This window comes from Janthinobacterium sp. 344 (assembly GCF_900112025.1).
GTDB lineage: Bacteria > Pseudomonadota > Gammaproteobacteria > Burkholderiales > Burkholderiaceae_D > Janthinobacterium.
Genome location: NZ_FOKL01000014.1, coordinates 1 through 53,613, shown reverse-complemented (window position 1 = coordinate 53,613; position 53,613 = coordinate 1). Strand labels below are relative to the sequence as shown.

At 61.3% G+C, this 53,613-nt stretch carries 45 protein-coding genes, 1 pseudogene and 2 riboswitches; of the genes and pseudogenes, 32 read left to right on the top strand and 14 right to left on the bottom strand.

Annotation, left to right across the window (positions count from 1 at the left end):
* Nucleotides 1-318, top strand: a pseudogene (locus BM193_RS26315) (hypothetical protein); the annotation flags it as partial.
* A gap of 53 nt (nucleotides 319-371) precedes the next feature.
* Here BM193_RS26315 and BM193_RS26310 read toward each other — a convergent pair.
* Genes BM193_RS26310 through mgtA form a run of 3 tightly spaced genes read right to left on the bottom strand, consistent with a single transcriptional unit; the run spans nucleotide 372 to nucleotide 3,952 of the window.
* Nucleotides 372-893, bottom strand: coding sequence for a ribonuclease HI family protein (locus BM193_RS26310; RefSeq protein WP_092802536.1), 522 nt, complete (start codon nucleotides 891-893; stop codon nucleotides 372-374).
* The gene (locus BM193_RS26305) at nucleotides 890-1,231 is read right to left on the bottom strand and encodes a DUF6677 family protein (RefSeq protein ID WP_092802539.1); all 342 of its coding nucleotides are present in this window, start codon (nucleotides 1,229-1,231) and stop codon (nucleotides 890-892) included. The genes BM193_RS26310 and BM193_RS26305 overlap by 4 nt, the downstream gene beginning before the upstream one ends.
* A 36-nt stretch (nucleotides 1,232-1,267) precedes the next feature.
* Nucleotides 1,268-3,952 carry a magnesium-translocating P-type ATPase gene (mgtA, locus tag BM193_RS26300; protein WP_092802542.1) on the bottom strand — a complete coding sequence of 895 codons (2,685 nt, stop codon included), beginning with the start codon at nucleotides 3,950-3,952 and terminating at the stop codon, nucleotides 1,268-1,270.
* A 531-nt stretch (nucleotides 3,953-4,483) separates the two neighbouring features.
* Here mgtA and BM193_RS26295 point away from each other — a divergent pair.
* The 5 genes from BM193_RS26295 to BM193_RS26280 all read left to right on the top strand — a co-directional run bounded on the left by BM193_RS26295 (nucleotide 4,484) and on the right by BM193_RS26280 (nucleotide 8,877).
* Nucleotides 4,484-4,996, top strand: coding sequence for a DUF1579 domain-containing protein (locus tag BM193_RS26295; protein WP_092802545.1), 513 nt, complete (start codon nucleotides 4,484-4,486; stop codon nucleotides 4,994-4,996).
* 506 nt (nucleotides 4,997-5,502) lie between these two features.
* Complete coding sequence (locus BM193_RS28575) at nucleotides 5,503-5,817, top strand: hypothetical protein (RefSeq protein ID WP_139176330.1); 315 nt, start codon at nucleotides 5,503-5,505, stop codon at nucleotides 5,815-5,817.
* A gap of 123 nt (nucleotides 5,818-5,940) precedes the next feature.
* The gene (locus BM193_RS26290; protein ID WP_092802548.1) at nucleotides 5,941-6,198 is read left to right on the top strand and encodes a hypothetical protein; all 258 of its coding nucleotides are present in this window, start codon (nucleotides 5,941-5,943) and stop codon (nucleotides 6,196-6,198) included.
* A 392-nt stretch (nucleotides 6,199-6,590) separates the two neighbouring features.
* Nucleotides 6,591-7,931, top strand: a complete 1,341-nt coding sequence (locus BM193_RS26285; RefSeq protein WP_139176332.1) for a hypothetical protein — start codon at nucleotides 6,591-6,593, stop codon at nucleotides 7,929-7,931.
* 256 nt (nucleotides 7,932-8,187) lie between these two features.
* Complete coding sequence (locus BM193_RS26280; protein WP_092802554.1) at nucleotides 8,188-8,877, top strand: phospholipase D-like domain-containing protein; 690 nt, start codon at nucleotides 8,188-8,190, stop codon at nucleotides 8,875-8,877.
* A 564-nt stretch (nucleotides 8,878-9,441) separates the two neighbouring features.
* Here BM193_RS26280 and BM193_RS26275 read toward each other — a convergent pair.
* Together BM193_RS26275 and BM193_RS26270 are read right to left on the bottom strand one after the other, a co-directional pair.
* Nucleotides 9,442-10,050, bottom strand: a complete 609-nt coding sequence (locus BM193_RS26275; protein WP_092802557.1) for a TetR/AcrR family transcriptional regulator — start codon at nucleotides 10,048-10,050, stop codon at nucleotides 9,442-9,444.
* A 25-nt stretch (nucleotides 10,051-10,075) separates the two neighbouring features.
* Entirely contained in the window at nucleotides 10,076-11,293 is a 1,218-nt protein-coding gene (locus BM193_RS26270; RefSeq protein ID WP_092802670.1) for a Bcr/CflA family efflux MFS transporter, read from the bottom strand.
* A gap of 161 nt (nucleotides 11,294-11,454) precedes the next feature.
* On the opposite strand from BM193_RS26270, the gene BM193_RS28910 reads away from it, so the two are divergent.
* The gene (locus BM193_RS28910) at nucleotides 11,455-11,613 is read left to right on the top strand and encodes a hypothetical protein (RefSeq protein ID WP_175533428.1); all 159 of its coding nucleotides are present in this window, start codon (nucleotides 11,455-11,457) and stop codon (nucleotides 11,611-11,613) included.
* Nucleotides 11,614-11,844: 231 nt separating this feature from the next.
* On the opposite strand, the gene gcvP is transcribed toward BM193_RS28910, so the two are convergent.
* From gcvP to gcvT, 3 genes are all read right to left on the bottom strand, one after another.
* Complete coding sequence (gene gcvP, locus BM193_RS26265) at nucleotides 11,845-14,745, bottom strand: aminomethyl-transferring glycine dehydrogenase (RefSeq protein WP_092802673.1); 2,901 nt, start codon at nucleotides 14,743-14,745, stop codon at nucleotides 11,845-11,847.
* Between the two features lie 118 nt (nucleotides 14,746-14,863).
* The gene (gene gcvH, locus BM193_RS26260) at nucleotides 14,864-15,244 is read right to left on the bottom strand and encodes a glycine cleavage system protein GcvH (protein ID WP_092802560.1); all 381 of its coding nucleotides are present in this window, start codon (nucleotides 15,242-15,244) and stop codon (nucleotides 14,864-14,866) included.
* A 69-nt stretch (nucleotides 15,245-15,313) separates the two neighbouring features.
* Complete coding sequence (gene gcvT, locus BM193_RS26255) at nucleotides 15,314-16,435, bottom strand: glycine cleavage system aminomethyltransferase GcvT (RefSeq protein ID WP_092802563.1); 1,122 nt, start codon at nucleotides 16,433-16,435, stop codon at nucleotides 15,314-15,316.
* Between the two features lie 74 nt (nucleotides 16,436-16,509).
* Nucleotides 16,510-16,616, bottom strand: a riboswitch (glycine riboswitch).
* Between the two features lie 27 nt (nucleotides 16,617-16,643).
* Nucleotides 16,644-16,730: riboswitch (glycine riboswitch) on the bottom strand.
* A 180-nt stretch (nucleotides 16,731-16,910) separates the two neighbouring features.
* On the opposite strand from gcvT, the gene BM193_RS26250 reads away from it, so the two are divergent.
* The 7 genes from BM193_RS26250 (at nucleotide 16,911) to def (ending at nucleotide 26,966) form a co-directional block, all read left to right on the top strand.
* A complete protein-coding gene (locus tag BM193_RS26250) occupies nucleotides 16,911-17,483 on the top strand; it encodes an ATP-dependent Clp protease proteolytic subunit (protein WP_254786428.1) in 573 nt (190 codons plus the stop codon).
* Nucleotides 17,484-17,664: 181 nt separating this feature from the next.
* Nucleotides 17,665-18,264: a phosphatase PAP2 family protein gene (locus tag BM193_RS26245; protein ID WP_092802570.1), complete on the top strand. Its 600-nt coding sequence runs from the start codon at nucleotides 17,665-17,667 to the stop codon at nucleotides 18,262-18,264.
* Between the two features lie 185 nt (nucleotides 18,265-18,449).
* Nucleotides 18,450-21,977 carry a chromosome segregation protein SMC gene (smc, locus tag BM193_RS26240; RefSeq protein ID WP_092802573.1) on the top strand — a complete coding sequence of 1,176 codons (3,528 nt, stop codon included), beginning with the start codon at nucleotides 18,450-18,452 and terminating at the stop codon, nucleotides 21,975-21,977.
* Complete coding sequence (locus BM193_RS26235) at nucleotides 21,974-23,149, top strand: cell division protein ZipA C-terminal FtsZ-binding domain-containing protein (RefSeq protein ID WP_092802576.1); 1,176 nt, start codon at nucleotides 21,974-21,976, stop codon at nucleotides 23,147-23,149. Before smc ends, BM193_RS26235 begins: the two co-directional genes overlap by 4 nt.
* 14 nt (nucleotides 23,150-23,163) lie before the next feature.
* On the top strand, nucleotides 23,164-25,515 hold the full coding sequence (gene ligA / locus BM193_RS26230; RefSeq protein WP_092802579.1) for an NAD-dependent DNA ligase LigA: 2,352 nt from the start codon (nucleotides 23,164-23,166) through the stop codon (nucleotides 25,513-25,515).
* Between the two features lie 24 nt (nucleotides 25,516-25,539).
* The gene (galU, locus tag BM193_RS26225; protein ID WP_092802582.1) at nucleotides 25,540-26,433 is read left to right on the top strand and encodes a UTP--glucose-1-phosphate uridylyltransferase GalU; all 894 of its coding nucleotides are present in this window, start codon (nucleotides 25,540-25,542) and stop codon (nucleotides 26,431-26,433) included.
* Nucleotides 26,430-26,966 carry a peptide deformylase gene (gene def, locus BM193_RS26220; protein WP_092802585.1) on the top strand — a complete coding sequence of 179 codons (537 nt, stop codon included), beginning with the start codon at nucleotides 26,430-26,432 and terminating at the stop codon, nucleotides 26,964-26,966. The genes galU and def overlap by 4 nt, the downstream gene beginning before the upstream one ends.
* Nucleotides 26,967-27,146: 180 nt before the next feature.
* Here def and BM193_RS26215 read toward each other — a convergent pair whose 3' ends face one another.
* From BM193_RS26215 to map, 4 genes are all read right to left on the bottom strand, one after another.
* Nucleotides 27,147-27,911, bottom strand: a complete 765-nt coding sequence (locus BM193_RS26215) for a flagellar brake protein (protein WP_092802588.1) — start codon at nucleotides 27,909-27,911, stop codon at nucleotides 27,147-27,149.
* Nucleotides 27,912-28,058: 147 nt separating this feature from the next.
* Complete coding sequence (locus BM193_RS26210; RefSeq protein WP_034752263.1) at nucleotides 28,059-28,808, bottom strand: pseudouridine synthase; 750 nt, start codon at nucleotides 28,806-28,808, stop codon at nucleotides 28,059-28,061.
* 41 nt (nucleotides 28,809-28,849) lie between these two features.
* Entirely contained in the window at nucleotides 28,850-31,417 is a 2,568-nt protein-coding gene (locus tag BM193_RS26205) for a [protein-PII] uridylyltransferase (protein ID WP_092802591.1), read from the bottom strand.
* A 47-nt stretch (nucleotides 31,418-31,464) separates the two neighbouring features.
* Complete coding sequence (map, locus tag BM193_RS26200; protein WP_092802594.1) at nucleotides 31,465-32,277, bottom strand: type I methionyl aminopeptidase; 813 nt, start codon at nucleotides 32,275-32,277, stop codon at nucleotides 31,465-31,467.
* Nucleotides 32,278-32,665: 388 nt separating this feature from the next.
* On the opposite strand from map, the gene rpsB reads away from it, so the two are divergent.
* The 17 genes from rpsB to BM193_RS26115 all read left to right on the top strand — a co-directional run bounded on the left by rpsB (nucleotide 32,666) and on the right by BM193_RS26115 (nucleotide 49,657).
* Nucleotides 32,666-33,418: a 30S ribosomal protein S2 gene (gene rpsB, locus BM193_RS26195; RefSeq protein WP_086145236.1), complete on the top strand. Its 753-nt coding sequence runs from the start codon at nucleotides 32,666-32,668 to the stop codon at nucleotides 33,416-33,418.
* Between the two features lie 157 nt (nucleotides 33,419-33,575).
* Nucleotides 33,576-34,487: a translation elongation factor Ts gene (gene tsf / locus BM193_RS26190; RefSeq protein WP_092802597.1), complete on the top strand. Its 912-nt coding sequence runs from the start codon at nucleotides 33,576-33,578 to the stop codon at nucleotides 34,485-34,487.
* A gap of 147 nt (nucleotides 34,488-34,634) precedes the next feature.
* Nucleotides 34,635-35,351: a UMP kinase gene (pyrH, locus tag BM193_RS26185; protein WP_086137735.1), complete on the top strand. Its 717-nt coding sequence runs from the start codon at nucleotides 34,635-34,637 to the stop codon at nucleotides 35,349-35,351.
* Nucleotides 35,352-35,527: 176 nt separating this feature from the next.
* Complete coding sequence (frr, locus tag BM193_RS26180; protein WP_092802600.1) at nucleotides 35,528-36,088, top strand: ribosome recycling factor; 561 nt, start codon at nucleotides 35,528-35,530, stop codon at nucleotides 36,086-36,088.
* A gap of 100 nt (nucleotides 36,089-36,188) precedes the next feature.
* Nucleotides 36,189-36,956 (top strand): polyprenyl diphosphate synthase, encoded by a 768-nt coding sequence (gene uppS / locus BM193_RS26175; RefSeq protein ID WP_092802603.1) that lies wholly within the window; start codon nucleotides 36,189-36,191, stop codon nucleotides 36,954-36,956.
* Nucleotides 36,956-37,789: a phosphatidate cytidylyltransferase gene (locus BM193_RS26170; RefSeq protein ID WP_092802606.1), complete on the top strand. Its 834-nt coding sequence runs from the start codon at nucleotides 36,956-36,958 to the stop codon at nucleotides 37,787-37,789. The genes uppS and BM193_RS26170 overlap by 1 nt, the downstream gene beginning before the upstream one ends.
* 9 nt (nucleotides 37,790-37,798) lie before the next feature.
* A complete protein-coding gene (gene ispC, locus BM193_RS26165; protein ID WP_092802610.1) occupies nucleotides 37,799-38,983 on the top strand; it encodes a 1-deoxy-D-xylulose-5-phosphate reductoisomerase in 1,185 nt (394 codons plus the stop codon).
* Entirely contained in the window at nucleotides 38,980-40,341 is a 1,362-nt protein-coding gene (gene rseP / locus BM193_RS26160) for an RIP metalloprotease RseP (protein ID WP_092802613.1), read from the top strand. The genes ispC and rseP overlap by 4 nt, the downstream gene beginning before the upstream one ends.
* An 82-nt stretch (nucleotides 40,342-40,423) precedes the next feature.
* Entirely contained in the window at nucleotides 40,424-42,760 is a 2,337-nt protein-coding gene (bamA, locus tag BM193_RS26155; RefSeq protein ID WP_092802616.1) for an outer membrane protein assembly factor BamA, read from the top strand.
* Between the two features lie 52 nt (nucleotides 42,761-42,812).
* Nucleotides 42,813-43,331, top strand: a complete 519-nt coding sequence (locus tag BM193_RS26150) for an OmpH/Skp family outer membrane protein (protein WP_092802619.1) — start codon at nucleotides 42,813-42,815, stop codon at nucleotides 43,329-43,331.
* A 150-nt stretch (nucleotides 43,332-43,481) separates the two neighbouring features.
* Nucleotides 43,482-44,537, top strand: coding sequence for a UDP-3-O-(3-hydroxymyristoyl)glucosamine N-acyltransferase (gene lpxD, locus BM193_RS26145; protein ID WP_092802622.1), 1,056 nt, complete (start codon nucleotides 43,482-43,484; stop codon nucleotides 44,535-44,537).
* Complete coding sequence (gene fabZ, locus BM193_RS26140) at nucleotides 44,534-45,028, top strand: 3-hydroxyacyl-ACP dehydratase FabZ (protein WP_071077748.1); 495 nt, start codon at nucleotides 44,534-44,536, stop codon at nucleotides 45,026-45,028. Before lpxD ends, fabZ begins: the two co-directional genes overlap by 4 nt.
* A gap of 1 nt (nucleotide 45,029) precedes the next feature.
* Nucleotides 45,030-45,821, top strand: coding sequence for an acyl-ACP--UDP-N-acetylglucosamine O-acyltransferase (lpxA, locus tag BM193_RS26135; protein ID WP_092802625.1), 792 nt, complete (start codon nucleotides 45,030-45,032; stop codon nucleotides 45,819-45,821).
* Entirely contained in the window at nucleotides 45,805-46,980 is a 1,176-nt protein-coding gene (gene lpxB, locus BM193_RS26130) for a lipid-A-disaccharide synthase (RefSeq protein WP_092802676.1), read from the top strand. The genes lpxA and lpxB overlap by 17 nt, the downstream gene beginning before the upstream one ends.
* A gap of 19 nt (nucleotides 46,981-46,999) precedes the next feature.
* Nucleotides 47,000-47,638: a ribonuclease HII gene (gene rnhB / locus BM193_RS26125; protein ID WP_092802628.1), complete on the top strand. Its 639-nt coding sequence runs from the start codon at nucleotides 47,000-47,002 to the stop codon at nucleotides 47,636-47,638.
* Complete coding sequence (locus BM193_RS26120) at nucleotides 47,635-48,420, top strand: TrmH family RNA methyltransferase (protein ID WP_092802631.1); 786 nt, start codon at nucleotides 47,635-47,637, stop codon at nucleotides 48,418-48,420. Before rnhB ends, BM193_RS26120 begins: the two co-directional genes overlap by 4 nt.
* A 22-nt stretch (nucleotides 48,421-48,442) precedes the next feature.
* A complete protein-coding gene (locus BM193_RS26115) occupies nucleotides 48,443-49,657 on the top strand; it encodes an aminotransferase class V-fold PLP-dependent enzyme (protein ID WP_092802634.1) in 1,215 nt (404 codons plus the stop codon).
* A gap of 44 nt (nucleotides 49,658-49,701) precedes the next feature.
* Here BM193_RS26115 and BM193_RS26110 read toward each other — a convergent pair whose 3' ends face one another.
* Complete coding sequence (locus tag BM193_RS26110; protein WP_092802637.1) at nucleotides 49,702-50,550, bottom strand: posphoenolpyruvate synthetase regulatory kinase/phosphorylase PpsR; 849 nt, start codon at nucleotides 50,548-50,550, stop codon at nucleotides 49,702-49,704.
* 152 nt (nucleotides 50,551-50,702) lie between these two features.
* Between BM193_RS26110 and ppsA the strand changes: the two genes are divergently transcribed.
* Nucleotides 50,703-53,135: a phosphoenolpyruvate synthase gene (ppsA, locus tag BM193_RS26105; protein WP_092802679.1), complete on the top strand. Its 2,433-nt coding sequence runs from the start codon at nucleotides 50,703-50,705 to the stop codon at nucleotides 53,133-53,135.
* Between the two features lie 59 nt (nucleotides 53,136-53,194).
* On the opposite strand, the gene BM193_RS26100 is transcribed toward ppsA, so the two are convergent.
* The coding region (locus BM193_RS26100; RefSeq protein ID WP_139229975.1) for an IS1595 family transposase at nucleotides 53,195-53,613 on the bottom strand (419 nt) is incomplete at its 5' end.

The window sequence follows — 53,613 nt, the reverse complement described above, 5'->3', positions numbered from 1 at the left end:
GACATCGTCGACAGCGTGCAGCGCGTGAGTGACATCATCACGGAAATCACGGCCGCCAGCAGCGAGCAAAGCGTGGGCATCGACGAGATCAACCGTGCCATCGGCCAGATGGATGCCGTGACGCAACAGAACGCGGCGCTGGTGGAGGAATCGGCGGCGGCCGCCGAATCGATGCAGCACCAGGCGCACAGCCTGGCACAGGTCGTCAGCGTCTTCAAATTGAATGGGCAGCAGGCCAGTGTCAGCGGCTTGAAGGGGACCAAGCGTCCGGCAGCCAAGGCGCCAGCAGAAGCATTGCAGATCGGCCGCGCCGCCTAAGTTGCTTACCCAGTAACGGCTGGGGTCGTACCCTGAGGGTACGACCCCGGTATTTAAGCCTCTGGGGTGAAGCTTGCGATCGCCAGTTGCGAAAGCCGGTCCGCCTCGCCATTGCGGTGGCGCGGCAGCCAGCGCAAGCTCACATCCGTGAATTGTTCCAGCAGGGCCACTACGGTGGCCCGCTGCGTTTCCAGCCCCTTGGCGCCGGCCGGCGTCGTTCCCAGCACATCGTTGATCACCACCTGGCTGTCGCCGTACAGCAGCAGTTGCACGGGCGGCGGGCGCACGGCCTGCGCCGCCTGCAGCACGGCTGTCAGGGCCGCATATTCCGCGTCGCTGCTGCTGCCATAACCGGCTGCCTGGCTCACTTCGATACGTTCGCCGTTCGGCCCCAGCAGCAGTGCGCCTATGCCCAGCTTGCCCGGGTTCGGGTGGGCGGAACCGTCGAACCAGCCGCGCCAGGCCAGCGGGCCGCCATCGTCCTGTCGCTTGAGGGCCAGCTGGTCGCGGCGCGCCTGCATCTTTGCTTCCTTGCGCTTTTTGCGTTCATTGCGCGCGTCACCTTCCGCCGTCATGGCTTGATCAGGAAGGTGTCGATCAGGCTGCCGATCCAGCACGCCACCAGCACACACACGGCCAGCGTCATGGCGGGGCCGTCGCTGGCGGACAGGGCATCGACTTTTTCCACGATCAGCTGCACGTCCAGGGGCAGGGCGCCGCTGTCGATCTGTGCCATGATCTGGTCCATTCGTGCCATGATCTGGCGCAATACGATCACCAGCGCGACGAGCGCCGGCACGAGGAACAGGCAGCCGCGCGCCTTGCGGCCAAGCAGAAAATGGCCGCTGCCGGGGAAGACGAGGGCCGACAGCAGCAGGGCCTGGTGACGTTTGGAAAGGGAGGAGCCGCTCATGCGTGCCTTTTGTAGGGGAAAGAGCGGCTCATCATACTATTGCCAGCCGAATTTGCGCAGATACACGCGTTTCATGAACGTCGTCAGCAGGGTGTAGCAGACGAGGATGCCCAGCAGCCAGGGGAAGTAGCCCAACGGCAAAGCTTGCAGCTTGAAGTAGGTCGCCAGCGGGCCCATCGGCAGGAACACGCCCACGGCCATGATGGCGGTGGTGGCCACCAGCAGGGGCACGGACGCGATGCTGTCGATGAAGGGCAGCCTGGGCGTGCGGATCAGGTGCACGATCAGCGTCTGCGTCAGCAAGCCCACGACGAACCAGCCGGATTGGAACAGGGTCTGCTGCTCTGGGGTATTCGCGCCGAACACATGCCACATCAAAATAAACGTGCTGATGTCGAAGATCGAGCTGATGGGGCCGAAGAACACCATGAAGCGGCCGATGTCGCGCGGGTTCCAAGTCAACGGCTGCTGGATCAGTTCGGCGTCAACGTTGTCGAACGGGATGGCGATCTGCGACACGTCATACAGCAGGTTTTGCACCAGCAAGTGCAGCGGCAGCATGGGCAAGAACGGCAAAAAGGCGCTGGCCACCAGCACGGAAAACACATTGCCGAAGTTCGAGCTGGCCGTCATGCGGATGTATTTGAGCATGTTGCTGAAGGTGCGCCGGCCTTCCAGCACGCCTTCTTCCAGCACCATCAAGCTCTTTTCCAGCAGGATGATGTCGGCCGCTTCCTTGGCGATATCCACGGCCGAATCGACGGAAATGCCGATGTCGGCCGCGCGCAGGGCGGGCGCGTCGTTGATGCCGTCGCCCATGAAGCCGACGATATGGCCATTGCCGCGCAGGGCGCGCACGAGGCGCTCCTTGTGCAGCGGGCTGAGCTTGGCAAACACGGTGTTGTCCTCGGCCGCTTGCGCCAGGGTGGCGTCGTCCATGTCGTCCAGTTGCGGGCCCTGCAGCACGCCATGCACGGCCAGGCCCACTTCGCGGCAGATCTTCGCCGTCACCAGGTGGTTATCGCCTGTCAAGACTTTCACGGTGACGCCGTGTTCCGCCAGCGCGCGCAGGGCGGGCGCCGTCGATTCCTTCGGCGGATCGAGAAACGCCACATAGCCGATCAGGGTCAGCGCCGTTTCATCGGCCACGCCGTACACGGTTTTATGCGGCGGCACTTCCTTGACGGCCACGGCCACCACGCGCAAGCCTTCCGCATTCAAGCCCTGTGTGGTGTCCAGCACTTTCGCCAGCAGGGCCGGATCGAGCGGGATGCTCACGCCACCGAGACGCAGGTGGCTGCAGGCGGCGAGAATTTCCTCGACGGCGCCCTTGCAGATCAGCTCATGGTGGTCATTCTTTTCAGACACGACAACGGACATGCGGCGGCGCACGAAATCAAACGGGATTTCATCGACTTTCACGTAGTCGCGGGCCAGTTGCATTTCCGTCTGCAATTCGACATGGTCGAGCACGGCGCGGTCCAGCAGGTTTTTCAGGCCCGTCTGGTAGTGGCTGTTCAAATAGGCAAATTGCAGCACTTCATCGGACGGCTGGCCGAACACGTCCGTATGGCGTTCCAGCACGATCTTGTCCTGCGTCAATGTGCCCGTCTTGTCCGTGCACAGCACGTCCATGGCGCCGAAGTTCTGGATCGCATCCAGGCGCTTGACGACGACTTTCTTTTTCGACAGTTTCACGGCGCCCTTGGCCAGGGTGCTGGTGACGATCATGGGCAGCATTTCCGGCGTCAGGCCCACGGCGACCGACAGGGCGAAGAGGAACGCTTCCATCCAGTCGCCCTTGGTCCAGCCATTGATGAGGAACACGAGCGGCGCCATCACGAGGGCGAAGCGGATCAAGAGCCAGCTGACGCTGTTCACGCCCGCCTCGAACGCCGTCGGCGTGCGCTCGGTGGCCGTCACGCGCGTGGCGATGGTGCCGAAATAGGTGCGGTTGCCCGTGGCCAGGACCAGCGCCGTGGCGGCGCCCGAGATCACGTTGGTGCCCATGAACAGCAGATTGGCCAGTTCCATGGGGTCTTTGCCATGGGCGTCGGCCAGCTCTGCCATCTTTTCCACGGGCAGGGATTCGCCCGTCATGGCGGCCTGGCTGACGAACAGGTCCTTGGCGGACAGCAGCCGGCAGTCGGCGGGGATCATGTCGCCGGCCGACAGCACGATGATGTCGCCCTGCACCAGTTGGCGGATGGGCAGCTCAATCTGCTGGCCATTGCGCAGCACGGTGGCGGTATTGCTGACCATGGCTTTCAGGCGTTCGGCGGCGCGGTTCGAGCGGCCTTCCTGCACGAAACGCAGCAGGGTCGACAGGATCACCATGGTGCCGATGACGATGGTCGCTTTCGGGTCTTCCGTCAGGTAGGACACGATGGCCAGCACGGTGAGCAGCAGGTTGAACGGATTCTTGTAGCACAGCCACAGGTGCTGGTACCAGGCCAGCGGTTTCTCATGTTCGACCTCGTTCGGCCCCGTCTGCGCGCCGATGACTTGCGCCTCGGCATCGCGCAAGCCTTCCAGGCGCGTGTGCAGGCGGTTCAGGGCGCTGTCCAGATCTTCATGGGCGGCCGCCAGCAGCTGGCGCGCCAGGTGGTCGGGCACGGGCCGGGCCGTGCTGTTTTCCAGCGGCATGGCGCGGCGGCGGAAATTGCCGGCCGTATGGCGCTTGCGCAGGAACGATTCGAATAAGCGGGTGAAGAGATTCATGGCTCTTCCTTTCACGACGAGGTGTTGACGGGCGGCGCAGCCGCAGGCAAGACTTGCGTGCCGCCAAGACACAATCGTGCTGGCGGGCAATCCGGGTCAGTAGCCGGTCGCGATCGGAAAGAGGGGGGAGAGGCGCGCAGCCGGACTGGCCGCGCGAGACACCGCACCTTGCTCAGCAAGGCACGGCGGAAGGAACCCGTGTTGCTTGCTGTTTAGCTGCCGAGGCAATCACCGATACAAGATCGGCTACTGTCACTAGAACAAGTACCCACGTGGGACTCCGTAAATGAATAATGGGGGCATCTTATGCACGTGCTGCAAGAGTGTCAACTGAAGAAATCTTAGGTTTCCAAAGTGTAATGTTGGTGTGGACGAATACGAAAGTCCGATGCCACGGCTATTCGCGTTGGTGTGACAATGTATGCATTTTTCTTGCTTGCAGTTTGCTATCCTTTGCGGCCACTCACGGCCCATTTCGGCAATGAAAAGCCCGGTCGAGCACCGAGTTAAATCAATTTAGGAAACCTCGTAATGCATTTGCCAGTCGATATAAACGCTCCCCGAGACTTTGATTTCATCATCGGCGATTGGTTAGTCAAACATCGCCGGCTCAATTCCAGATTCACAAGTTGCATCGATTGGACAGAGTTTGATGGGCTGTCGTCGACTGTCAAGACACTGGGTGGCTTCGGCAATTTGGAGGACAACATTCTCTACTTCCCGGAAGGTAGCTTCCGCGCCCTTGCACTCCGTTCGTTTTGTATGGAATCCGAAACCTGGTCTATCTGGTGGCTCGACGCACGCAACCCGACAGCACTCGACGTACCCGTCGTTGGAAAATTCTCCAATCACATCGGCATATTTTTTGCAGACGACATACTCGATGGCCAAGAAATAAAAGTGCGCTTTACCTGGACCGCTACGCCTGAGGAAAATCCTCGTTGGGAGCAGGCTTTTTCCAAGGATCAAGGGAGAACATGGGAAACAAACTGGACTATGGATTTCCTGCGTGTCGCGCAGGAAATGGCCCCCATTCAGTCATAAAAGCTGAACGTGTCAACGACGGCAACCGGCCAAGAGCGGACCTTCAGTTATTGATGTGAAAGGGAAAGATACATGGCAGTGCAACCGGAAACTCCGCAATAGAAAAGTGCCTCAGCTACGAGAAAGACCGCCGCAACACGTACGGTGAAAACAGCAAGGCCTCACGCAAAGGCATCCCATTAGCTAAAGCACGAGCGAACCGTTCAGAGCGGCACACGCATAATCATGTTCTCGCGACAGCAGTTGGTATTGAGAACAGCGACGCCATGGCTGCTGTTGAAAATCTTGTTCGGAGTACCGAACCTCGAGACTGGCGTAAGTTCCCGGACACTTGCTTGGGCGAAGTCTTGGACCGAAAAGCTAACAAGTGACAGTCGTCCGCGATGGGGCGCATCTTGCCAACGACGGCAAGCGGCCAGAAGCGGCCAGTCAAAAAGTGGATTTCAATGAAGTATAAATTAATACGCTCGATGGCCCACAACTGGTCACACTCGTTCATGAGTTGCATGAACTATTTGGATGGCGGCTTTGTCTTCGAGGATGTGTATCAGATGGCGCGAGAGCGGCGCGGTGCAAAGGTAACCATTAATTGGATTCCTGCAACAAGCGAGGAATTGTTCGGATTTCCTCCAAGAGTTAGAAATTGCGTGCTCGCCTATCGAATCGGATTGGCAGAGTATCTAAGGCGTCATAGCATTGATGTTGCCGCACTTATTGAATTCCGTACAGAAGTGTATGTGACAGAAAATTTCCGAATGTATGTTCGCGCGTATGTTCTCGATAGCAGGAAGAAAGAGCACATCGCGTATGTTTGGAATTAGGCGATGCAGTTTGCTCTTCGGCATCCGGCTTCAAAGCATCGGGCCGGTCGATGGTGTGAAGGAGCGCAATGGGCCATAAGCGGAAGTTCACAATGTTATTGAAGTGTAGTAAAAGGTTGTCCTATGATTAGTAAAGATAACGCTCCGGCAGCATGGGCCACACTGATGTACGAGCTTGAAGATGCGCAAGAACACTTGACCACGCTCATATCGAAGATGAGTAGCGAGGCTGACTACGATGAGATAAATCTTCGCATTGACCTCGGCCATGTGTTTGCGCACTTGAACAGGGCTTGGCATCTACGTGATTTGACGGAAGACCTCGATCAAGAGCAGTGGCAGCGCACCAGCCAATTTCCAAAGGACTTAGACCCGATATAGTTCGTAGAAGATTGGCTGGATGCGGCCAAGAGCAGCCATTCGCGTTGACGTGACAATGCGTGACTTCTCTCGCTTGGCATTTCGCTATGCTCATGGGCCGTTAGCGGCCAAAAGCAATTCACGCGACTTTATTAATTGCCATCTGTCCGGTTTTGGGCCATTCATGATTCAAGTAGAAGTTCTCGACGAAAGCGTTTCATGGCCATTCACAATTCCCCCCGGCCCGAGCAATCACGATGGGGCTCCACCGCGTGAATATCGCCCTCAGGAATTTGTTATGTGGATTTAATGAGCGGATTTTGTGGTGGCCAATCAAAATAATATCTGCTTAAACACTATTACTATAGTGCCCAAAATACTGGGAGCACAACACTTTAATTAACTGAAAAACCATGCACGCACGCTTTCTCTCTGCCCCCGATTTAGATGGAACGTTTGATTATTTCTCTAACATCCTTACGCTTTTGCAATATACTGAAGCCGATTCCGCGGAAATTCATGCAGCAATAAATTGGAAATCCGGTGAGCCAATGGATCGGCGGATGTTGAAAATCCGTGCTCTGGTATATCACGAGATAACCCATTTTTTAGATCTACACACAACGTTTTGGGGCCATCAATATCTAGTGCGCAAACTCAACTTTGCCCAGTCATTGACAAGAGATCTCCCAGATGTTGACGACAGGCTGGCTGTATTTGCCGTGGAGACAGGAGAAATCGATATACACAAAGAACTAATTGTTGAGGGAACGCTGCCGCCAACGGCCTGTAAGCGCCTAACACACCAATTGCAGTACGAAGAAAAGTTTGGAGTGGTTTTGATAATAAACTACTGCAGTGGTGATACGGTTCATCATCAGGTTCCTCTCAGTACTCTTTCTTTGCTAGAAGCGCACGCCACAGCCAACGAATTCCTAAGCATTCTTGAGTACGCAAAGACGATCGACGATCCAGTTGATGCTGCAATTATTAACCGAGAAACACGAGAAAGCTTTGATGATTTACTTAACGACGTTTCAAGGATCGAATATTCCGTCTTACTTAGTCTTACCAGGATCCATTTTCCTGAGATTGATCTTAAATCGCTTATGTCGATGATTTCAACCTTGGCGCGCTTCTCGTTGGACGCGACTTTTTTCAGGATTGGAATAATTGCCAACCGAATTGAAGAAACGTTCTCGAACCGCAGTCTGGGTCACTTTCTTTCAATGGAACTAAGGCGAGACTCTCAGCGGGCATTGATTTTTTTCAAGACCGTGCTTTTTATGTACGAATGGAAGGAGTGGCTTAGCAAGGAAGAAAAAGATATATACCTTGCCTTAGTGGGAGATGATCCGCATGCCGCGATAGTAGAAATGTGGGTCAAATACAAAGGTATGGATGTCGAGGATTTTGACGACAGATTTGATTTTCTGTTCGAAGGAGCTCTGGAAAGATTAGGAAATTACAAATCCACGTTATGCGATGCAGTACTTTCAGCGGAGAATTTGCAAAATAGAAAAATCATAGGCAATCGTGCTATTGGTTCAATCGACCTTCCGAGTCTGAAGTTGATTGATATGGTTCTGCATGACGGCACTATTGTGAAGGCCCCCAACTCGATCAACTTTGATGTCGAAACATATTTTGATATTAATATGGAACTGTTCTCGCGTATGGAAAGACGGTACCGGGAATATAGGGGGAAGAGAATACACATGCCTCCGGATACGGTAGAATATTTTCATTTTTAATTTAATAAAGAGAAAGCATTATGGTAGGTAATGCTACATTCCTCCTCGGTGAAAGTCGAGCTTTAGGCATGACAATGATTTGTGAAATATTAGTAACCGGATGAGTTAATGGCGGCAAAGTCCGGTTTCGGGCGGCTTCAGCCAAGAGTGAGAATTCGTGAGTTTTACAGATGAGCAAGCTGCTATCCTGAACGCCGTCGGCCGGGTTCGGCTAGAAGCAGCCCGTCTCGCCCCCCCACAGCAAAGGAGCTTTCACATGAGTATTCAACTGATTAACGGCCTTCTCGGCAGCGCTACACTTCTTAAAGCCCTATTGGATGAACTGAAGGCGAATAAGGGCACCTTAGTTGTTATAGGCGTTGGTTATTTTGCAGGTGACGATAATCTTATTAAAGAGTTTGGTGAGGCTTTAAGAGACTGGCTCGCCAAGTCCGAATCACGTCGAGTGTGCATTTTTGTAGGTGATTGGCGTGATGTAGATGCGGCGACGGTCGAAAAGAACGAGGCCAGCGTCCGCGGACTTGCGGTCTTACAGCAAGTACTCGAGTTCGACACGCGTCTACAGCTGGTTTTTATCCCAGAGTTGCATGCCAAGTTTTATTCCGTTTGGACGAAACAAACACTGGAATGGGTCTCCATCGGAAGCAGCAATTTCAGCAAATCAGCCCTTCGTGAGCAAAATATTGAGCTTGATCTCGTGTTCCGAAGTCAAGATTCCTGCTTGGTCGCGATTGGCAGGCAGTTGGCCGGTTTCATCGTTGCGTTACATGGACAACAGACCGACGACATCGGACTTGAATCTGCGATGACAGACGTGATAGATCGTAATCTGGAGCGGGAATACAAGATTCAGGCCACCACTCTGGCAAGAAAAACGCTTGCCGAAAGAAAAGAAATGCTTGGCGCGATGGCTGAATCCGACCGCGCCCAAGGTATATCCTCATAGATTTTATGTTATGGGGTGCTGAACATTTCTATAGACGGGGTACTGTCATTCGTAGCACCCGTTGCTGGAAGAGTTTTGCAAGATGTTCGCCGCAAGTTTTGTAAAGCTAATAATTTATCTATGCTGAATAAACTAAAGTTGGAAGGGATGAATTCTGAGAATGCTTGAATTTTCGATTGTTTTCCTTTAATTCTAAATTGGGATAGAAATAAAGGTATTTACCGATTTGCGGAATAGGAACGCCCTTGGTGAGTGGAGCGAATTCGGCGACTTGGATGTTGAATCAATGTTGTGAAATATCCGTGACATTATTGACGAAATATTTCGCTGAAATTTAATCGGAATGGCTTAACGTTAAAGCGGCAGAATCTGAGCTCCGCTTTGCCTGAATTGGGTGTGAGCACGAAGGTCCGAGATGGGGCGCAAGCGGAACTTCGCATGCGAAAAATCCGCCAGCAAGTCGTACCACATTTGAATATGGCAAAGCAGGGCTTTTGAAGAATCGATGGCGGCTTGTGTCAGACCTGGTTGCCGGTTCACGGTGTGGCAGTAAGCTACGCCGCATCAGGCCGGTTGTGCCGCCATCGCCAGCGAATCGGACAATATCTGCCACAGCGCCGCATGGCGCTGCTGCAGCGCGGCGCCGCCCGCGTAGATCAGTTCCACGTGCAGGCTGTCGACGATGCCCAGGTAGGCTTGCGCGTACAGCTCGATGCGCTGGGGCGGCAGGGCGGGCGCGCAGCGGCCCAGGCTGGCCACGTAATGGCGCTGCAATTGCGCCAGCAAGGCTTCATAGCCCGTGCCGACTTCCACGCGCAGGGGCGCGGGCGGCAGGTATGCCGTGCGCAGCAGGAAGCGCAGATGGGCCGAGTCCGCGTAGCGCTGCGCCATGCGGTCGCAGTACAGCGAGCCGGCCAGCTGGCCGCCGGCCGTCGCCAGCGCCGCTTCATCGGCGAAACAGGCATCCATGAACGCTTGTTCCTCTTCCAGCGCATCGGCGAAGACGTCGAGGAAGAGGGCGTCCTTGCCGGCGAAGTGCGAATACAGCGAGGCCTTGCGCATGCCCGCCTGCGCGGCGATGTCGCTGAGGGACGAGGCATCGTAGCCGTGCTCCGAAAAATGCACGACGGCGACGGCGCAGATGTTATCGGCCGAGGCCGAGCGTTTCTTCATATGAGGGTAGTAGTTGGGTGAGGCGTCAGTGCGCGCCCAGGCTGGTGGCGTGTGCCGGATGGACGCGCGCAGTGGCCAGGGTCAGCCATGATACCAGCAGGCCGGCCACGGTCAAGAACAGCAGCCACGGCAGCGGCCCCCGTTCGGACAGGCCGGCCGCCAGCGGCGTGGCCAGCGACGATAAACTCATCTGTATGGCGCCCAGCAATGCCGCCGTGGAACCGAGCGCGCGCTGCTGCGAGCCCATGGCCATTGCCATCAGCGCCGCTTCTGCGATGCCGAGGCCAAACAGGGCCACAAACATGCCCGGCACGACGGCGGCGATGCCGGCGCCCGCCCAGGCGCCGAGCAGGGCCAGCGCCGCGCCGCCCAGCATGGCCAGGCTGCCCGCCGCGCTCAAGCGCGCCACGCCGTGCCTTTCCACCAGACGGCCGCTGGCCATGGCGCCCAGCAGCACGGCCACGCCCGTGGCGCCGAAGACCAGGCCGAAGCTGCCGGCGGACAGGCCGAAATCGCGCTGGTACACGAGCGACGCGCCGCCGATATAGGCAAACAGGAAAAAGAACGCGGCCGACAGGGCCAGCGCGGGCAGCAAAAAGGCGCGGTCCCGCGCGATGCGCGCATACGTGCGGTGCATGCCTACCGGCGACACGCGGTGCGCCAGCGGCAGTGTTTCCGGCAAGAACAGGGCGCTATTGAGCAGGGTCACGGCGCCCAGCGCAGCCAGGGCCAGCATCACGGCGCGCCAGCCGTAATGGGCATCGAGCAAGCCGCCCACGGCGGGCGCCAGCACGGGCGCCAGGCCCACGATGGTCATCAAGAGGGCAAACAGCTGCGCCGCTTTGACGCCGTCGGCCACGTCGCGCACCATGCTCATCACCACGACCAGGGTCAGCGCCGCGCCCAGCCCCTGCAGCGTGCGCGCCAGCAGCAGGATGTGCAATTGCTCGGCCTGCGCCGCCCACACGGCCGCCACGATGTAGACGGCGATGCCGGCCAGGAGCGGACGGCGCCGGCCCAGCATGTCGGTGAGCGGGCCGCACAGCAGCTGCCCGCCGCCCAGGGCCAGCAGGAAGACGGTCAGGCTCAGCTGCACATTCGCATACGAGGTGTGCAGCTCGCGCGCCATGGCCGGCATCGAGGCCAGGTACATGTCGATGCCGGCCGGACCGAGCACGGCCACGAGGGCCAGGGAAGCCGCCAGCCCAAGACTGGCGGCGGGGAGAGGGGTTTGCTGCTGCATTGCGCATCCTTCATCGATCAAAAACACGGCATGGACACCGTTGTCTTTTTCATTGTACACTGACTACCTACCGATAGGTAGGTTGCTCAATAACTGAAAAGGATGAGAACAATGAAAAAAGAAACAATGGCGGGCGCCTGGTCCCGGCGGGGAGAGCGGGCATGACGGAAGTGGGCATTTCACTCAGCGGCGTGGCCGTGGCGCTGCTGTTTGCCGCCTGGAGTTCGCACCGCGCCCGCTGCGAGCGGCGCGATGTCGTGTGCCTGACGATACTGGGCACCGTGCTGGGGCTGCCTGGCGCCGTCTTGCTGGCTTTATAACGCGGCGCATAAAAAAACGGCAGACCTTGCGGCCTGCCGTTCTGTTTTAATTTGATACTCCCGGCTTTGCCGGGATTTTATTTCTAGATTGCTCAGTTTCGACGCCTGACAAAACCGTAGCGAGCGTCAGTGAGGCTCGGCGCCCCCTTGTGGCCAAGAAGCGCTACCGTACTTGAGTACGGTGAGCATCGCCGGCCGCAAAGCGCGACGCGCAGTAGGTTTGGTCTGGCGTCATTCCTCTTCGTACGAACTGATCGGCGCGCAGCCGCAGAACAGGTTGCGGTCGCCGTACACGTTGTCGGCGCGGCCGACCGGCGGCCAGTATTTGCGCTGGCGCAGCGATGCGACCGGGTAGGCGGCGATTTCGCGGCTGTACTTGCGGCCCCAGTTGTCCGACATCAATACCTGTGCCGTGTGCGGCGCGTTTTTCAACGGGTTGTCGTCGTGGTCGAATTCGCCGCTGGCGACCTTGGCGATTTCGCCGCGGATGGCGATCATGGCGTCGATGAAGCGGTCGATCTCCACTTTCGATTCGCTTTCCGTCGGCTCGATCATCAGGGTGCCCGGCACGGGGAAGCTCATGGTCGGCGCATGGAAACCGAAGTCCATCAGGCGCTTGGCCACGTCTTCGTTGCTGATGCCGGTGGCGTCCGTGATCGGGCGCAGGTCCAGGATGCACTCGTGCGCGACCAGGCCGTCGTGGCCTGAGTACAGCACGGGGTAGTGCGGCGCCAGGCGGCGCGCGATGTAGTTCGCGGCCAGGATGGCCGTCTCGGTCGCCGCCGTCAAGCCTTCCGCGCCCATCATGGCGATGTACATCCACGAAATCGGCAAAATGCTGGCCGAGCCGAACGGCGCGGCGCTGACGGCGCCGATGCCAGCCGCGTCGCGCTGGTAGCCGGACGAACGCTGGTTCGGCAGGAATTTCGCCAGGTGGGCGCCCACGCCGATCGGGCCCACGCCTGGTCCGCCACCACCGTGCGGGATGCAGAAGGTTTTATGCAGGTTCAGGTGCGACACGTCGCCGCCAAACGAGCCGGGAGCGGCCACGCCGACCAGCGCGTTCATGTTGGCGCCGTCGATATACACCTGGCCGCCGTGCGAGTGGATGATCTCGCACAGTTCCTGGATGCCTTCCTCGAACACGCCGTGGGTGGATGGGTAGGTGACCATCACGCAAGCCAGATTGGCGCTGTGCTTTTCCGCTTTCGCCTTCAGGTCGGCCAGGTCCACGTTGCCGTTGGCGTCGCAGCTGGTGACGACCACCTGCATGCCCACCATGTTGGCCGAGGCAGGGTTGGTGCCGTGCGCCGACGAGGGAATCAGGCAGATGTTGCGGTGGCCTTCGCCGCGCGACTCGTGATAGGCCTTGATCACCAGGAGGCCCGCGTATTCGCCCTGCGAGCCGGCGTTCGGCTGCAGCGAGACGGCCGCGTAGCCCGTCAAGGCGCACAGCATTTCTTCCAGCTGCGCGATCATTTCGCGGTAGCCCACCGTTTGCGCGTCGGGCGCGAACGGGTGGATGTTCGAGAACTCGGGCCAGGTGACGGGAATCATTTCGCTCGTCGCGTTCAGCTTCATGGTGCACGAGCCGAGCGGGATCATGGTGCGGTCCAGCGCCAGGTCCTTGTCGGCCAGGCTGCGCAGGTAGCGCAGCATTTCGTGTTCCGAGTGGTAGCTGTTGAAGACGGGGTGGGTCAGGTAGGCGCTCTCGCGCGCCAGGCTGGCCGGCAGCGCGCTGGTCACATTTGCTTCAACGGCGTCCAGGTCCGGGGCGGCGGGCGCGTTGGCGACGCCATCGGCGAACACCTTCCACAGCAGCGCGATATCGTCGCGCGTGGTGGTTTCGTCGAGCGACAGGCCGACGTGGGTGGCGTCGACCTTGCGCAGGTTGACGCCGTGCTTGATGGCCGTGGCGTGCAGTTTGTCCGCATCGGCGACATGCACGGTCAGGGTGTCGAAGTACGTGGCGTTGGCGATGCCGTAGCCCAGGGTCTTCAGGTTCGCGGCCAGCACGCCCGTAAAGCGGTGCACGCGCTGGGCGATCTGCAGCAGGCCGGCAGGACCGTGGTAGACGGCGTACATCGAGGCCATCACGGCCAGCAGCACTTGCGCCGTGCAGATGTTCGACGTGGCTTTTTCGCGGCGGATGTGCTGTTCGCGCGTTTGCAGGGCCAAACGGTAGGCCTTGTTGCCTTGCGCATCGACGGTCACGCCCACCAGGCGGCCCGACATATTGCGCTTGAATTCATCGCGCGTGGACAGATAGCCCGCGTGCGGGCCGCCGAAACCGAGCGGCACGCCGAAGCGCTGGCTGTTGCCGACGACGACGTCGGCGCCCCATTCGCCCGGCGGCGTGAGCATGGTCAGGGCCAGCAGGTCGGCCGCGACGATGACCATGGCGCCATTCGCGTGCAGTTTTTCCACGCCGGCGCGGTAGTCGCGCACGACGCCGTTCACGCCAGGGTATTGCAGCAGCACGCCGAAGCAGCTGTCCAGCGACTCGATTTCCGCCGGATCGAAGGTGCGCACGTCAATGCCGATCGGCTGGGCGCGCGTCTGCACCACTTCCAGCGTTTGCGGCAGCACGTCATTGGCGACATACAGCACGTTCGATTTCGACTTGCCCACGCGCTGGATCAGGGTCATCGCCTCGGCGGCGGCCGTGCCTTCGTCCAGCATCGAGGCGTTCGAGATGCCCATGCCGGTCAGGTCGGTGATCACTTGCTGGAAGTTCAGGATCGCTTCCAGGCGGCCCTGCGAAATCTCTGGCTGGTAAGGCGTGTACGCCGTGTACCAGGCCGGGTTTTCAAAGATGTTGCGCAGCACGACGCCTGGCGTGAACGTGTTGTAGTAGCCCTGGCCGATCAGGGATTTCAGCACCTGGTTCTTGCCGGCGATGGCTTTCAGGCGCGACAGGGCTTCCTGTTCCGGCATCGGCTGCGAGTACGCGCCCAGGGGCAGGGCGCCCTTGTTGCGGATGTTGGCCGGTACCAGGGCGTCGATCAGCGCGGCGCGCGATGGATAGCCGAGGGTCGCCAGCATGGCTTGCTGTTCGGTGGCGGAAGGGCCGATGTGGCGGGCGATGAAGGCATCGCGTGCTTCGAGTTGGGTCAGGCTGGTGCGGGTCATGATATAGAGGCCAAAAAAGACTGAAAAACCGGGATGCGGCGCGCGGGCGCGGCGGCGGGGCATAGCTACAAAATCAAATGCAAACGGGCCGCAATGGCGGCCCGTGAGTCAAACGCGATTACGCGCCGGTGGTGGCGCCATAGGCGGCGGCGTCGAGCAGGCCGTCCAGGGCCGATACGTCGGCTGGCTTGATCTTGAACAGCCAGTTGGCGTAGGCGTCGGCGTTGATCGACTCGGGCGAGTTGACCACGTCGTCGTTGACGGCCACGACTTCGCCGGCAACCGGCGCGTAGATGTCGCTGGCGGCTTTCACCGATTCCACCACGGCGGCGTCGTCGCCGGCGCCGTAGGTATTGCCCACGGTTGGCAGTTCGACGAAGACGATGTCGCCCAGCGCGTCCTGCGCGTATTCGGTGATGCCGACGGTGACGGTGCCGTCGCCTTCAAGGCGTACCCATTCGTGGGAAGCGGTGTACTTCAGGTCTGCGGGAATGTTCATGTGTGGCTCCAGATGGTAAGTGTTCGTTATTGATTATGGTTGTACGGTCTTGCGGGCGGCTCTACACGCTTACGCAGCCAGGATTTTACCGTTACGCACGAAAGGCAGCTTGACGACGGAGGCGGCCAGCTGCTTGCCGCGGATTTCCACGTGCACGGTATCGCCCACGTTGACGCCGTTGGGCACGCGCGCCAGGGCAATCGCTTCCTGCATCGTCGGGCTGAAGGTGCCGCTGGTGATTTCGCCCGTGGCGTCCGTGCCGGCGATGATGACTTTTTGATGGGCGCGCAGCACGCCGCCTTTTTCGCGCAGGATCAGGCCGACGAATTGCGCGTTCTGGCCTTTTGCCAGCAGGGCGGCCTTGCCGATGAAGTCGCGTTCGCTGACCAGGTCGATGGTCCACGCCAGGCCCGCGTCGAGCGGGTTGACGCTTTCGTCCATGTCCTGGCCGTACAGATTCATGCCCGCTTCCAGGCGCAGGGTGTCGCGCGCGCCCAGGCCGGCCGGCTTGACGCCGGCGGCAGCCAGGGCGTTCCACAGCGCTTCCACCTGGGTGGCCGCGACGCCGATTTCAAAGCCGTCTTCGCCCGTGTAGCCGGTGCGCGCCAGCATGACTTCGCCGAAGGCCGTGTCCTTGACAATGACGACATTGAACGGCTTGATGGTGTCGGAGGCGGCTTGCGTTTCCGGCAGCACCTGCCACACCTTGGCGCGCGCGTTCGGGCCCTGCACGGCCACCAGGGCCATGGCGTCATTGCCGTCGCGGCGCTCGGTGATCGTCAGGCCGCTGTTGCTGACCGCATTTTGCTGCTGCATCCAGGCCACGTCTTTTTCCGCCGTGCCCGCGTTGACGACGAGGCGGAACCAGTTTTCGTTGAAGAAGTAGACGATCAGGTCATCGATGACGGTCCCTTCGGCATTGAGCATGCACGAGTACAGCGCCTTGCCCGACACTTGCAGCTTGTCGACGTTATTGGCCAGCAGGCCGCGCAAGAAGGCGCGCACGTTCGGACCTTCGATATCGACCACGCACATATGCGACACATCGAACATGCCGGCGTCGCCGCGCACGGCGTTGTGTTCTTCGATTTGCGAGCCGTAGTTGACGGGCATGTCCCAGCCGCCGAAATCGACCATGCGGGCGCCGAGGGCACGGTGGGCGTTGTTGAGTGGGGTCGCTTTGAGCGTCATGGATTCCTCGGGACGAAGGTAAAAGGGGAGTTAACAAAACATAGAATAGCCAAACACGGCTTTCCAGCGTGATCACTGACCCCCCTGTCCTTTGTACCTGAGAGATTACGGGGAGCTTGCCCCGTGCGCCCCTTCGGTGGACCGCCGGCATACGCCGCGGCCGCTCTCCAGAGTTGAGCTAAAGATGTCGCCAAAGCAACAGCTTCAGTCCGCCTGATCGGTCCTTTTGCCTGAGAGTTTTTGGGTAGTGCCCCTTCGGCGGCAACGCTGGGTTGCCCTCTCCCGATCAAGTGGGAGGAATATATGTCAGCAAGGTGTTTCTGTCAATCTGTAAAGAGGTGGCGCGGGTGGGGGAAACGTGCCGCCAAAGCGCCGTTTTGCGGGGCTGGCTGGCGTGTTGGTTCCGTGCAAAAGGGCGTGCAGCCGCGCAGGAATGCGCTATCATGAAATCCTGGCTTTCTTGCGGGTGCCTGCCATGAATACGACGCAAATCGAGACACAAAACAACACTGAACAGCACGGTTACTTCACCCTTTCCGGCGACGTCAACAGTGACATGGTGCGGCGCGTCTTCAACGCCGTGGCGGACATCACCGAAGACAAGCTCACCACCGCGCACATCCTGATCCAGTCGAACGGCGGGTATGTCAGCGATGGCATCTGCCTGTACAATTTCCTGAGTAAATTGCCACTCGACATCATTACCTATAACGGCGGTGCCGTGGCGTCCATCGCCGTGACCTTGTTTCTTTCAGGGCGGCAACGCCATGCCAGCGACACGGCCCGCTTCATGGTGCACAAGTCGCATGCGACGGCCTCGCCCGGATCGCGCCCTGATGCGCTCAGCATCATCGTCGAAGGCTTGCGCGCCGACGACATGCGCACCGAGCGCATCCTGCGCGGCCACGTCAGCCTCAGCGAAGAACAGTGGCAGGTGCACGCGTATTCCGACCTGCACCTGACGGCCGACCAGGCGCTGGAGGTAGGCATGATCAGCTCGATTCGCGATTTCGCCCCGCCGAAGGGCAAGCGCCTGACGAATATCTGAGGGGCGCTGACGCCGCGGCGAGGATTGTTTCCAGCAGGGAATTTGTAATGGAATGTAATTCTTGCCCCTGGTTTTTGAAAAGCCGCGCGGAACAGGGGGGAGTCGTGGCATAGTGCGGGCTGATCATGAAATGAGCGCTGGCACGATGACTTGGTGGAACGGGATTTCTTTTGCGGCCGATATGTCCCTGATGGGACCGGCAGGGGTGGCGATCGCCCTGTGGCTGCTGGTGTCGCGCCAGTGGCGGCTGGTGTTCAGCTGGAGCCTGTGGTACGGCAGCGGCCTGGCGCTGGTGGTGTTGTCGAAGCTGGCCTTCATGAGCTGGGGCGTGGGCAGCAGCAGTCTGGACTTTACAGGTTTCAGCGGCCATGCCATGCGCGCTGGCGCCGTTTTCCCCGTCCTGATGTATGTCTTGCTGCAGCAGGCGGATCGCCGCTGGCGCCATGCCGGCGTGATCGCGGGCGTGGCGTTTGCCGTGCTGGTGGCCATTTCGCGCGTGGTCGTGCATGCGCACAGCGTGTCGGAAGCCGTCAGCGGCTGCGTGCTGGGCCTGGCGGTGGCCTTGGGTTTCATGTGGAATGCGCGCGGCGCCGTGAATATCGCCGTCAGCCATGCGCTGGCCCTGGCCAGCCTGGTGCTGATGGTGGTACTCAGCTTCAAGGCGGAACCGATGCCGACCGAGCTGTGGCTGCAAAAACTGGCCAAAGTCCTCTCTGGCCATGACCGGGTTTTTTCCCGTGCTGACTGGAAACTGGCACAAGACGGGCGCCCAGCCCCGTGATGGGGTGGCGGCCTGCGCCTGGCGCTGCTGTTTTTTGGCCAGAAAAGCATCAGGAAATGGTATGATAAACCACTCCCAGCGGTGAATGGACGGCCTGCCGTCGTCGCCACGGCGGCCATCCATTGAATACAAACCGGGTTCACCCATAAATCAACCGCCAGCATAGGCCAGGAACTCTAAAACACGTGCGTCTCTCTTCCATCAAGTTGTCGGGATTTAAGTCTTTCGTCGATCCCACCAATTTCCAGGTGCCAGGCCAGCTCGTGGGCGTCGTCGGGCCGAACGGCTGCGGCAAGTCGAACATCATCGACGCCGTGCGCTGGGTGCTGGGCGAGTCGAAAGCGTCGGAGTTGCGCGGCGAGTCGATGCAGGACGTCATTTTCAATGGTTCCACGCACCGCAAGCCTGCCGGCCGCGCTTCCGTGGAACTGGTATTCGACAACAACGATGGCAAGGCGTCCGGCCAGTGGGGCCAGTACGCCGAGATCGCCGTCAAGCGCACCCTGACGCGCGACGGCACGTCCACCTATTACATCAATGGCCAGCCCGTGCGCCGGCGCGACATCCAGGATATCTTCCTCGGCACGGGCCTCGGCCCGCGCGCCTACGCCATCATTGGCCAGGGCATGATTTCGCGCATCATCGAATCGCGTCCGGAGGAATTGCGCGTCTTCCTGGAAGAGGCGGCCGGCGTGTCGAAATACAAGGAACGCCGGCGCGAGACGGAAAACCGCCTGCAGGATACGCGCGAGAATTTGCTGCGCGTGGAAGATATCTTGCGCGAACTCAATGCCAACCTGGAAAAGCTGGAAGCGCAGGCGGCCGTGGCCACGCGTTTCCACGCCTTGCAGGCGGACCAGGAAGAAAAGCAGAAACTGCTGTGGCTGCTGCGCAAGAACGAGGCGCAGAACGAGCAGACGCGCTATTTCCGCGAAGTGGAACAGGCGCAGACGGACCTGGAAGAACAGACGGCCAAGCTGCGCAACGTGGAATTGACGCTGGAGCAGATGCGCCAGGCGCACTTTGCCGTGGGCGACCGCCTGCATACGGCGCAAGGCCATCTGTACCAGACGAACGCGGAAATCGGCAGCCTGGAAGCGCAGATCAAATTCGTCATCGAATCGCGCGCCCGTTTGCAGGCCCAGCTGGCCACCCTGACGGCCCAGCGCGACCAGTGGACGCAGCAGGGCGGCGAATACCAGGAACAGATCGAGGAGGCGGAATTCCACCTTGAAGAGCTGGCCGCCAAGGTGGAACAGTCGCAGATGATGGCCGAGCAGAAGGGCGAGCAGTTGCCCGAGCTGGACGCCGCCTGGCGCGCCGCGCAGAACAAGAGCACGGAATCGCGCGCGCGCATCATGCAGGCGCAGCAGCAGCTGGAGCTGGAATCGGCGCACCAGCGCAACGCCTCCAACATCCTGGCCAGCCTGTTGACGCGCCGCGAGCGCCTGCAGCAGGAAAAGAACAGCCTGAGTTTGCCCGACAGCAGCCACCTGGAAAACCTCAAGCTGCAACTGGAAGAGAAACAGCAGGCGCTGGAAGAGCAGGGCTTTTATCTGGAAGAAGCGCTGGAGCAGCAGCCGAAACTGGAGCAGGAGCGGGCCGAGGCGCAGGCGCAGGTGAATGCCGAGACGGCCGCCAATGCCCAGCTGGAAGCGCGCCTGTCCGCCTTGAAACAGTTGCAGGAACGGGTGCAGACGCAGGGCAAGGTCCAGCCGTGGCTGAAAAAGCACGAGCTCGACACCTTGCCCCGTCTGTGGCAAAAACTGCAGATCGAAGCGGGCTGGGAAGCGGCCATGGAATCGATCCTGCGCGAGCGCACGTCGGCATTGCAATTGTCGAATATCGACTGGGCCAAGGCCTTCTTTGCCGATGCGCCGCCTGCCAAGCTGGCCCTGTACGCGCCATCGACCGTGGCGCCGCTGCCCTTGCCGGACGTGCCGGGCCTGAAGCCTTTCCTGAATTTGCTGAAACTCAACGATCCCGGCTTGCGCGGCTTGCTGCAGGATTGGCTGTACAACGCCTACGCCGTGGAAGACGCGGCCGAGGCGCTGGCCGAACGCGGCAAGCTGCCGCCGGGCGGCTATTTCGTCACGCGGCTTGGCCACGTGGTGACGGCCACCAGCGTGCGCTTCTATGCGGCCGATTCGGAGCAGGAAGGCATGCTGGGCCGCCAGCAGGAAATCGAGAATATCGGCAAGCAGTTGCGGGCCCAGCAATTGCTGGCCGAAGAGGCGCGCGCCCGTTCCGTGCGGGCCGACGCGGCCGTGGGGGCCTTGACGCGCAACCTGTCGGACTTGCGCCTGCGCATACAGCAGCTCACTTCCTCCGTGCACACCTTGCAGCTGGACGTGGTGAAACTGTCGGAAGTGGAAGCGCGCTTCAACCAGCGCAGCACGCAGATCGGCGCCGACCTGGCGGAGATTGCCGCGCAGGAAGCGGAACAGATGCAGACCAAGCTGGAATCGGAAGAAAAATTCGAACAGCTGGACATGGAACTGGGCAATCTGCAGGAAGCGCACGAGGACGGCCATACGGATTTCCTGCAAAAGGAACAGCGCCTGGCCGAGGCGCGCGAGGCCTTGCGCGACCTGGAACGGGCCGCCAAGGACACGGAATACGCGGAAAAAGCCCACCGGGCGAAGATCGAGGAATTGCGCCGCAACATCGCCACGGCCAGCACGCAGGCGCAGCAGGTGACGGAAAGCCTGCAGGCGGGGCAGCTGGAACTGGCCAACCTGGAAAGCGGCGCGGCCGCGGACGGCTTGCAGGACCTGCTCGAGCGCCGCACCACACAGGAGCGGGCGCTGGCCGATGCGCGCCACGAACTGGACCAGATCACGCAGCAGCTGCGTTTATCGGAAGATGCGCGTACGCAATCCGAACGCAGCCTGCAGCCGCAGCGCGACAAGATCATGGAAATGCAGCTCAAGGAACAGGCCGCGCGCCTGAACCAGGAACAATTCGCCCAGCAACTGCTGGAGTCGGGCGCCGACGAGGCGGCATTGACGGAAAAGCTGCATCCGGACATGCGCCCGTCGTACCTGCAGGGCGAAGTGACGCGCCTGACGAATGCCATCACGGGCCTGGGCGCCGTCAACCTGGCCGCGCTCGACGAGCTGGCGCAGGCGTCCGAGCGCAAGAATTTCCTCGACGCCCAGAATGCCGACCTGACGGAAGCGATCAATACCCTGGAAGACGCGATCCACAAGATCGACAAGGAAACGCGCGACTTGCTGCAAGACACCTTCGACAAGGTCAACCACCACTTTTCCGAGCTGTTCCCCATTCTGTTTGGCGGCGGCCAGGCCAGGCTGACCATGACGGGCGACGAGATTCTCGATTCCGGTGTACAAGTCATGGCACAGCCGCCGGGCAAGAAAAATGCCACCATCCACCTGTTGTCCGGTGGAGAGAAAGCGCTGACCGCGACGGCATTGGTGTTTTCCATGTTCCGCCTGAACCCGGCGCCGTTCTGCCTGCTCGACGAAGTCGATGCACCGCTGGACGATTCGAACACGGAGCGCTTCTGCCGCATGGTCAAGCGCATGTCCGACCAGACCCAATTCCTTTTCATTTCGCATAACAAGATTGCGATGGAAATGGCCCATCAATTGATCGGTGTGACGATGCAGGAGCAGGGCGTATCGCGCATCGTGGCGGTGGACATGGAGTCCGCCGCAAATTTTGCTACCGAGGCACAAGCAGCATGACAGACCTTCAAATTACCTTGTTCGGCGCCGGCGGCGTCTTTATCGTCGGTGTTTTCTCCTACAACAAATGGCAGGAATACAAGGCCAAGAAAAGCGTGGAACGGGCGTTTTCCACCGACCACGACGACGTGCTGATGCGCGAAGGCGAGGCGCCCGCAGCCGATGCGCAGGAACCCGTGCTGCGCCAGGAGCCGCGCTTCGACGCGGCGCCGGCCGTCAAGGCGGAGCCGTCGTTCGGCGCGCCGCCGACGGCTCCCGTGCCTGATGCTCCCGTGCATGCGGAACCTTCGCTAAGCGATGTGGCCGCGGAGCCGGCTCCACCCGTGGCCGCGCCGGCCGCCCCCGTGCGGGAAGACGTCAGCGCGGCCAGCGAACAGGCGACTTGCCTGGTCGATCCCCTGATCGATTGCCTGCTGCCCCTGTCGCTGGAAGCGCCCGTGCGCGGCGACAAGATTCTGCCCGTGCTGCAAACCCTGCGCCTGGTGGGCAACAAGCCCGTGCACTTCATCGGCTTGCACGTGAATGGCGATTGGGAACCGATCACGCATGGCGGTGTCTACACCAAGATGCAGGGCGGCGTGCAGCTGGCCAGCCGCAGCACGGCCCTGAATGAACTGGAATACTCGGAACTGGTCACGCGCCTGCGTGGCGTGGCCGACGACATCGGCGCCGAGCCGGAAGTGCCGGACATGATGGAAGTGATGGCCGAAGCGCGCAATCTGCACCGCTTCGTGGCCGGTCACGACGCCCAGCTGGGCGTCAACCTGCATACCAACGGCGCGCCGTGGGCCATTTCCACCCTGCTCGTGGCATTGGAAAAACAAGGCTTCGACGTGCGCCCGGACGGCCGCTTCGTCATGCCGGACGGCGATGGCGGCTATCTGTTCTCGCTGTCGACGAATGTCACCCTGGCCGAGGAAACCACGCCCCGTTTGACCCTGCTGCTGGACGTGCCTTGCGTGGCGCCCGCGCGCGACGGCTTCGGCGCCATGGTCGCCTGCGCGCGCGCGCTGGTGGGCCGCCTGGACGCGACCATCGTCGACGATTACAACCAGGCCTTGTCGGAGGCGGCTTTGGCCGAGATCGCCGGCCAGGTGCAAGAGTTTTACCAGGAAATGGACGCGGCCGACATTCCGGCCGGCTCCACCCGCGCCCTGCGTTTATTTAGCTGAAGAATCCCGCAACAATGACTGATCTGACCAACCAGGACGCCGCAGCGCGGGTCCTGGCACTGACCGCCGAACTCAACCGGCACCTGCACGCCTACCACGTGCTCGACAATCCCACCATTCCCGACGCCGAGTACGACAAGCTGTTTGCCGAACTGCAGGCGCTGGAAACGGCCCATCCCGAGCTGCTGCAACCGGATTCGCCCACCCTGCGCGTGGGCGCGGCGCCCTTGCCGCAATTCGAGCAAGTCATGCACACGGTGCCGATGCTGTCGCTGAACAATGGTTTCACCGACGACGACATCGTCAACTTCGACCGCCGCGTGCGCGAAGGCCTGGGCCTGGACGGACAGGATGTCGCGTATGCGGCCGAGGTGAAATTCGACGGCCTGGCCATCAACCTGCGCTATGAAGACGGCCTGTTCGTGCAGGCCGCCACGCGCGGCGATGGCGCCACGGGCGAGGACGTGACGGCGAATATCCGCACCATTGCCGGCATCCCGCTGCGCCTGCATGGCAAGAATCTCCCGGCACGGCTCGACGTGCGCGGCGAAGTGATGATGTTCAAGGCCGACTTTGCCCGCTTGAACGAACGCCAGCGCGAAGCGGGGCAGAAGGAATTCGCCAATCCCCGCAACGCGGCCGCCGGCAGCCTGCGCCAGCTCGATTCGCGCATCACGGCCCAGCGCAAGCTGCGCTTCTATGCCTACGGCATCGGCGCCCTCGACGGCGCCGCCATGCCCGCGTCGCACTCGGCCCTGCTGGACTGGTACGCGACCCTGGGCATCCCCGTGTCGAAGGAGCGCAAGGTCGTGCTGGGTGCGCAGGGCTTGCTCGATTACTACAACGATATCGGCGCGCGCCGTCCCGCCTTGCCCTACGAAATCGACGGCGTGGTCTACAAGGTCAACGCGACGGAAGATCAGCAGGAGCTGGGCTTTGTCTCGCGCGCGCCGCGTTTTGCGCTGGCGCACAAGTTTCCCGCCGAAGAGGCATTGACGCAGGTGCTGGGCATCGATATCCAGGTGGGCCGCACGGGCGCCATGACGCCCGTGGCGCGCCTGGCACCCGTTTCCGTGGGCGGCGTGACGGTGACCAACGCCACCTTGCACAATGAGGATGAAGTGCTGCGCAAGGATGTGCGCGTGGGCGATACCGTCATCGTGCGCCGCGCCGGCGACGTGATCCCGGAAGTGCTGTCCGTGGTGCTGGACAAGCGCCCGCAACCGGCGCCGCTGCCGTTCAAGATGCTGGAAAGCTGTCCCGTCTGCGGCTCGCACGTGGTGCGCGAAGAGGGCGAGGCGATCGCCCGCTGCTCGGGCGGCCTGTTCTGCTCGGCACAGCGCAAGGAAGCGTTCCGCCACTTCGCTGGCCGGCGCATGATGGATATCGAAGGCCTGGGTGAACGTTATATCGATACCCTGGTCGAACTCGAATACGTGCATGGCCTGGCGGATCTGTACAGCCTGACCCTGGATAAACTGCTGGAAATGAAGCAGCGCGCCGACGAGCGCGATGGTTCCACGCCAGAAACAGTGCAGCAAGGAAAGATTCCCACCAAATGGGCGGAAAATTTGCTGGCCGGCATAGAAGCGAGCAAGCGCCCGCCGCTGGAACGGTTCCTGTTCGCCCTGGGCATCCGCCACGTGGGCGAGTCGACGGCGAAAACCCTGGCCGAGTGGCTAGGCAGCCTCGACTACGTGCGCCGCGCGCCGGCCGCTTTGTTGCGCGTGCTGCCCGATATCGGCGGTACGGTGGCCGAATCGATCGCCGACTTCTTTGCCGAAGAAAAGAATCAGCAGGCGCTGCAGGCATTGCTCGATGCGGGCGTGACGCCGCAAGGCGAACATGCGCCCAGCGCCAAGCTGCGCACGCAATTGGAGCACACCACCTTGCTGGCCGCGCTGGGCATCCCGAAGCTGACGGAAGCGCGCAGCAAGCAGCTGGTGGAGCGGGGCGTGACCCTGGCCAGTTTGGCGGCGCAAGGGAGCGGTTTCCACGCGGGCTTGCCCGCCGCGGTGGCCGAATCGCTGGCCGCCTGGCTGGCGGAAGACGCCAACGTCGCTGCGCTGCACCAATTGGACGCCCTGAGAAATGAATTACTGTCACAATTGCCTGAAATGCCAGCCGCTGGCGGCAAGCTGGAAGGCAAGACCTTTGTCTTGACGGGCACCTTGCCCACCATGAGCCGCGACGACGCGGCCGCCCTGATCGAGGCGGCCGGCGGCAAGGTCAGCGGCTCGGTGTCGAAGAAGACCGGTTATGTCGTGGCCGGCGCGGACGCCGGCAGCAAGCTGGCCAAGGCCCAGGAACTGGGCGTGCCCTTGCTGGACGAGGCTGGATTACTGGCCTTGCTGGCGCAGGATTAACCATACAAACTTGATAGAAAACCCATGAAAAAAATTAGAAAAGCAGTCTTTCCCGTCGCCGGCCTGGGCAGCCGTTTCTTGCCCGCGACCAAGGCGCAACCAAAGGAAATGTTGCCCATCGTTGACAAGCCATTGATCCAGTATGCGGTGGAAGAGGCGGTGGCGGCCGGCATCACGGAAATGATCTTCATCACGGGGCGCAACAAGCGCGCCATCGAAGACCATTTTGATACGGCCTATGAGCTGGAATCGGAACTGGAAGCGGCCGGCAAGCGCCAGTTGCTGGACATGGTGCAGAACGTCATTCCCAAGCACATTAATTGCATCTACATCCGCCAGTCCGCGCCACTGGGCCTGGGACACGCCGTGCTGTGCGCGCGTCCCGTGATCGGCGACGAACCGTTTGCCGTCTTGCTGGCCGATGACTTCATGGACGTGGAGGCGGGTGAACGTCCCGTGCTGGCGCAGATGACCGATGTGTTCCAGTACGAGAATTGCTCGCTGCTGGCGGTGCAGGACGTGCCGCGCGCGGAAACCAAGCAATACGGCATCGTGTCGGCAAAAAATTATCAGCCCGACCTGGAGCTGGTCTCGGCCATCGTGGAAAAGCCCGCGCCGGAAGAAGCGCCATCGACCCTGGCCGTGGTGGGGCGCTACGTGCTGACCAGCCGTATTTTTGCGCACCTGGAAAACATCGGCACGGGCGCCGGCGGCGAAATCCAGCTGACGGACGGCATTGCCGCCCTGATGCGCGAAGAGCGCGTGCTGGCCTACCGCTACAAGGGCCAGCGCTATGACTGCGGTTCCAAGCTCGGTTATCTCAAGGCGACCACGGCGATGGGCATGAAGCATCCGGAAACGGGCGCCGCTTTCCGCAGCTATCTGCAACAGCTGCAAGCAGCCGAGGATGCAAAATGACCGTGCGTGAGATTTTGAAGATGGGCGATCCGCGCTTGCTGCGGATGGCCGAGCCCGTACGAGAATTCGATACGCCGGAATTGCACGCCCTGATCGCCGACATGTTCGATACCATGCATGCGGCCAATGGCGCGGGTCTGGCGGCGCCGCAGATCGGCGTCAACCTGCAGGTGGTGATCTACGGCTTCAAGCAGAATCTGCGCTATCCGGACGCGCCGCAAGTACCGGAAACCGTGTTGATCAATCCCGTGCTGACGCCTTTGTCGGAACGCAAGGAAGAGGGCTTCGAGGGGTGTTTGTCCGTGCCGGGCCTGCGCGGCAGCGTGCCGCGCTGGAGCGAGCTGCACTACGAAGGATTTGACCAGTTCGGCCAGCCCATCAGCCGCGACTGCGACGGCTTCCATGCGCGCGTGGTGCAGCATGAGGTGGACCATCTGCACGGCATCCTGTACCCGATGCGTATCGTCGACTTCACGCAATTCGGTTACACGGAAGTCATGTTCCCGGACTTGGACCCGAACGACGACGATTGATCGGCGCCTGAGAAAACGTCCATGGCGGCGTTGCCTTGCCTCGCCGTACTATTCGTACTGTCTTCGGCAAGGCGCCTTGCCCTGGACGTTTTTCAGGCGCCTCATGACTGTGATCGTCAAGTACAAAAAATGGCCGCGCAGCATATGCTGCGCGGCCATTTTTTTGTACGTGAAATTAAGCTAGCGCACCTTGCGGCTGCTGCCCAGGTTATCGAGCAGTACCTTCAATTCATCCTGCATGGCTGCCGTCAGGTTCAGGAAGCGGCAGCCGATCTGCACCTGCTCGCCCAGCAGGAAGGAGCGGAAGGTGCGCGACAGGCGGATTTCCAGGTCGGCGATCATGACCTTGTCCGGCCCCAGTTCCAGGCGCACGCGCGACAGCTTGCGGCCCACGTACAGGCCCACCGTGTCGCGCGGATGGGCGCGCATGCCGATGCCGCCGGCCGAGAAATCATACAGCTGCAATTCGTATGGCCGGCCTTCCAGCACGAAGGCGGCCAGGTAATACACGCCCAGCGGCGTTTCCAGGCGCGTCGATTCGCGCCGTTCCAGCACCAGGCAATGACTGGGGAAGTTGGTCAGGTAGACATTCGGTCGTTCCGGATAGGCTTCCCATTCGCCATTGATGGTAAATTGCAGCTTCGCGCTTTGCACCCAGGATACAAACGTGGCGCCGCCCGGCGGCAGGGTGCTGCCCTCATTGAGTTCCAGCACGAATTGCGGCAAGTCGTCATCGACGGACAAAATGCGCGCCATGATGACCTCCTCGCCATCGGCGGGGTAGATGGAGATGGCGTCGCCGTTATCAGCCAGGCTGCACAGGGTTTCGCCGATATCCCACGGATCGCTCATGTGGTGCGGCTTGGTGCCGGGCGCCATCGGCTCGGCCACGTCGGCCAGGCTGGGCGCGCCCTTGCGCAGGGGGTTGGGAATGGGATCGTTCACGACGGCGTATCTCTTATGTTCTGATGGGGATAGTGTATAGGTTCAAAGCAATATTTGCTAACTAAATCACAATAATTGACATTGATGCACTATATTCCTGCTATGCGATAGGATGGCAGGCATGTCTGGCCTGCCATGGCGGGGCGCTTAAAACTGTTCGTCCGCGCTCAGGTAGCGCCACTGGCCCGTCGGCAAATCGCCCAGCTTGACCTTGCCGATGCGTACCCGTTTCAATCCCAGCACCTTCAAGCCCACGGCTTCGCACATGCGGCGGATCTGGCGCTTCTTGCCTTCGCGCAGGGTAAAACTCAGCTGGTCTTCGTTCTGCCAGCGCACCTTGGCCGGCAGCAGCGGCTTGCCGTCCAGCCACAGGCCATGGTTGAGTTTTTTCAGTTCGCTGTCGGGCAGGGTGCCGCCCTTGGTGTAGCTGACGCGCACCAGGTATTCCTTGTCGATATCGGTATCGTGGCCGATCAACTGCTTGGCCACGCGGCCATCCTGCGTCAGCACCAGCAAGCCGACGGAGTCGATGTCCAGGCGGCCGGCAGCCACCAGGCTGCGCAGCTGGGTCGGGTGGAACTGTTCCGGGCTGCGGTCTTCCGCCCAGCGGTTTTCCGCCTTGATCAGGGCCACGGCGGGCGTGTAGCCGTCTTCGGCCTGGCCGCTGACATAGCCGACCGGTTTGTTGATGAGCACGGTGACGCGCTTCGACTGTTCGGCCGCCGCCTGGCGCTCCACGGTGACGCGCTGGCTGGGATAGACCTTGCTGCCCAGTTCGGATACCACTTTGCCATCTACGCGGACCCAGCCGCGTGCGATCCATTCATCGGCTTCGCGGCGCGAGCACAGGCCCAGTTCGGACATGCGTTTGGACAAGCGTAATAATTCTTCGGTCATGTTGATTCAGTTTCAGTAAAGGTAGGCGCTGCGCGGAAGTGTCATACCTTCAGCGCATCGAGTAAATCGGTTTCCAGCAAGATCTGGTTGCGGGCATTGTTGAGCGCGGGGCCGTCGACGAGGAAGACGTCTTCGACCCGTTCGCCCAGGGTCATGATCTTGGCCGTGTGCAGGTTGATGCGGTACTTGGTCAGCACATTGGCGATCGAGTACAGCAAGCCCGTGCGGTCGTTGGCGGCCACCGACAGCAGATAATACTGGCCCTTTTCGTCGGGCCGCAAGTCGACGGTCGGCTGGAAGGGGAAGGTGCGCGAGAGGCGCGACAGGCGTCCCTTGCCCGGCGGCGGCAGCGGCGCCTGCGACTGCAGCAGCTCGCCCAGCTCATGCTCGATCAGGCTGATGATGTCGCGGTAGCTCTTGGCGAAGTTCTGCTCGGTGACGAGGAAGGTGTCGAGCGCATAGCCGTTTTTCGTCGTGTGGATCTTCGCGTCGAGGATGCTGAAGTTCTTGCGGTCGAAATAGCTGCAGATGCGCGCGAACAGGTCGGGCTGGTCGGCAACGTAGACGGCCACCTGCAAGCCTTCGCCGATGGGCGCCAGGCGGCATTTTACCACCGGCAACTTGCTGTCGAGCTTGTCATACAGCGAACGCGTCTGCCAGGCGATGTCGGAAGCGTCGTGGCGCAGGAAATACGCCACGTCCAGCTGCTGCCACAGCTTCAGGTGCGCATCGGGCGGCAAGCCGTACAGGCGCAGGGTGGCCAGCGCCTCCTGCTGGCGGTTCTTCAGTTCGCGGTCGGCCGTGTGCGGTTCGCCGCCGAGCACGCGCAGGGTGATCTTGTACAGGTCTTCCAGCAGCTTGCCTTTCCACGCATTCCACACCTTCGGGCTGGTGCCGCGGATGTCGGCCACCGTCAGCAGGTACAGGCCCGTCAGGTGGCGCTCGTCCTTGACCACCTTGGCGAAGGCGGCGATGACGTCGGGGTCGGACAAATCCTGTTTTTGCGCCACTTGCGACATGGTCAGATGATTTTCCACCAGGAAGGCGATGAGTTCCGTGTCATCAAAGGACAGGCCGTGGTCCTGGCAGAACTGGGTCGCGTCGGCCACGCCCAGCTTGGAATGGTCGCCGCCGCGTCCCTTGGCGATATCGTGGAACAGGGCCGCCACGTACAGCAGCCACGATTGCGAAAAATCGGCCATCAGCTGGCTGCAGAACGGGTATTCGTGCGCATGTTCGCTCATGGTGAAGCGGCGCATGTTGCGCACCACCATCAGGATGTGCTGGTCGACCGTGTACACGTGGAACAGGTCGTGCTGCATCTGGCCCACGATGCGGCGGAAGTTCGGCAGGTAGCGCCCCAGGATGCTCATCTCGTTCATGCGCCGCAGCGCGTGGATGATGCCCACGGGCGCCTGCATGATGCGCAGGAACAGGGCGCGGTTGACGGGGTCCTGGCGGAAAGCCGCGTCGATCTTGAAACGCGCGTGCCACAGGGCCCGCGTGGCGCGCGAGGTCATGCCTTTCAGGGCCGGGCGTTCCGTCATCAGGACGAAGATTTCCAGCATGGCCGACGGGTATTGCTCGAAGGTGTCGTCGGCGCTGATGTCGATCAGGCCGTTGACTTCATTGAAGCGTTCGTTGATGGGCACGGGCACATCGTCTTGCGGGAACAGGCGCGCCTCGATGTTTTGCAGCAAAATCGTGTTGAGCTGGGTTACTGTCTTGGCGGCCCAGTAATAGCGCTGCATGAGAAATTCGCTGGCCCGGCGCATGTGCGGCCCGCTGCCCGTCGCTTGCAGACCCAGCGATTCGGCGATGGCCGTCTGCACGTCGAACACGAGGCGGTCTTCGCGCCGGCCCGCGTGCAGGTGCAGGCGCACGCGGATATCCTTGAAGGCGCGCTCCTTTTCCATCAGCTGGCGCGCTTCCGTCAGGGTGATCAGGCCGCCCGTGGCCAGGGTGCGCCAGGAATTGGCCAGGCCGGCCGCCTTGGCCACCCACAGGATCACCTGCAGGTCGCGCAGTCCGCCCGGGCTTTCCTTGCAATTCGGTTCCAGGCTGAAGGCCGTATCTTCATACTTGGCATGGCGCTGGCGCATTTCCGCTGTCTTTGCCTGGAAAAACGCCTGCGGGTCCATGGCCGCGGCGTAGCGCTGCTGCAATTGCGCGAACAGCTCGGCATTGCCGCACACGAGGCGCGCCTCGAGCAGGCTGGTTTGCACGGTGATGTCGGCTTTCGATTCCACCATGCATTCATCCACGGTGCGGATGCTGTGGCCGATTTCCAGGCCCAGGTCCCACAGCAGCTGCACCAGTTCCTCGAGTTTTTCCTGCGTGGCGGCGTCTGGCGCCTGTTGCAGCAGGATCAGCAGGTCGACATCGGAATAGGGGAACAGTTCTCCGCGGCCATAGCCGCCCACGCCCACCAGGGCCGTGCCGGGCGGCAAGCCGGCTTCCTGCCAGGCGCGCGCCAGCACGCTGTCGACGCTGTGGCGCAGGCTGCGCAACAGCTTTTCAGGCTTGCCATCGGCCTGGAAGGCGGCAATGACGACCTGGCGGTCGGCTTTCAGTTGCTGCTTCAGCTGTTCCCGAACTTGCTTTTTCATCTGGGCCCTGGGTGGCGGTGGGTCGGGGTGCGGTCAGGCGTGATCGCTCAGGCTTTTTTGGCGATGATCGCGGGCGGCGGCGGCATGCCGGGCGAGACGGTCAGCACTTCATAGCCCGTTTCCGTCACCAGCACCGTGTGCTCCCATTGCGCCGACAGGCTGCGATCCTTGGTCTTGATGGTCCAGCCGTCATTCATTTCACGGATCTCGCGGCGGCCCGCGTTGATCATGGGCTCGACGGTAAAGATCATGCCCGCTTCCAGGCGCTCGAGCGTGCCGGGCTTGCCATAATGCAATACTTGCGGTTCTTCGTGGAAGACCTTGCCGATGCCGTGGCCGCAGAATTCGCGCACCACGCTGTAGCCGGCTTTTTCCGCATGCTGCTGGATGGCGTGGCCGATATCGCCCAGGTGGGCGCCCGGCTTGATCTGGTCGATTCCCAGCCACATGCATTCATAGGTGATTTCCGACAGGCGCTTGGCCAGGATGGTGGGCGTGCCGACGAGGAACATGCGGCTGTTGTCGCCGTGGTAGCCATCCTTGATGACGGTGATGTCGAGGTTGACGGAGTCGCCGCTTTTCAGCACCTTGTCGCCGGGAATGCCGTGGCAGATGACGTCGTTGACGGAGGTGCAGATGGCCTTCGGATAGGGCGTATAGCCGGGTGGGCAATAGTTCAGCGGGGCAGGGATGGTGCCTTGCACGTTGACCATGTATTCATGGCACAGGCGGTCCAGTTCGCCCGTCGTGACGCCCACCTTGACGAAAGGGGTGATGTAGTCGAGCACTTCGGCGCCGAGCTTGCCGGCAACGCGCATGCCTTCGATGTCGGCGGCGGTATTGATACGGATGGTGGACATGGTGTGATTCGCAATCTGCAAGATGTTCGATGAAAAGCACAGACGCGTCCTGGCGTAGGAGGAAACGTCTGCAAATATGTCGAAATTATAAACGAGGCGCCCCGAATCCGCCGCCTCCTTCCTATGGCAGGGCCGGGATTCATGGAGGAAAAGGCGCCGCCGCCCCATCTTGCACCAGTGTGGTGCGTCGGCTGTTTCCGCAGGGCGCGCGATTTGCGCCGCGGACTTGATGTGGCGGTCATTTCGGTGTAGAATCCCGGGTTGCTTGAATTCTCTTTTAAGCAATGCAGTAAAACAGTGTCTTTAATTATATAAACACGCGAATCCGGTCGACAAGGGTGCCTGTATGGTGACTGATCGGATTCCAGACCCAACCCTGGAGTTAATAATGTCCGTAACAATGCGCGAAATGCTGGAAGCCGGTGTCCACTTTGGTCACCAAACCCGTTTTTGGAATCCAAAAATGGCACCGTTCATCTTCGGCCATCGCAACAAGATCCACATCATCAACCTGGAAAAAACCATGGCGATGTACCAGGACGCAATGAAGCACGTGCGTCAACTGGCTGCAAACCGTGGCACCATCCTGATGGTTGGCACCAAGCGTCAAGCCCGCGAAATCATCGCTGCTGAAGCACAACGCGCTGGCGTGCCTTTCGTTGATCAACGTTGGTTGGGCGGTATGCTGACCAACTTCAAGACGATCAAAACCTCGATCAAGCGCCTGAAGGACATGGAAGCGATGGTCGAAGACGGTTCGATCGAGAAGCTGTCGAAAAAAGAAGCGCTGATGTTCTCCCGCGAAATGATCAAGCTGCAAAAATCGATCGGCGGCATCAAGGACATGGGCGGCGTTCCTGACGCAATCTTCGTCGTCGACGTCGGCTACCACAAAGGCGCGATCACCGAAGCGGCCAAGCTGGGTATCCCGGTCATCGGCGTTGTCGATACCAACCACTCCCCAGAAGGCGTGAACTTCGTGATCCCAGGTAACGATGACTCCTCGAAAGCCATCATGTTGTACGCTCGCGGTGTTGCTGATGCAATCATCGAAGGCCGTGCAGCTGCCGGTAACGAAGTTGTTGAAATGGTTAAAGCAGCCGCTGGCGACGAATTCGTCGAAGTGAACGAACAGGCTTAATGGCCAGGCTATCGCAGGATAGCCGTTTGTAAGCACAGCAGTAAGGGAAAAGGGGTGGCAGCAGCTCCCCCTTTTTTTTAACAAAAAAACGATAGTGACCGCTGGCGGGGTGCAAGCCCAGGCCGCGACTATCGACTCACCGAATCAGGAGAAACACATGGCAGCGATTACAGCAGCGATGGTAGGCGAATTGCGCGGCAAAACCGACGCACCAATGATGGAATGCAAAAAAGCACTGACCGAAGCCGATGGCGACATGGCGCGTGCGGAAGAGATCTTGCGCGTCAAGCTGGGCGGCAAGGCATCGAAAGCATCGGCACGCATCACCGCTGAAGGCGTAGTGGCAACCTACATCGCCAACGGCGTAGGCGCCCTGGTCGAAGTGAACTCGGAAACCGACTTCGTTGCGAAAAACGACGACTTCCTGGCGCTGGCAAACAATGCCGCCCGCCTGGTCGCGGAACACAACCCAGCTGACGTGGCTGCCCTGCTGGCCCTGCCACTGGATGGCAAGACCCTGGAAGAAGTGCGCGCTGCCCTGATCGGCAAAATCGGCGAAAACATGACCATCCGCCGCTTCCAGCGTTTCGAAACCAGCAACAAGCTGGCATCGTACCTGCACGGCTCGCGCATTGGCGTGATCGTCGAATTCGACGGCGCCGATGAGCAAGTCGGCAAAGACGTGGCCATGCACATCGCTGCAATGAAGCCAGTGTCGCTGTCGTCCGAGCAAGTTCCAGCGGAACTGATCGAAAAAGAGCGTTCGGTTGCACAACTGAAAGCCGAAGAAGACGCAGCCAAAGCGGCCGCCGAAGGCAAGCCAGCGCAATCGCCGGAAATCCTGGCCAAGCGCCTGGAAGGTTCCGTACAGAAGTTCCTGAAAGAAGTTTCCCTGCTGAACCAAGCTTTCGTGAAAAACGACAAGCTGTCGGTTGAGCAAATGCTGAAGGCGGCGAACACCACCGTCAAGGGTTTCGCCATGTACGTGGTAGGTGAGGGCATCGAGAAGAAGCAAGACGACTTCGCAGCAGAAGTCGCAGCACAGATGGCTGCCTCCCAGGGAGCGTAAGTAAAGCGGGCCGAGAGGCCCGTTTTTTTGGCCCGCCCGCACCCGTCGTGCCGGGCGGCGGCATGGGCAGCCCCGCGCGCCTATCCGGCGCTGCAAGGCGCTGCGCCATGTCATACTCGAATAACCTCATTTATGGAGCCCCAGCTCATGTCAAAACCAGCCTACAAGCGCGTCCTCCTCAAGTTGTCCGGTGAAGCCCTGATGGGTGATGATCCCTACGGCATCAACCGCGCCACGATCGAGCGCATGGTGGCCGATGTGGCCGAGGTGGCGAAATTGGGTGTGGAACTGGCAATCGTGATTGGCGGCGGCAATATCTTCCGTGGCGTCGCGCCCGGCGCGCAAGGCATGGACCGTGCCACCGCCGACTACATGGGCATGCTGGCCACCGTGATGAACGCACTGGCCCTGGCCGATGCCATGCGCCACGTGGGTATCACCGCGCGCGTCATGTCGGCCATCGGCATCGAACAAGTCGTCGAGCCGTACGTCCGTCCGAAAGCCCTGCAATACCTGGAAGAGGGTAAAGTGGTGGTCTTCGCCGCCGGTACCGGCAACCCGTTCTTCACCACCGACACGGCCGCTGCCCTGCGCGGTTCCGAGATCAGCGCCGAGATCGTCCTGAAAGCCACCAAGGTGGACGGCGTCTACACGGCCGATCCCAAGAAGGACCCGAACGCGACCCTGTTCAACACGATCACGTTCGACGACGCCATCGCCAAGCACCTGCAAGTGATGGATGCCACGGCATTCGCCCTGTGCCGCGACCAGAAACTGCCGATCAAGGTGTTTTCGATCACCAAGCCGGGCGCGCTGATGCGCGTGATTCTCGGTGAAGACGAAGGTACCTTGGTGCACGTCTAAATCAGTATTGGTAGTAATTTCAAGATTCATTAACATTAATAACGCCTGACAAAACCGTCGCGGGCGGAAGGAAGTTGTGGCTGAGAAGCGCAGCCGTACGAAGGTACGGCAAGCATCGCCAGCCGCAACTGCCGACGCGCAGCAGGTTTTGACAGGCGTCACCACAGGAGAGCAGCATGTCCTTAGCTGACGTTAAAAAGAATGCCCAGGAACGCATGACGAAATCGCTGGAAACACTGCGGGCCGATCTGGCCAAAGTGCGTACCGGCCGCGCCCATACGGGCATCCTGGACCACGTGATGGTCGACTACTACGGTTCGCCGACGGCGCTGACCCAGGTGGCCAACGTGACCCTGATCGACGCGCGCACCATCGGTGTGCAGCCATACGAAAAGAAGATGGCGTCGACCGTCGAAAAAGCCATCCGCGACGCCGACCTGGGTTTGAACCCATCGGCACAGGGCGACCTGATCCGTGTACCGACGCCGCCGCTGACGGAAGAGCGCCGCAAGGAAATGGTCAAGCTGGTCAAGAGCGAAGCGGAAGACGCGAAGATTGCCGTACGTAACATTCGCCGCGACGCGAACGAATCGCTGAAAAAACTGGTCAAGGAAAAAGCCTGCTCGGAAGATGATGAGCGCCGCTCGTCGGAAGAAGTGCAGAAACTGACGGATAAATTCATTGCCGATATCGACAAGATGGTGGTCGATAAAGAAAAAGAAGTGCTGACGGTCTAGTTTTCGGCCCCTTTTTACGCTGCCCGGAAAAGCATGGCTTTTCCGGGCAGTGCTATTTGGCGCATAATAGTTATCTTTTATTTTTGGCATTCGTGTTTTCATGATCTATTCGAGTTCGACAACGGCAGTACCGGAGGTGGGTACCGTGCCGCGCCATGTGGCAATCATTATGGATGGCAATGGCCGCTGGGCAACCAAGCGCTTCCTTCCCCGCGTGGCCGGCCACGTCAAGGGCGCCGACGCCGTGCGCGGCATCGTCGAGACTTGCCTCGAACGTGGCGTGGAGTACCTGACCCTGTTTGCCTTCAGTTCGGAAAACTGGCGCCGCCCGGAAGAAGAGGTGTCGATGCTGATGCGCCTGTTCGTCACCATGCTCGAGCGCGAAGTGGTGAAGATGCACGCGAATGATATCCGCCTGAAGGTCGTGGGCGACTTGTCGCGCTTCAATGAGCAATTGCAAACCCTGATCGCCAACGCCGAGCGCAAGACGGCGCGCAACACGCGCCTGACGGTGACCATCTGCGCCAATTACGGCGGCCGCTGGGACATCATGCAGGCAGTAAATAAAATGACGGCCGAGGCGGCCGCCGGCGGCCAGGCCGTCGGGCATGCCTACACGGAAGAGCAACTGGCGCCGCACCTGGCCATGGCCTATGCGCCCGAGCCCGACCTGTTCATCCGCACGGGCGGCGAGCAGCGCATTTCCAACTTCCTGCTGTGGCAACTGGCGTACACTGAATTGTTTTTTACTGATACTTTCTGGCCCGACTTCAATGTCGACTGCCTCGACGCGGCAATCGCGTCCTACCAGCAGCGCGAACGGCGCTTTGGCCGTACCAGCGCACAACTCACTGAAAAGACAAACTGATGCTGAAAACACGGATAATCACCGCCCTGGTCTTGTTGGCGGTCTTGCTGCCGGTTCTGTATCTGAATTATTTCCCCGCTTTCGCCGTGATCGCCACGGCGTTCTTCGGCGCCGCCGTGTGGGAAAGCTTCCGCATCTTCAAAAATCGCCAGGCGCTGCTGATCGCCGCCGTCTGGACCGCCGCCTTCGCTTATACGTTTTTTGTCGGCAACGGCATGGCGCAGCTCAATTTCTGGTTCGCGCTGTGCGTGGCCATCTGGCTGATCCGCTTCGTGCCTTCCCTGGCGACGGGCTTGCCGCCCACCGAAGGGCTGGGCAACACCTTGCTCAGCCTGGTGTATCCGGTGACCATCGTTGGCTGCTTCGTCGCCATCATCGCCTTGTTCCTGCATAGCCCCTTGTTCCTGCTGTCCGTGATGGCCCTGGTCTGGATCGCCGATATCGGCGCGTATTTCTCGGGCAAGGCTTTCGGCAAGCGCAAACTGGCGCCAAGTATTTCTCCGGGTAAATCCTGGGAAGGCGCCATCGGCGGCGGCATCGCCGTGCTCGTCATCTCCGCCATCACGATTCTCGCCGCGCCAGCGCTGCCCGTGCTGCAAGACACCTTCGCCGTGCAGTTGCAGCTGCGCCGCGGCTGGCTGGTGGCCCTGCTGGTGCTGCTGCTGATCGTCGCCGCCAGCATCGTGGGCGACCTGTTCGAATCCCAATTGAAACGCCGCGCCGGCATCAAGGACAGCAGCAACCTGCTGCCCGGCCATGGCGGCGTGCTTGACCGTATCGACGCCTTGATCCCGGTCCTGCCGTTTGCCGCCCTGGTGGCAAGCTGGCTTTAAGGAAACTTCATGCAATACATCACCATCCTTGGCGCCACCGGTTCGGTTGGCGTCTCCACCCTGGACGTGCTGGCGCGCCATCCGGAGCAATACAGCGTGTATGCGCTGAGCGCCCACACCCGCGTGGCCGAGCTGGCCGCCCAGTGCCTGCAATTCCGTCCGCAGCGCGCCGTCGTCGCCACGGCGGAGGCCGCGCTGGAACTGACGCGTTTGCTGCGCGGGCAGGGCGTGTCCACCGAGGTTGAATACGGCGAGGAGGCCCTGTGCGCCATCGCCAGCGCGCCGCCAGTGACGGGCGTGATGGCCGCCATCGTCGGCGCCGCCGGCCTGGCGCCCACCCTGGCCGCTGCCCGTGCCGGCAAGAAAGTGTTGTTGGCAAATAAAGAGGCGCTGGTCATGTCCGGCCAGCTGTTCATCGATGCCGTGCACGACAACGGTGCCGTGCTGCTGCCGATCGATAGCGAGCACAACGCTATTTTCCAGTGCCTGCCGCACGCGTATGGCCGTGCGCCCGCCGCGTCGGGCGTGGCGAAGATCGTGCTGACAGCGTCCGGCGGCCCTTTCCTCACGCGCGACGTGGCAACGCTCGACAAGGTGACGCCGGACCAGGCGTGCAAGCATCCGACCTGGGCCATGGGGCGCAAGATTTCCGTCGATTCGGCCACCATGATGAACAAGGGGCTGGAAGTGATCGAGGCGCACTGGCTGTTCGGCGCGCCCGCCGACAAGATCGAGGTGCTGATCCACCCGCAAAGCGTGATCCATTCGATGGTTTCGTACATCGACGGTTCCGTGCTGGCCCAGCTGGGCAACCCGGACATGCGCACCCCCATCGCGCATGCGCTGGCGTATCCGCAGCGTATTGATTCGGGCGTGGCGCAGCTGGACCTGGCGCAAGTGGCCACCTTGCAGTTCGAACGCCCCGATTTCCGCCGCTTCCCCTGCCTGGCGCTGGCGTTCGACGCCTTGCGCGCGGGCGGCACGGCGCCGGCCCTGCTGAACGCGGCCAATGAAGTGGCCGTGCAAGCCTTCCTCGACGAACACATCGGCTTCCGCCAGATCGACAGGGTCATCGCCCACGTGATCGAGACGGTGCCGCATGGCGCCGCCTCCAGCATCGAGGCCGTGATGGAACAGGACCGCCTGGCCAGGGCGGCGGCGCAGGCGTTTATCGCGCACAGGCTGGCCGCATGACCCTGATTACCACCTTGCTGGCGTTTATCGTCGCGCTCGGTTCGCTGATTACCCTGCACGAGCTGGGCCATTATCTGGTGGCGCGCTGGTGCGGCGTGAAAGTGCTGCGTTTTTCCATCGGCATGGGAAAAGTGGTGTATTCGCGCAAGTTTGGCAAGGACCAGACGGAGTGGGCCATTTCCGCGCTGCCGCTGGGCGGCTATGTGAGCATGCTCGACAGCCGCGCGCAGGACCTGGGCGACTTGCCGGAAGAGGAATTGCGGCGGGAATTCACGCGCCAGAGCGTGTGGCGCCGCATCGCCATCGTCGCTGCCGGCCCGCTGGCCAATTTCCTCGTCGCCATCGTGCTGTACGCGGGCCTGTTCATGCATGGCATCGAAGAGCCATCGAGCAAGCTGGGGCCCGTGGCCGAGGCAACGGCGGCCTACACGGCCGGCCTGCGCAGCGGCGATACCGTCGAGGCGGTCAATGGCAAGGCCGTGGCCAGCTGGTCCGAGCTGCGCTGGGAAGTCATCCAGGCCACACTCGACAAGCAAGTGGCGCGCATCGACGTGCGCCGTCCCGACCGCGGCGTGCAGGAAGCCGCCTTGCCGACGGACAGCCTGACGGAAGCGGACCTGGAAGGCGACGTATTGGGCAAGCTGGGCCTGACGCTGGCCCGGTCGGCGCCGACCATGATGGACATCCTGCCTGGCGGCGCCGCCGAGCGCGCGGGGCTGCGCAAGGGCGACGAGATCCTCGCCATCGACGACAAGCCCGTGCATGACGTGGCGACCATCATCGATACCCTGAGCCGGGCGCCGGGCCGGACGCTGCAATTGCAGCTGTTGCGCCAGGGGCAGGACCTGACCGTGCCGATTACGCCGGAAGCCGTGCCGGGCGCCGGGGCGGACGGAGCTGTAACAGTTGGTAAGATCCAGGCGAAGCTGGGGCAGGTGCCGGATATGATCGTTGTGGCATCGGGCCCGTTCGCCGCCGTGGCCAAGGCCTCGGGCAAGGTCTGGGATACCAGCGTGATGAGCCTGAAAATGCTGGGTAAAATGATCACCGGCCAGGTCTCGCTGAAGAATGTGACGGGGCCGATTACGATTGCCGATTACGCGGGCCAGACGGCGCGCATCGGCCTGGTAAGCTACCTGAGCTTCATCGCCTTCATCAGTATCAGTCTTGGCGTGATGAATTTGCTACCCATTCCTGTTCTGGATGGCGGGCATTTGCTGTATTATTCGCTGGAAGTTTTGACCGGACGCCCCGTGCCGGAGCGCGTAGGCGAGATTGCCCAGCGCCTGGGGATCGGTCTGTTGCTGACCCTGATGGTGCTTGCCGTCTTTAATGACGTATTGCGGCTGATGAATTAATACGCTGGCTGAGGCCATTGCGTGAGTCGCACAAGCAGTCTTTTGTGTATGTTGTCCATTGATTTACCATTGAATAACCCCAATGAAATTACATTCTGCTCGTATTGCCTTGCCTTCCTTTCGCCGCAGCCTGATCGCAGGTGCCGTCATGGCCTTCTGTGCCGGCCATGCGCTGGCCGTCCAGCCATTTACTGTCAAGGACATCCGGGTCGAAGGGATCCAGCGTACTGAAGCGGGCACGGTCTTCGCCTACCTGCCGGTGCGCGTCGGTGAGACCTTCTCCGACGAGAAGAGCATCGCCGCCATCAAGGCGCTGTATGCGACGGGCATGTTCAAGGACGTGCGCCTGGAAGTCGACGGCGACGTGCTGGTGGTGCTGGTCGAGGAACGCCCGGCCATCGCCTCGGTGGAATTCACCGGTACCAAGGAATTTGAAAAAGACGTGCTGGTCAAGGCCCTGAAGGAAATCGGCGTCGGTGAAGCGAAGATTTTCGACAAGGCCTCGGTCGACCGCGCGGAACAGGAACTCAAGCGCCAGTACCTGTCGCATGGCCTGTATGGCGTGAAGATCACCACCACCGTCACGCCGATCGAGCGTAACCGCGTCAACGTGGTGTTCGCCGTCGACGAGGGCGATGTGGCGCGCATCAAGCAGATCAACATCGTCGGCAACAAGGCGTTCTCGGACAAGGAACTGCGCGAGCAGCTGGCCCTGAACACGGGCGGCTGGTTCAGCTGGTACACCAAGGCGGACCAGTATTCGAAGACCAAGCTGACGGGCGACATCGAATCGCTGAAGTCGTTCTACCTCGACCGCGGCTATATCGAGATGCAGGTCGATTCGACCCAGGTTTCCATCACGCCCGATAAAAAAGACATCTACCTGACGATCAACATCACCGAAGGCGAGAAGTACAAGATTTCCGGCACCAAGTTCGAAGGCGAAATGTTCGGCCGGGAAGAGGAGCTGAAAGCCCTGAACCTGCTGCGCGAAGGCGATATCTATTCGGGCGCGCGCCTGACGGCGACGAACAAGCGCATCCAGGACCGCCTGGCCACGTTTGGCTACGCCTTCGCCAACGTCAACGCCAATCCCGAGATCAACCGCGAAAAGCATGAAGTGGCGTTTACCTTCTTCATCGATCCGGGCAAGCGCGTCTACGTGCGCCACATGAACATCGCCGGCAACACCACCACGCGCGATGAAGTCATCCGCCGTGAATTCCGCCAGTTCGAATCGTCCTGGTATGACAGCAACAAGATCAAGCTGTCGCGCGACCGTGTCGACCGCCTGGGCTATTTCAAGGACGTGACCATCGACACGCCGGAAGCGCAGGGCACGACCGACCAGGTGGACGTCAATGTGACGGTGGTGGAAAAGCCGACCGGTAACTTCCTGATCGGCGGCGCCTTCTCGCAATCGGAAAAATTCACGCTGTCGGCCTCGATTTCGCAGGCTAACTTTGCCGGTAGCGGCAATACGGTGGGCATCGAGCTCAATACCAGCCATTACAGCCGCACCATCGCATTTTCGCAGACCAATCCGTACTTCACGGATGACGGCATCTCGCGCAGCTTCGAAATCTACCTGCGCACGACGGAACCGCCGGCGCTGAACATCGGCAGCTACAAGATCAAGCAGACGGGTGGCCGCGTGAGTTTCGGCGTGCCGTTCTCGGAAGTCGACACCGTCTTCTTCGGCATCGGCGCCGAGCGTTCGCAGATCGAGACCGATGTCACCAGCCCGGTGCGTTTCAAGCAGTACGTGATCGACAACGGCGGCCCGTCCGACGGTATCGGTTCGGCGACCACCAACTCCATCCCGCTGACGGCGGCATGGCAGCGCGACAGCCGCGACAGCGCCCTGACGCCTTCGATCGGCCGCTACCAGCGCGTCAACCTGGAGGCTGACCTGATCGGCGACCAGAAATACTTCCGTGCCATTTACGAGCACCAGTATTTCCGTCCGCTGTTCAGCAAGGTCACCCTGGCGCTGAAGGGCGAGATCGATTACGGCCATGGCATCGGCAACCACGTGTATCCTGTCTTCAAGAACTTCTACGGCGGCGGCATCGGTTCGGTGCGCGGCTACCTGAGTTCCTCGCTGGGCGCGGTCGAACCGAGCACCAACGATGCCCTGGGCGGCGCCTCGCGCCTGATCGGCAACGCGGAACTGCAGATGCCATTCCCCGGTTCGGGCAATGACCGCAGTTTGCGCTGGTTCGGTTTCCTGGACGGCGGCCAGGTCTACCAGGAAGGCGAAAAAATGCGTATTTCGCAATTGCGCTATTCTGCTGGCTTGGGGATCAGCTGGATTTCGCCGGTGGGCCCGCTCAAGCTGAGCTACGCCAAGCCGTTGAACGCCAAGCCGACAGACCGCCTGGAGCGCTTCCAGTTCCAGATGGGTACCGGTTTCTGACCGGGCCCACTCGAATGGGGCGCCAGCTTTCACTTTTTGACCATGGAGTATCATGAACACCGCATCCGCTACCCTGCCCAAGTCCCTTGCCGTGATCGCATTGTGCTGGAGTGCGCTGTTGCCGGTGCAGGCGCACGCTCAGGAGTCGAAGATCGCCTGGATCAGCAGCGAACGTATTTATAACGAATCGCGGCTGGCCAAGCTGGCCAGCGCCAAGCTGGCCGAGGAGTTCCGCTCGCGTGAAAAGGCCGTGCAGGAACTGGCTGCCCGTTTCAAGGTGGCCAACGAGGCCCTGGAAAAGGACATGCCGACCCTGAGCGAGGCGGAGCGCGCCAAGCGCCAGCGCGAATTTTTCGAGCTGGACAAGGAATTGCAGCGCCGCCAGCGCGAATTCCGCGAAGACCTGAGCCAGCGCACGAACGAAGAGCGCAGCGCCATCGCGGAAAAAGCCAACACCATCATCCAGCAGATGGCGCATATCGAAGGGTATGACATCGTGTTGCAGGAAGCCCTGTGGGCCAGCCCGCGCATCGACATCACCGACAAGGTGTTGAAGGCGCTGGACAAGTAACAGTACGGTTTTCACGCCTGACAGTGCCGTAGCGAGCGGATGTGAGTTGTGGTTGAGACGTGCAGCTGTGCGCATGCACAGCGGGCATCGGAGACCGCACATCGCGCCGCGCAGCAGGCAGTGGCAGGCGTTTTTATAAGGGTTTCATAGATGGGCACTCGACTAGGAGAATTGGTCGAACGCTTCGGCGGGCAATTGGCGGGCGATCCCAACCTGGAAGTCACAGGCATCGCACCGCTGGCCGACGCCGGCGCTTCGCACATCAGCTTTCTCAGCAATAGTAAATTCCGCGCACAGGCGGCCAGCAGCGGCGCTAGCGCGCTGATCCTCACGCCGGCGGACGACGCGCTGATCGGCGCAGAGTATGCCGGCGCGCGCATCGTCACTCCGAATCCCTATGTGTATTTCGCGCGCGCGGCGCAGTATTTCGCCGCCCTGCACGAGATCAGGGCCCCCGCAGGTATCCATCCGAGCGCCTTTGTCGACGCCGGCGCGCGCGTCGACGCCAGCGCGTCGATCGGCGCGCATGCGGTGATCGAGGCGGGCGCCGTGATCGGCGCGGGCTGCGTGATCGGCCCGGGCTGCGTGGTGGGCCGCGACGCCGTCATCGGCGCCGGCACGCAATTGCTGGCCAACGTGACCTTCCACGCGCGCTGCGTGATCGGCCAGCGCGGCATCCTGCATTCGGGCGCCGTGATCGGCACCGACGGATTCGGCTTCGCCAACGAAGGCGGCGTGTATATCAAGATTCCGCAGACGGGCAGGGTGGTGATCGGTGACGATGTCGATATCGGCGCCAACACCACCATCGACCGTGGCGCACTGGCCGACACCATCATCGAAGATGGCGTCAAGCTGGATAACCAGATCCAGATTGGCCATAACTGCCATATCGGCGCGCACACGGCCATGGCCGGCTGCGTCGGCGTGGCGGGCAGCGCCATCATTGGCAAATACTGCACTTTTGGCGGCGCCGCCATGGTGCTGGGGCACCTGACGATCGCCGACCGCGTCCACGTTTCATCGGGCAGCATGGTCTCGCGCTCGATCCTGGAGCCGGGCCAGTACACGGGTTTCTACCCGCTGGCCAAGAACGCCGACTGGGAAAAGAGCGCCGCCATCGTGCGCAACCTGTCAAGCATGCGCGAGAAGATCCGCGCGCTTGAAAAAACAATTAAAACACTGACCACGCAAGACGAAAAATGACTACTGAAAAAAAGACCCTCGACATCCTGGCCATCAAATCGCTGCTGCCGCACCGCTACCCGCTGCTGCTGGTGGACCGCGTGCTGGACTGGGAAGCGAACAAAACCATCACCGCCATCAAGAACGTGACGGTCAACGAAGAGTTCTTCCAGGGTCACTTCCCGCACAAGCCGGTCATGCCTGGCGTGCTGATGATCGAAGCGCTGGCGCAGACGGCGGCCCTGCTGTCGTTCCTGTCGATGGGCGTGAAGCCCGACGAGAACTCGGTGGTGTACTTTGTCGGCATCGACAATGCGCGCTTCAAGCGTCCAGTGGAGCCGGGCGACCAGCTGAAGATGGACGTGGAAATCCTGCGCGTCTCGCGCGGCATCTGGAAGTACAAGGCGGTCGGCTCGGTCGACGGCAAGGTGGCGCTGGAGGCGGAACTGATGTGCACCATCCGCAGCGCGCAGGATGCGAGCCAGTCTGCGAGCCAGCCAGCGGGGCAGTAACATGGCGGCCATCCACTCTACCGCAGTGATCGACCCGAAGGCCGAGCTCGACAGCTCGGTCGAGGTGGGTCCGTATTCCATCATCGGCCCGCACGTGCGCATCGGCGCCGGCACCAGGGTCGGCCCGCACGTGGTGATCGACGGCCACACGACGATCGGCAGCGACAACCACCTGTTCCAGTTTTCCTCCATCGGCGCGCAGCCGCAGGATAAGAAATGGACGGGCGAGCCGACGCGCCTGGAAATCGGCGACCGCAACACCATCCGTGAATTCTGCACCTTCAACACCGGCACGGTGCAGGGCGGCGGCGTCACGCGCCTGGGCAATGACAACTGGATCTCGGCGTATGTCCACCTGGCGCACGATTGCCTGGTGGGCAACAACACCATCTTTTCCAACAATGCCCAGCTGGCGGGCCACGTGGAGATCGGCGACTGGGTCATCATGAGCGGTTTCGCCAATGTGCACCAGTTCTGCAAGATCGGCGCGCATGCCTTCGTCGGCATGAGCACCAGCCTGACGCAGGACGTGCCGCCGTTCGTGCTCCTGAGCGGCAATCCGGCGCAGGCGCATGGCGTGAATATCGAGGGCCTGAAACGCCGCGGCTTTACGCGCGAGCAGATCAACGGCATCCGTACCGCGTACAAGCTGATCTACCGCTCGGGCCTGACCCTGGAAGAATCCAAGGCGGCCCTGTTCGAAGAAGAAGCGGCGTCGTCGCCCGAGGTGGCGGAACACATTCGCGCCATGCGCGAATTCCTTGGCGTGGCGTCGCGTGGCATCGTCCGCTGACCCGGCAGGCGGCCTGTCGGTCGCCATCGTCGCCGGCGAGGTGTCGGGCGACCTGCTGGCCAGCCGCCTGCTGTCCGGTCTCGTGCCGCAGCTGCCCGGCGCGCGTTTCCACGGCATCGGCGGCGAGCATATGGCCAGGCAGGGCTTTGTCTCCGACTGGCCGCTGGACAAGCTGACGGTGCGCGGCCTGTTCGAGATCATTCCCCGCTACCGCGAGATCAAGGGCATCCAGAACGCGCTGCGCGACCAGCTGCTGGCCGAGCGCCCGGCCGTCTTCATCGGCGCCGACTATCCGGGCTTTAACCTGGGACTGGAGCAGCAGCTGAAGGAGGGCGGCATCCCCACCGTGCACTACATCGGGCCGCAGATCTGGGCCTGGCGCGGTGGACGCATCAAGAAAATCATCAAGGCCGTCTCGCACATGCTGGTGATCTTCCCCTTCGAGGAAGAGATCTACCGCAAGGCGGGCGTGCCCGTCACCTATGTCGGCCATCCGCTGGCCGAAATGATCCCCCTGCAGCCCGACGAGGCGGCCGCGCGGCGCATCCTGGGCTTGCCCGAAGACGCGAATGTCGTGACCCTGATGCCGGGCAGCCGCATGGGCGAACTCAAATACAATACCGTGGCGTTTGTCGGCGCCTGCAAGCTGCTGCTGGCGCGCGACCGTTCCCTGCGCTTCGTCGCGCCCATGGCCGGTGAAAAGCAGCGCCGGTACTTTTTGCAATTGATCCGCGAGGCGGGCTTGCAGGACGTCGAGATCCTGCTCACCGATGGCGGCTCGCACACGGCCATCTGCGCCGCCGACGCGGTGCTGGTGGCGTCCGGCACGGCATCGCTGGAAGTGGCGCTGTTCAAGAAGCCCATGGTCATCGCCTACAAGATGATGCGCGCCTCATGGGAAATCATGCGCCACATGGGCTACCAGCCGTGGATCGGATTGCCCAATATCCTGGCGCGCGACTACGTGGTGCCGGAGCTGCTGCAGAACGCGGCCAGTCCCGAAGCGCTGGCCGAAGCCATGTGGCGGCAGCTGAGCGATGTGCCGGGCCGTCTGCGCCTGGTGCAGCGTTTCACGGACATGCACCACAGCCTGCTGCGCGACAGCGCGCGCGACAGCGCCAATGCGGTGATGCAAGTCATCGCCGCCAACAAAAAATAATCAACACTGAAGATTCAACGTGAAAAATATTTATCCCGGCCTGTTTGACGACTTGCCATTCTCGCCCGACGACATCGTCTGCGGCGTCGACGAGGCAGGGCGCGGTCCGCTGGCCGGTCCCGTCTTCGCCGCCGCCGTGATCCTCGATCCGAACCAGCCCATCGACGGCTTGCGCGATTCGAAAAAACTCAGCGAAGCCAGGCGCGACCTGCTAGCGCCGCAGATCAAGGCCAAGGCCCTGGCCTGGGCCATCGCCGAAGCGTCGGAAGAAGAGATCGACCGCCTGAACATCCTGCAGGCGTCGATGCTGGCCATGCGCCGCGCCGTCGAGGCGCTGGCGACCGTGCCGACCCTGGCCCTGATCGACGGCAACCGCTGCCCCGTGATGCCGGTGCGCGGCATGACGATCATCGGCGGCGACGACAAGGTCGACTCGATTTCGGCCGCCTCGATCCTGGCCAAGACGGCGCGCGACGCGGCTCTCGTGCACCTGCACGCGGCCTATCCCGAGTACTGCTTCGACCAGCACAAGGGCTACGGCACCAAGCTGCACCTGGAGCGCCTGCACCTGCACGGCGCCTCGCCCGTGCACCGCCGCTCGTTCGCGCCGGTGCGCAATGTGATCGCGCTGTTCGGCGCGCAGGAGGTGGCGGCATGAAGACCATCACCTCGCGCGACAATGCGCAATACAAGGAGTTGTTGAAACTGGCGGGCAGCTCGCAGGCGCGCCGCAAGTCCGGCCGCACCCTGCTTGACGGCGTGCACCTGTGCCAGTCGTACCTGCAGCTGCGCGGCATGCCGGAGCAGTGCATCGTCAGCGAAAGCGCCTTGCAGAACCCGGAAGTGGCGGACATCGTCGGCCAGCTGGAAAGCCAGCGCGCGCACGTGCTGGGCTTGCCCGATGCGCTGTATAACGCGGTGAGCCAGGTCGAGCACGGCGTCGGCGTGATGTTCCTCATCGAGACCCCCGAGCGCGCCGTCACGGCGCCCGTCAGCGTCTCGGCCGTGCTGCTCGATAACCTGCAAGACCCGGGCAACGTGGGCTCCATCCTGCGCAGCGCGGCCGCCGCCGGCATCACGCAGGTGTATTGCAGCGCCGGCACGGCCTTCTGCTGGTCGCCGAAGGTGCTGCGCGCGGCGATGGGCGCGCACTTCGTGCTCGACATCTTCGAAAACGTCGACCTGGCGGCGCTGGTCGCCTCGTCGAACGTGGCCACGCTGGCCACCAGCGGCTACGCCACGCAGCGCCTGTACGACGTCGACCTGCGCCAGCCCGTCGCCTGGCTGTTCGGCCATGAGGGGCAGGGCGTCGCCGACGATTTGTTGTCGATGGCCACGCACCAGGTGGTGATACCCCACCTGGGCCAGATCGAGTCGCTGAACGTGGCCGCCTGCGCCGCCGTGTGCTTCTTCGAGCAGGTGCGCCAGGGCCAGGCCTGACACTTTCACACCAAGGTCCGCCATGCCAGAATATCCGGTTCTTCCTTTTCTTGCCGCTGGCGCCGCGCGTGACGATGCCTGGTGGCGCCAGGCAGCCGCGTTCTATCCGGCGCCGCCGGATACCGTCATCAACCTTGAGCATGGCTATTTCGGCGCCATGGCGGCGCCCGTGCAAGCGGCCTTCGAGCAGGCCGTGCGCTACGCCAATGAACAGCTGAGTCCCTTCGTGCGCGGCGAATTCACGCGCACGCATGTGGATATCCTGCGCCAGCGCGTGGCCGCGCTGATCCATGCGGAACCGCACGAGATCCTGCTGACGCGCAGCGGCACCGAGTCCATGCAGGTGCTGATCACGCAATACCACGGCCTGGCGCCCGGTGATACCGTGCTGTGGAGTAATCTCGACTATCCAGCCATGCGCACGGCCATGCGCTGGCTGGCGCAGCGCCGTGGCGTCACCAGCACGCAAGTCAGCTTGCGCTTGCCCGTCAGCGATGACGAGATCATCGCCCGCTATGCGCAAGCCATGCGCCAGGCCGTCAAGCCAAAACTGCTGCTGCTGTCGCAGGTGACGCCGGCCAACGGCCAGCAACTGCCGGTGCGGGAACTCATGGCGCTGGCGCGCAAACACGGCGTCGACGTGCTGCTCGACAGCGCCCATGCATTGGGGCAGGTCGAGGTGGACGTGCAGGCCATGGGCGTCGATTTCGCCGGATTCAATCTGCACAAGTGGCTGGGGGCGCCGGCGGGACTCGGCGTCGTGTATATCCGCGCCTCGCAATTGCACAAGATCGAGCCGCATTGCGGCGACGAGGATTATCCACTGGACGATATCCGCAGCCGCCTGCACATGGGCATGCCGCCGATCGGCGCCATCCTCGCCGCGCCTGCCGCTTTTGACTTCCATGCGCGCCTGGGCGGCACGCCGGCCAAGAACGAACGCCTGGCCTGGCTGCGCCATTACTGGGTCAGCCGCGCCGCGCCACTGCCCGGCGTGCGCATCCTGTCGCCGCTCGATGCCCAACGCGGCACGGCGCTGGTCGCCTTTGCCGTCGACGGCATGAACGCGCGCGATCTGCAGCAAGCCTTGCTGCAGCGCTTTGGCGTCTTTACCGTGCAGCGCAATATCGGCGACACCGATATCGTGCGCGCCACAGTGGCAATCACCACCACCACCGCTGAACTGGACCGGTTGGTCGCCGCGCTGACGGTGCTTTCGAGAGAAACGAACACCTGACCAAACCGTCGCGAGCGCACGCGCGGCAGGTTTGCTCAAGCGTTCTAGTACTCGCGGCGGTTCGGCTTGATCTCTTGCAGGATGGTGGTGGAGATTTCCTCGATCGACTTGGTGGTCGATGACAGCCAGCGGATGCCTTCGCGTTTCATCATTTTTTCCGCCTCGTTGACCTCGTAGCGGCAGTTTTCAATCGCCGCATACTTGCTTCCAGCCCGTCTTTCGTTGCGTATTTCCGACAAACGTTCGGGCGTAATGCTCAATCCGAAAATTTTATTCTTAAATTCGTTCAGGGCCGTCGGCAGCTTCTCGCGCTCGAAATCATCGGGGATCAGCGGATAATTGGCTGCCTTGATGCCGTATTGCATGGCCAGATACAGGCTGGTCGGGGTCTTGCCAGAGCGTGAAACACCCACCAGAATGACATCGGCCGAGGATAAATTCTTGTGCGACTGCCCGTCGTCATGCGCCAGCGAATAGTTGATCGCCTCGATGCGGTTCTTGTATTCCTCGCTGTCGACGATATTGTGCGAGCGGCCGATGGTATGCGTCGACATCACGCCCAGTTCCTGCTCCAGCGGGGCGACGAAGGTCTGGATCAGGTCCATGTGCATGCCGCTGGACTTGCGGATCACGGCCGACAGGTCGGTCTTTACCAGGGTCGAAAAGATGATGGGCTTCTGGCCGTCGGTGGCGAACGCCTCGTTGATCTTGCGCGCCGCGTCGTGCGCCTTGTCCATGGTGTCGATGAAGGGCAGGCGGATCTGGCGGAAGCGCAGTTCGAACTGCGTCAGCACGGAATGGCCGAAGGTCTCGGCGGTGATGCCGGTACCGTCAGAAACAAAGAAAACAGTGCGGGCCGCAGGGGGCAGGGGAGGGCGTGGTTCTTGTGTCATGGGTCTTCGGATCAAGATTGTGCGTCGTCAATTTGCGCCGCACAAGGTAAAATGGCTGTAACGGTATGATTGTGCTGCACGACGCCAAGAATAACAAGAAGACTGTCTGTGCGCCGCGCGTAAAGATTTCTATCATCAGTAAGGGTGTCATTATGACCAACGCAGTATCGCAACAGCAGGAAGACAAGGACGCGGTGTATGTTGCCTCGTTCGAGCATTTGCGCATGACGGATGTCGAATCCGTCGGCGGCAAGAACGCCTCCCTGGGCGAAATGATCAGCCAGCTGGCGGAAGCCGGCGTGCGCGTGCCCGGTGGCTTTGCCACCACGGCGCAGGCCTTCCGCGACTTCCTGTCGTATAGCGCGAATGGCGGCTTGCCGCTGGCCGAACGCATCGCCCAGCGCCTGGAAGGTCTGAATATCGACGACGTGCGCGCGCTGGCGCAAGCCGGTGCCGAGATCCGTCAATGGATCGTGGAAACGCCGTTCCAGCCACGCCTGGCCGCTGAAATCGACCAGTTCTATGCCAAGCTGGTGGCCGACTCCGACACGGAAATGTCGTTTGCCGTGCGCTCCTCGGCCACGGCGGAAGACTTGCCGGACGCATCTTTTGCCGGTCAGCAAGAAACCTTCCTGAACGTGGTCGGCATCGACAACGTGCTCGACGCGATGAAGCAGGTATTCGCCTCGCTGTACAACGACCGCGCCATCTCCTACCGCGTGCACAAGGGCTTTACGCACGCTGAAGTGGCCCTCTCGGCCGGCGTGCAGCGCATGGTGCGTTCCGACCTGGGCGCGGCCGGCGTGATGTTTACCATCGATACGGAATCGGGCTTCAAGGACGTGGTGTTCGTCACCTCCAGCTATGGTCTGGGCGAAACCGTGGTGCAGGGCGCCGTCAATCCCGACGAATTCTATGTGCACAAGCCGATGCTGGAAAAGGGCAAGTCGCCCGTGATCCGCCGCAATATCGGCTCGAAGCTGCTGAAGATGGAATTCACGAACGAAGCGAAAGCTGGCCGTTCCGTGAAAACCGTCGACGTGCCTGTCGAAATGCGCAACCGCTACTCGCTGAACGACACAGAAGTGGTGGAACTGGCGAAGTACGCCGTCATCATCGAGAACCACTACGGCCGTCCGATGGACATCGAGTGGGGCAAGGATGGCCGCGACGGCAAGCTTTACATCCTGCAGGCGCGCCCGGAGACCGTCAAGTCGCAGCAAAAGGCGACCGACGTGCAGGAGCGCTTCAAGCTGAAAAGCACGGGCACCGTGCTGACGTCCGGCCGCGCCATCGGCCAGAAGATCGGCGCCGGCCCTGTGCGCGTGATCCACGATCCGGCCGACATGGAGCGCGTGCAGCCGGGCGACGTGCTGGTAGCCGACATGACGGACCCGAACTGGGAACCGGTCATGAAGCGCGCTTCGGCCATCGTCACCAACCGTGGCGGGCGTACCTGCCACGCGGCGATCATCGCGCGCGAACTGGGCGTGCCTGCCGTCGTCGGCTGCGGCGACGCGACCGATGTGCTGAAGGATGGCACCTTCGTCACCGTGGTGTGCTCGGAAGGCGACGAAGGCAAGATCTACGACGGCCTGCTGGAAACGGAAGTGTCGGAAGTGTCGCGCGGCGAATTGCCGAAGCTCGACACGAAGATCATGCTCAACGTGGGCAACCCGCAGCTGGCCTTCGACTTCCAGTCCGTGCCGAACGCGGGCGTGGGCCTGGCGCGCCTGGAATTCATCATCAATAACAATATTGGTGTGCATCCGCGCGCGATCCTGGAATACCCGAACATCGACGCCGACCTGAAGAAGGCCGTGGAATCCGTCGCGCGTGGCCACGCCTCGCCGAAAGCGTTCTACATCGACAAGCTGGCCGAAGGCATCGCCACCATCGCCGCCGCGTTCTGGCCGAAGAAAGTCATCGTGCGCCTGTCCGACTTCAAGTCGAACGAGTACAAGAAGCTGATTGGCGGTTCGCGCTACGAGCCGGACGAGGAAAACCCGATGCTGGGCTTCCGCGGCGCGGCGCGCTACCTGTCGGCCGACTTCTCCGAAGCGTTCAACATGGAATGCGAAGCGATGAAGCGCGTGCGCAATGACATGGGCCTGACGAACGTGGAAATCATGGTGCCATTCGTGCGCACCCTGGGCCAGGCCGAGAAAGTCATCGACCTGCTGGCGAAGAATGGCCTGAAGCGCGGCGAGAACGATTTGCGCGTCATCATGATGTGCGAAGTGCCATCGAACGCCATCCTGGCCGACCAGTTCCTCGACCATTTCGACGGCTTCTCGATCGGTTCGAACGACCTGACCCAGCTGACCCTGGGCCTGGACCGCGATTCCGGCATGGAATTGCTGGCCGCCGACTTCGATGAGCGCGATCCTGCCGTGAAAGCCCTGCTGGCCCTGGCCATCAAGGCTTGCCTGGCACGCGGCAAGTACATCGGCATCTGCGGCCAGGGTCCTTCCGACCATCCGGACTTCGCCGTCTGGCTGATGGAGCAGGGCATCGAATCGATGTCCCTGAATCCGGACTCGGTGATCGATACCTGGCAGAAGCTGGCTGCGCTGAAAGCGTAAGCCGTTTCTGTTGTCAATAAAACCCGCTGCCGGTGACATGGCAGCGGGTTTTTTTTAGGCTATGTCACCGTCAGATGTGGGAATGCTCCCAGCGTTGCCTTCAATAATGTTTCCGGCGAGCAGATACGCTTGGCGTCGAGTATCCAGCGCCAGCCCAGGTAATTCGGCAGGTAGCGCGTCGCCACGCCGTGAAAGGGGCGTAGCCATGCCCGCAGGCGGCTGTGATATGCATTGACGTTCTGTACATGCGCGGCACCCTGCACGCGGATGCCTGCGCGCAAATTGACGGCCTGGTGGCTGATCCCCGCTTCCTTGGCAAAGGCGCGATAGGCGGCATGGCCATCGGTGACCAGCAAAATGTCCTTGTCGATGAAGTGTGGCAGGCAGGCATGCAGCTGCGCCTTCGTCAGCGCCCCTTTTCCGGTGACGAAATCGAGGGTTTGTCCCGTGCGGTCGCGCGCCACCAGGATGCAGACCT

What these genes read in the sequence shown, in the direction of transcription:
- BM193_RS26310 (WP_092802536.1), bottom strand. Translation starts at nt 893, where the DNA reads ATGACGGCGGAAGGTGACGCGCGCAATGAACGCAAAAAGCGCAAGGAA.
- BM193_RS26305 (WP_092802539.1), bottom strand. Translation starts at nt 1,231, where the DNA reads ATGAGCGGCTCCTCCCTTTCCAAACGTCACCAGGCCCTGCTGCTGTCG.
- mgtA (WP_092802542.1), bottom strand. Translation starts at nt 3,952, where the DNA reads ATGAATCTCTTCACCCGCTTATTCGAATCGTTCCTGCGCAAGCGCCAT.
- BM193_RS26295 (WP_092802545.1), top strand. Translation starts at nt 4,484, where the DNA reads ATGCATTTGCCAGTCGATATAAACGCTCCCCGAGACTTTGATTTCATC.
- BM193_RS28575 (WP_139176330.1), top strand. Translation starts at nt 5,503, where the DNA reads ATGAACTATTTGGATGGCGGCTTTGTCTTCGAGGATGTGTATCAGATG.
- BM193_RS26290 (WP_092802548.1), top strand. Translation starts at nt 5,941, where the DNA reads ATGATTAGTAAAGATAACGCTCCGGCAGCATGGGCCACACTGATGTAC.
- BM193_RS26285 (WP_139176332.1), top strand. Translation starts at nt 6,591, where the DNA reads ATGCACGCACGCTTTCTCTCTGCCCCCGATTTAGATGGAACGTTTGAT.
- BM193_RS26280 (WP_092802554.1), top strand. Translation starts at nt 8,188, where the DNA reads ATGAGTATTCAACTGATTAACGGCCTTCTCGGCAGCGCTACACTTCTT.
- BM193_RS26275 (WP_092802557.1), bottom strand. Translation starts at nt 10,050, where the DNA reads ATGAAGAAACGCTCGGCCTCGGCCGATAACATCTGCGCCGTCGCCGTC.
- BM193_RS26270 (WP_092802670.1), bottom strand. Translation starts at nt 11,293, where the DNA reads ATGCAGCAGCAAACCCCTCTCCCCGCCGCCAGTCTTGGGCTGGCGGCT.
- BM193_RS28910 (WP_175533428.1), top strand. Translation starts at nt 11,455, where the DNA reads ATGACGGAAGTGGGCATTTCACTCAGCGGCGTGGCCGTGGCGCTGCTG.
- gcvP (WP_092802673.1), bottom strand. Translation starts at nt 14,745, where the DNA reads ATGACCCGCACCAGCCTGACCCAACTCGAAGCACGCGATGCCTTCATC.
- gcvH (WP_092802560.1), bottom strand. Translation starts at nt 15,244, where the DNA reads ATGAACATTCCCGCAGACCTGAAGTACACCGCTTCCCACGAATGGGTA.
- gcvT (WP_092802563.1), bottom strand. Translation starts at nt 16,435, where the DNA reads ATGACGCTCAAAGCGACCCCACTCAACAACGCCCACCGTGCCCTCGGC.
- BM193_RS26250 (WP_254786428.1), top strand. Translation starts at nt 16,911, where the DNA reads ATGAATACGACGCAAATCGAGACACAAAACAACACTGAACAGCACGGT.
- BM193_RS26245 (WP_092802570.1), top strand. Translation starts at nt 17,665, where the DNA reads ATGTCCCTGATGGGACCGGCAGGGGTGGCGATCGCCCTGTGGCTGCTG.
- BM193_RS26235 (WP_092802576.1), top strand. Translation starts at nt 21,974, where the DNA reads ATGACAGACCTTCAAATTACCTTGTTCGGCGCCGGCGGCGTCTTTATC.
- ligA (WP_092802579.1), top strand. Translation starts at nt 23,164, where the DNA reads ATGACTGATCTGACCAACCAGGACGCCGCAGCGCGGGTCCTGGCACTG.
- galU (WP_092802582.1), top strand. Translation starts at nt 25,540, where the DNA reads ATGAAAAAAATTAGAAAAGCAGTCTTTCCCGTCGCCGGCCTGGGCAGC.
- def (WP_092802585.1), top strand. Translation starts at nt 26,430, where the DNA reads ATGACCGTGCGTGAGATTTTGAAGATGGGCGATCCGCGCTTGCTGCGG.
- BM193_RS26210 (WP_034752263.1), bottom strand. Translation starts at nt 28,808, where the DNA reads ATGACCGAAGAATTATTACGCTTGTCCAAACGCATGTCCGAACTGGGC.
- BM193_RS26205 (WP_092802591.1), bottom strand. Translation starts at nt 31,417, where the DNA reads ATGAAAAAGCAAGTTCGGGAACAGCTGAAGCAGCAACTGAAAGCCGAC.
- map (WP_092802594.1), bottom strand. Translation starts at nt 32,277, where the DNA reads ATGTCCACCATCCGTATCAATACCGCCGCCGACATCGAAGGCATGCGC.
- rpsB (WP_086145236.1), top strand. Translation starts at nt 32,666, where the DNA reads ATGTCCGTAACAATGCGCGAAATGCTGGAAGCCGGTGTCCACTTTGGT.
- tsf (WP_092802597.1), top strand. Translation starts at nt 33,576, where the DNA reads ATGGCAGCGATTACAGCAGCGATGGTAGGCGAATTGCGCGGCAAAACC.
- pyrH (WP_086137735.1), top strand. Translation starts at nt 34,635, where the DNA reads ATGTCAAAACCAGCCTACAAGCGCGTCCTCCTCAAGTTGTCCGGTGAA.
- frr (WP_092802600.1), top strand. Translation starts at nt 35,528, where the DNA reads ATGTCCTTAGCTGACGTTAAAAAGAATGCCCAGGAACGCATGACGAAA.
- uppS (WP_092802603.1), top strand. Translation starts at nt 36,189, where the DNA reads ATGATCTATTCGAGTTCGACAACGGCAGTACCGGAGGTGGGTACCGTG.
- BM193_RS26170 (WP_092802606.1), top strand. Translation starts at nt 36,956, where the DNA reads ATGCTGAAAACACGGATAATCACCGCCCTGGTCTTGTTGGCGGTCTTG.
- ispC (WP_092802610.1), top strand. Translation starts at nt 37,799, where the DNA reads ATGCAATACATCACCATCCTTGGCGCCACCGGTTCGGTTGGCGTCTCC.
- rseP (WP_092802613.1), top strand. Translation starts at nt 38,980, where the DNA reads ATGACCCTGATTACCACCTTGCTGGCGTTTATCGTCGCGCTCGGTTCG.
- bamA (WP_092802616.1), top strand. Translation starts at nt 40,424, where the DNA reads ATGAAATTACATTCTGCTCGTATTGCCTTGCCTTCCTTTCGCCGCAGC.
- BM193_RS26150 (WP_092802619.1), top strand. Translation starts at nt 42,813, where the DNA reads ATGAACACCGCATCCGCTACCCTGCCCAAGTCCCTTGCCGTGATCGCA.
- lpxD (WP_092802622.1), top strand. Translation starts at nt 43,482, where the DNA reads ATGGGCACTCGACTAGGAGAATTGGTCGAACGCTTCGGCGGGCAATTG.
- fabZ (WP_071077748.1), top strand. Translation starts at nt 44,534, where the DNA reads ATGACTACTGAAAAAAAGACCCTCGACATCCTGGCCATCAAATCGCTG.
- lpxA (WP_092802625.1), top strand. Translation starts at nt 45,030, where the DNA reads ATGGCGGCCATCCACTCTACCGCAGTGATCGACCCGAAGGCCGAGCTC.
- BM193_RS26120 (WP_092802631.1), top strand. Translation starts at nt 47,635, where the DNA reads ATGAAGACCATCACCTCGCGCGACAATGCGCAATACAAGGAGTTGTTG.
- BM193_RS26115 (WP_092802634.1), top strand. Translation starts at nt 48,443, where the DNA reads ATGCCAGAATATCCGGTTCTTCCTTTTCTTGCCGCTGGCGCCGCGCGT.
- BM193_RS26110 (WP_092802637.1), bottom strand. Translation starts at nt 50,550, where the DNA reads ATGACACAAGAACCACGCCCTCCCCTGCCCCCTGCGGCCCGCACTGTT.
- ppsA (WP_092802679.1), top strand. Translation starts at nt 50,703, where the DNA reads ATGACCAACGCAGTATCGCAACAGCAGGAAGACAAGGACGCGGTGTAT.